Origin of the sequence: Paracoccus sp. NSM, assembly GCF_052379855.1 — a bacterium.
In the GTDB taxonomy this organism is placed as follows: Bacteria; Pseudomonadota; Alphaproteobacteria; order Rhodobacterales; family Rhodobacteraceae; genus Paracoccus.
Genome location: NZ_JBQTCG010000010.1, coordinates 1 through 54,654 on the forward strand (window position 1 = coordinate 1; position 54,654 = coordinate 54,654).

General features: G+C 67.7%; 59 protein-coding genes (1 of these 59 only partly in view). 33 read left to right on the forward strand and 26 right to left on the reverse strand.

Features of this window, described 5'->3' with window-relative positions; genetic code table 11:
* Positions 1-362: 362 nt before the first annotated feature.
* The 3 genes from rpsI to ACTZWU_RS13245 form a co-directional block, all read right to left on the reverse strand.
* On the reverse strand, positions 363-851 hold the full coding sequence (rpsI, locus tag ACTZWU_RS13235) for a 30S ribosomal protein S9 (RefSeq protein ID WP_444737922.1): 489 nt from the start codon (positions 849-851) through the stop codon (positions 363-365).
* Between the two features lie 2 nt (positions 852-853).
* Complete coding sequence (gene rplM, locus ACTZWU_RS13240) at positions 854-1,318, reverse strand: 50S ribosomal protein L13 (RefSeq protein ID WP_444737835.1); 465 nt, start codon at positions 1,316-1,318, stop codon at positions 854-856.
* 154 nt (positions 1,319-1,472) lie between these two features.
* Complete coding sequence (locus tag ACTZWU_RS13245) at positions 1,473-1,892, reverse strand: PaaI family thioesterase (RefSeq protein ID WP_444737836.1); 420 nt, start codon at positions 1,890-1,892, stop codon at positions 1,473-1,475.
* 56 nt (positions 1,893-1,948) lie between these two features.
* Here ACTZWU_RS13245 and ACTZWU_RS13250 point away from each other — a divergent pair, with 56 nt between their 5' ends.
* The gene (locus ACTZWU_RS13250) at positions 1,949-2,725 is read left to right on the forward strand and encodes an enoyl-CoA hydratase (RefSeq protein ID WP_444737837.1); all 777 of its coding nucleotides are present in this window, start codon (positions 1,949-1,951) and stop codon (positions 2,723-2,725) included.
* A gap of 86 nt (positions 2,726-2,811) precedes the next feature.
* Here the strand turns inward: ACTZWU_RS13250 and murD are convergent, their stop codons facing one another.
* The 9 genes from murD to ACTZWU_RS13295 all read right to left on the reverse strand — a co-directional run bounded on the left by murD (position 2,812) and on the right by ACTZWU_RS13295 (position 13,583).
* A complete protein-coding gene (murD, locus tag ACTZWU_RS13255) occupies positions 2,812-4,218 on the reverse strand; it encodes a UDP-N-acetylmuramoyl-L-alanine--D-glutamate ligase (RefSeq protein WP_444737838.1) in 1,407 nt (468 codons plus the stop codon).
* 76 nt (positions 4,219-4,294) lie between these two features.
* Positions 4,295-5,377 (reverse strand): phospho-N-acetylmuramoyl-pentapeptide-transferase, encoded by a 1,083-nt coding sequence (gene mraY / locus ACTZWU_RS13260; protein ID WP_444737839.1) that lies wholly within the window; start codon positions 5,375-5,377, stop codon positions 4,295-4,297.
* 10 nt (positions 5,378-5,387) lie between these two features.
* Complete coding sequence (locus tag ACTZWU_RS13265) at positions 5,388-6,755, reverse strand: UDP-N-acetylmuramoyl-tripeptide--D-alanyl-D-alanine ligase (RefSeq protein ID WP_444737840.1); 1,368 nt, start codon at positions 6,753-6,755, stop codon at positions 5,388-5,390.
* Positions 6,752-8,251, reverse strand: a complete 1,500-nt coding sequence (locus ACTZWU_RS13270; protein ID WP_444737841.1) for a UDP-N-acetylmuramoyl-L-alanyl-D-glutamate--2,6-diaminopimelate ligase — start codon at positions 8,249-8,251, stop codon at positions 6,752-6,754. Before ACTZWU_RS13270 ends, ACTZWU_RS13265 begins: the two co-directional genes overlap by 4 nt.
* Complete coding sequence (locus ACTZWU_RS13275; RefSeq protein WP_444737842.1) at positions 8,248-10,080, reverse strand: peptidoglycan D,D-transpeptidase FtsI family protein; 1,833 nt, start codon at positions 10,078-10,080, stop codon at positions 8,248-8,250. Before ACTZWU_RS13275 ends, ACTZWU_RS13270 begins: the two co-directional genes overlap by 4 nt.
* Complete coding sequence (gene ftsL / locus ACTZWU_RS13280) at positions 10,077-10,412, reverse strand: cell division protein FtsL (protein WP_444737843.1); 336 nt, start codon at positions 10,410-10,412, stop codon at positions 10,077-10,079. Before ftsL ends, ACTZWU_RS13275 begins: the two co-directional genes overlap by 4 nt.
* Positions 10,412-11,374: a 16S rRNA (cytosine(1402)-N(4))-methyltransferase RsmH gene (gene rsmH, locus ACTZWU_RS13285; RefSeq protein WP_444737844.1), complete on the reverse strand. Its 963-nt coding sequence runs from the start codon at positions 11,372-11,374 to the stop codon at positions 10,412-10,414. Before rsmH ends, ftsL begins: the two co-directional genes overlap by 1 nt.
* Before the next feature lie 4 nt (positions 11,375-11,378).
* Complete coding sequence (locus ACTZWU_RS13290; protein WP_444737845.1) at positions 11,379-11,891, reverse strand: division/cell wall cluster transcriptional repressor MraZ; 513 nt, start codon at positions 11,889-11,891, stop codon at positions 11,379-11,381.
* A gap of 633 nt (positions 11,892-12,524) precedes the next feature.
* Positions 12,525-13,583, reverse strand: coding sequence for an Mrp/NBP35 family ATP-binding protein (locus ACTZWU_RS13295; RefSeq protein ID WP_444737846.1), 1,059 nt, complete (start codon positions 13,581-13,583; stop codon positions 12,525-12,527).
* Positions 13,584-13,916: 333 nt separating this feature from the next.
* Between ACTZWU_RS13295 and ACTZWU_RS13300 the strand changes: the two genes are divergently transcribed.
* The 8 genes from ACTZWU_RS13300 (at position 13,917) to ACTZWU_RS13335 (ending at position 20,425) form a co-directional block, all read left to right on the forward strand.
* Positions 13,917-14,144, forward strand: a complete 228-nt coding sequence (locus ACTZWU_RS13300; RefSeq protein WP_444737847.1) for a DUF1127 domain-containing protein — start codon at positions 13,917-13,919, stop codon at positions 14,142-14,144.
* 594 nt (positions 14,145-14,738) lie between these two features.
* Positions 14,739-14,951 carry a DUF2945 domain-containing protein gene (locus ACTZWU_RS13305; RefSeq protein ID WP_444737848.1) on the forward strand — a complete coding sequence of 71 codons (213 nt, stop codon included), beginning with the start codon at positions 14,739-14,741 and terminating at the stop codon, positions 14,949-14,951.
* Between the two features lie 36 nt (positions 14,952-14,987).
* On the forward strand, positions 14,988-15,767 hold the full coding sequence (locus tag ACTZWU_RS13310) for a 23S rRNA (adenine(2030)-N(6))-methyltransferase RlmJ (protein WP_444737849.1): 780 nt from the start codon (positions 14,988-14,990) through the stop codon (positions 15,765-15,767).
* 62 nt (positions 15,768-15,829) lie between these two features.
* Complete coding sequence (locus tag ACTZWU_RS13315; RefSeq protein WP_304618297.1) at positions 15,830-16,123, forward strand: FtsB family cell division protein; 294 nt, start codon at positions 15,830-15,832, stop codon at positions 16,121-16,123.
* A gap of 108 nt (positions 16,124-16,231) precedes the next feature.
* Positions 16,232-17,266 (forward strand): pyruvate dehydrogenase (acetyl-transferring) E1 component subunit alpha, encoded by a 1,035-nt coding sequence (gene pdhA / locus ACTZWU_RS13320; RefSeq protein ID WP_304618298.1) that lies wholly within the window; start codon positions 16,232-16,234, stop codon positions 17,264-17,266.
* Positions 17,267-17,280: 14 nt separating this feature from the next.
* A complete protein-coding gene (locus ACTZWU_RS13325; RefSeq protein WP_444737850.1) occupies positions 17,281-18,663 on the forward strand; it encodes a pyruvate dehydrogenase complex E1 component subunit beta in 1,383 nt (460 codons plus the stop codon).
* Between the two features lie 12 nt (positions 18,664-18,675).
* On the forward strand, positions 18,676-20,001 hold the full coding sequence (locus ACTZWU_RS13330; protein WP_444737851.1) for a pyruvate dehydrogenase complex dihydrolipoamide acetyltransferase: 1,326 nt from the start codon (positions 18,676-18,678) through the stop codon (positions 19,999-20,001).
* A 163-nt stretch (positions 20,002-20,164) separates the two neighbouring features.
* Positions 20,165-20,425 (forward strand): hypothetical protein, encoded by a 261-nt coding sequence (locus ACTZWU_RS13335; protein ID WP_444737852.1) that lies wholly within the window; start codon positions 20,165-20,167, stop codon positions 20,423-20,425.
* A gap of 105 nt (positions 20,426-20,530) precedes the next feature.
* Here the strand turns inward: ACTZWU_RS13335 and ACTZWU_RS13340 are convergent, their stop codons facing one another.
* Positions 20,531-21,301, reverse strand: a complete 771-nt coding sequence (locus ACTZWU_RS13340; protein ID WP_444737853.1) for a division plane positioning ATPase MipZ — start codon at positions 21,299-21,301, stop codon at positions 20,531-20,533.
* A 108-nt stretch (positions 21,302-21,409) separates the two neighbouring features.
* A complete protein-coding gene (locus ACTZWU_RS13345; protein ID WP_444737854.1) occupies positions 21,410-22,261 on the reverse strand; it encodes a LysR family transcriptional regulator in 852 nt (283 codons plus the stop codon).
* A 111-nt stretch (positions 22,262-22,372) separates the two neighbouring features.
* On the opposite strand from ACTZWU_RS13345, the gene ACTZWU_RS13350 reads away from it, so the two are divergent.
* From ACTZWU_RS13350 to ACTZWU_RS13390, 9 genes are all read left to right on the forward strand, one after another.
* Positions 22,373-22,960: an FMN-dependent NADH-azoreductase gene (locus tag ACTZWU_RS13350; protein ID WP_444737855.1), complete on the forward strand. Its 588-nt coding sequence runs from the start codon at positions 22,373-22,375 to the stop codon at positions 22,958-22,960.
* Positions 22,961-23,155: 195 nt separating this feature from the next.
* Positions 23,156-24,652, forward strand: coding sequence for a signal recognition particle protein (gene ffh, locus ACTZWU_RS13355; protein WP_444737856.1), 1,497 nt, complete (start codon positions 23,156-23,158; stop codon positions 24,650-24,652).
* A gap of 109 nt (positions 24,653-24,761) precedes the next feature.
* Complete coding sequence (locus ACTZWU_RS13360; RefSeq protein ID WP_304617746.1) at positions 24,762-25,058, forward strand: chorismate mutase; 297 nt, start codon at positions 24,762-24,764, stop codon at positions 25,056-25,058.
* A 37-nt stretch (positions 25,059-25,095) separates the two neighbouring features.
* Positions 25,096-25,449 carry a 30S ribosomal protein S16 gene (gene rpsP / locus ACTZWU_RS13365; RefSeq protein ID WP_444737857.1) on the forward strand — a complete coding sequence of 118 codons (354 nt, stop codon included), beginning with the start codon at positions 25,096-25,098 and terminating at the stop codon, positions 25,447-25,449.
* A gap of 63 nt (positions 25,450-25,512) precedes the next feature.
* A complete protein-coding gene (gene rimM, locus ACTZWU_RS13370; RefSeq protein WP_444737858.1) occupies positions 25,513-26,025 on the forward strand; it encodes a ribosome maturation factor RimM in 513 nt (170 codons plus the stop codon).
* Positions 26,022-26,888, forward strand: a complete 867-nt coding sequence (gene trmD / locus ACTZWU_RS13375) for a tRNA (guanosine(37)-N1)-methyltransferase TrmD (RefSeq protein ID WP_444737859.1) — start codon at positions 26,022-26,024, stop codon at positions 26,886-26,888. Before rimM ends, trmD begins: the two co-directional genes overlap by 4 nt.
* On the forward strand, positions 26,885-27,268 hold the full coding sequence (gene rplS, locus ACTZWU_RS13380) for a 50S ribosomal protein L19 (protein WP_444737860.1): 384 nt from the start codon (positions 26,885-26,887) through the stop codon (positions 27,266-27,268). The genes trmD and rplS overlap by 4 nt, the downstream gene beginning before the upstream one ends.
* 14 nt (positions 27,269-27,282) lie before the next feature.
* The gene (gene rpmE, locus ACTZWU_RS13385) at positions 27,283-27,504 is read left to right on the forward strand and encodes a 50S ribosomal protein L31 (protein WP_219830664.1); all 222 of its coding nucleotides are present in this window, start codon (positions 27,283-27,285) and stop codon (positions 27,502-27,504) included.
* 114 nt (positions 27,505-27,618) lie between these two features.
* The gene (locus ACTZWU_RS13390; RefSeq protein WP_444737861.1) at positions 27,619-29,157 is read left to right on the forward strand and encodes an ATP-dependent DNA helicase; all 1,539 of its coding nucleotides are present in this window, start codon (positions 27,619-27,621) and stop codon (positions 29,155-29,157) included.
* Positions 29,158-29,221: 64 nt separating this feature from the next.
* On the opposite strand, the gene ACTZWU_RS13395 is transcribed toward ACTZWU_RS13390, so the two are convergent.
* Both ACTZWU_RS13395 and ACTZWU_RS13400 read right to left on the reverse strand, forming a co-directional pair.
* Positions 29,222-29,992: an EcsC family protein gene (locus ACTZWU_RS13395; RefSeq protein ID WP_444737862.1), complete on the reverse strand. Its 771-nt coding sequence runs from the start codon at positions 29,990-29,992 to the stop codon at positions 29,222-29,224.
* 18 nt (positions 29,993-30,010) lie between these two features.
* Positions 30,011-30,511 carry a GNAT family N-acetyltransferase gene (locus ACTZWU_RS13400; RefSeq protein ID WP_444737863.1) on the reverse strand — a complete coding sequence of 167 codons (501 nt, stop codon included), beginning with the start codon at positions 30,509-30,511 and terminating at the stop codon, positions 30,011-30,013.
* A gap of 115 nt (positions 30,512-30,626) precedes the next feature.
* On the opposite strand from ACTZWU_RS13400, the gene ACTZWU_RS13405 reads away from it, so the two are divergent.
* Positions 30,627-31,229: a flavin reductase family protein gene (locus tag ACTZWU_RS13405; RefSeq protein ID WP_444737864.1), complete on the forward strand. Its 603-nt coding sequence runs from the start codon at positions 30,627-30,629 to the stop codon at positions 31,227-31,229.
* Positions 31,226-31,759, forward strand: a complete 534-nt coding sequence (locus ACTZWU_RS13410; protein ID WP_444737865.1) for an adenine phosphoribosyltransferase — start codon at positions 31,226-31,228, stop codon at positions 31,757-31,759. The genes ACTZWU_RS13405 and ACTZWU_RS13410 overlap by 4 nt, the downstream gene beginning before the upstream one ends.
* Here ACTZWU_RS13410 and ACTZWU_RS13415 read toward each other — a convergent pair.
* From ACTZWU_RS13415 to coxB, 10 genes are all read right to left on the reverse strand, one after another.
* On the reverse strand, positions 31,756-33,162 hold the full coding sequence (locus ACTZWU_RS13415; RefSeq protein WP_444737866.1) for an FAD-binding oxidoreductase: 1,407 nt from the start codon (positions 33,160-33,162) through the stop codon (positions 31,756-31,758). The genes ACTZWU_RS13410 and ACTZWU_RS13415 overlap by 4 nt on opposite strands.
* Positions 33,152-33,736 carry a GNAT family N-acetyltransferase gene (locus tag ACTZWU_RS13420; protein ID WP_444737923.1) on the reverse strand — a complete coding sequence of 195 codons (585 nt, stop codon included), beginning with the start codon at positions 33,734-33,736 and terminating at the stop codon, positions 33,152-33,154. The genes ACTZWU_RS13415 and ACTZWU_RS13420 overlap by 11 nt, the downstream gene beginning before the upstream one ends.
* On the reverse strand, positions 33,736-35,001 hold the full coding sequence (locus tag ACTZWU_RS13425) for a M16 family metallopeptidase (protein WP_444737867.1): 1,266 nt from the start codon (positions 34,999-35,001) through the stop codon (positions 33,736-33,738). The genes ACTZWU_RS13420 and ACTZWU_RS13425 overlap by 1 nt, the downstream gene beginning before the upstream one ends.
* The gene (gene thrC / locus ACTZWU_RS13430; protein WP_444737868.1) at positions 34,998-36,374 is read right to left on the reverse strand and encodes a threonine synthase; all 1,377 of its coding nucleotides are present in this window, start codon (positions 36,372-36,374) and stop codon (positions 34,998-35,000) included. The genes ACTZWU_RS13425 and thrC overlap by 4 nt, the downstream gene beginning before the upstream one ends.
* Before the next feature lie 10 nt (positions 36,375-36,384).
* Positions 36,385-37,056: an SURF1 family protein gene (locus ACTZWU_RS13435; RefSeq protein ID WP_444737869.1), complete on the reverse strand. Its 672-nt coding sequence runs from the start codon at positions 37,054-37,056 to the stop codon at positions 36,385-36,387.
* Between the two features lie 75 nt (positions 37,057-37,131).
* Positions 37,132-37,959 (reverse strand): cytochrome c oxidase subunit 3, encoded by an 828-nt coding sequence (locus ACTZWU_RS13440; RefSeq protein ID WP_444737870.1) that lies wholly within the window; start codon positions 37,957-37,959, stop codon positions 37,132-37,134.
* 34 nt (positions 37,960-37,993) lie between these two features.
* Complete coding sequence (locus ACTZWU_RS13445) at positions 37,994-38,569, reverse strand: cytochrome c oxidase assembly protein (protein WP_444737871.1); 576 nt, start codon at positions 38,567-38,569, stop codon at positions 37,994-37,996.
* Entirely contained in the window at positions 38,566-38,793 is a 228-nt protein-coding gene (locus ACTZWU_RS13450; RefSeq protein WP_444737872.1) for a hypothetical protein, read from the reverse strand. Before ACTZWU_RS13450 ends, ACTZWU_RS13445 begins: the two co-directional genes overlap by 4 nt.
* On the reverse strand, positions 38,793-39,710 hold the full coding sequence (cyoE, locus tag ACTZWU_RS13455; RefSeq protein ID WP_444737873.1) for a heme o synthase: 918 nt from the start codon (positions 39,708-39,710) through the stop codon (positions 38,793-38,795). Before cyoE ends, ACTZWU_RS13450 begins: the two co-directional genes overlap by 1 nt.
* 57 nt (positions 39,711-39,767) lie before the next feature.
* Complete coding sequence (gene coxB / locus ACTZWU_RS13460) at positions 39,768-40,610, reverse strand: cytochrome c oxidase subunit II (RefSeq protein ID WP_444737874.1); 843 nt, start codon at positions 40,608-40,610, stop codon at positions 39,768-39,770.
* A gap of 247 nt (positions 40,611-40,857) precedes the next feature.
* Between coxB and tldD the strand changes: the two genes are divergently transcribed.
* The 13 genes from tldD to ACTZWU_RS13525 form a co-directional block, all read left to right on the forward strand.
* A complete protein-coding gene (gene tldD, locus ACTZWU_RS13465; protein WP_444737875.1) occupies positions 40,858-42,279 on the forward strand; it encodes a metalloprotease TldD in 1,422 nt (473 codons plus the stop codon).
* A 120-nt stretch (positions 42,280-42,399) separates the two neighbouring features.
* On the forward strand, positions 42,400-43,539 hold the full coding sequence (gene dprA / locus ACTZWU_RS13470; RefSeq protein WP_444737876.1) for a DNA-processing protein DprA: 1,140 nt from the start codon (positions 42,400-42,402) through the stop codon (positions 43,537-43,539).
* 87 nt (positions 43,540-43,626) lie between these two features.
* Positions 43,627-46,353, forward strand: a complete 2,727-nt coding sequence (gene topA, locus ACTZWU_RS13475) for a type I DNA topoisomerase (RefSeq protein WP_444737877.1) — start codon at positions 43,627-43,629, stop codon at positions 46,351-46,353.
* Between the two features lie 91 nt (positions 46,354-46,444).
* Entirely contained in the window at positions 46,445-47,149 is a 705-nt protein-coding gene (locus ACTZWU_RS13480) for a CoA transferase subunit A (RefSeq protein ID WP_444737878.1), read from the forward strand.
* Positions 47,150-47,151: 2 nt separating this feature from the next.
* Positions 47,152-47,778, forward strand: coding sequence for a 3-oxoacid CoA-transferase subunit B (locus tag ACTZWU_RS13485; RefSeq protein ID WP_444737879.1), 627 nt, complete (start codon positions 47,152-47,154; stop codon positions 47,776-47,778).
* A gap of 115 nt (positions 47,779-47,893) precedes the next feature.
* A complete protein-coding gene (locus ACTZWU_RS13490; protein ID WP_444737880.1) occupies positions 47,894-48,490 on the forward strand; it encodes a hypothetical protein in 597 nt (198 codons plus the stop codon).
* A complete protein-coding gene (gene ybgC, locus ACTZWU_RS13495; protein WP_444737881.1) occupies positions 48,487-48,879 on the forward strand; it encodes a tol-pal system-associated acyl-CoA thioesterase in 393 nt (130 codons plus the stop codon). Before ACTZWU_RS13490 ends, ybgC begins: the two co-directional genes overlap by 4 nt.
* Positions 48,880-49,063: 184 nt before the next feature.
* Positions 49,064-49,768 (forward strand): protein TolQ, encoded by a 705-nt coding sequence (gene tolQ, locus ACTZWU_RS13500; RefSeq protein WP_444737882.1) that lies wholly within the window; start codon positions 49,064-49,066, stop codon positions 49,766-49,768.
* Positions 49,765-50,220 (forward strand): ExbD/TolR family protein, encoded by a 456-nt coding sequence (locus ACTZWU_RS13505; RefSeq protein WP_444737883.1) that lies wholly within the window; start codon positions 49,765-49,767, stop codon positions 50,218-50,220. The genes tolQ and ACTZWU_RS13505 overlap by 4 nt, the downstream gene beginning before the upstream one ends.
* A 3-nt stretch (positions 50,221-50,223) precedes the next feature.
* Positions 50,224-51,912 carry a protein TolA gene (locus ACTZWU_RS13510; protein ID WP_444737884.1) on the forward strand — a complete coding sequence of 563 codons (1,689 nt, stop codon included), beginning with the start codon at positions 50,224-50,226 and terminating at the stop codon, positions 51,910-51,912.
* A 53-nt stretch (positions 51,913-51,965) separates the two neighbouring features.
* Positions 51,966-53,288, forward strand: coding sequence for a Tol-Pal system beta propeller repeat protein TolB (gene tolB / locus ACTZWU_RS13515; protein ID WP_444737885.1), 1,323 nt, complete (start codon positions 51,966-51,968; stop codon positions 53,286-53,288).
* An 8-nt stretch (positions 53,289-53,296) separates the two neighbouring features.
* Positions 53,297-53,833: a peptidoglycan-associated lipoprotein Pal gene (gene pal, locus ACTZWU_RS13520; protein ID WP_444737886.1), complete on the forward strand. Its 537-nt coding sequence runs from the start codon at positions 53,297-53,299 to the stop codon at positions 53,831-53,833.
* Positions 53,833-54,654 carry the 5' portion of a tetratricopeptide repeat protein gene (locus ACTZWU_RS13525; RefSeq protein ID WP_444737887.1) on the forward strand. Its footprint extends 120 nt past the window's final position, so only the first 822 of its 942 coding nucleotides appear in the window; its start codon is at positions 53,833-53,835; its stop codon lies off the right edge, out of view. The genes pal and ACTZWU_RS13525 overlap by 1 nt, the downstream gene beginning before the upstream one ends.

Here is a 54,654-nt window from a genome sequence, read left to right on the forward strand (position 1 = left end):
CAGCGCCGTCCCCGGCCCCGACTGCGTTCCCGCCTTCGGTGAAGCGGTGTTTACGTCCGCGGCACAGACTGCGCAAGCGAAAAAATCGCGCCTCAGGGCAGAAAGATGCAACACACTGACAGCAAATATAAAATTATGCCGCGCCACGGCACCGTTTAGGCGTGTCGCAGGGTGCCGCCCCTTCATTAGCACGGAATCACGTCATCCGGGTGACAAACGGGCCCGATCAGAGCGGCGACAGCGACTCGGACCGGACATTCTGCTGCAAGAACAGGCAGCGCGCCCTGAATGCAGCAGCGCGCAAAAGGAAAAGGGGCGCGGCTTTCGCCACGCCCCTTTCTGTATCCCGGATAAGAACCGGATCAGCGCTTGGAGAACTGGAAGCTGCGGCGGGCTTTCGCCTTGCCGTATTTCTTCCGCTCGACGACGCGGCTGTCGCGGGTCAGGAAGCCGGCAGCCTTGAGCGCGGCGCGCAGGCTCGGCTCGTGCAGTTGCAGCGCCTGGCTGATACCGTGCTTCACCGCGCCGGCCTGGCCCGAGAGGCCACCGCCCTTGACGGTCGCGTGCACGTCATACTGGCCGACGACGCCCGCAACCTCGAAAGGCTGCTTCAGGATCATCTGCAGCACGGGACGCGCGAAATACTGCGCGATGTCCTTGCCGTTGACGACGACCTTGCCCGAACCCGGCTTGACCCAGACGCGAGCAACCGCGTCCTTGCGCTTGCCGGTGGCGTAGGAACGGCCCTGCTCGTCGCGCTGCGGTTCGCGGCGGATGGCGGGCTCAGCTGCGGCCGGGGTGCCCGACACGACCGATTTCAGATCGTCGAGGGTTTTGATGTCTTCGGCCATGATCATGCGCTCCGGGTGTTTTTCTTGTTCAGGACCTTGACGTCCAGAACCTCGGGCTGCTGCGCTTCGTGCGGGTGCTCGGCGCCGGTATAGACGCGCAGATGGGTCATCTGCTGCTTGCCCAGCTTGTTGCGGCTGATCATGCGCTCGACGGCCTTGATGACCACGCGCTCGGGGTGCGCGCCTTCAAGGATCTGACGCGCGGTCCGGTGCTTGATGCCGCCGGGATGGCCCGTGTGCCAGTAGTATTTCTTGTCGTCACGCTTGTTGCCGGTCATCTGCACCTTGTCGGCGTTGATGATGATGACATTGTCGCCCATGTCCATGTGCGGCGTGAACGTCGGCTTGTGCTTGCCGCGCAGGCGGTTGGCGACGATCGTGGCGAGGCGGCCCAGAACGACGCCCTCGGCGTCGATCAGGATCCACTTCTTCTCGATCTCCGCCGGTTTCGCGGTATAGGTTTTCATCTTGCGTCCCTTCAGGGTCGTGTGCATTCGAGATGAGCGTGTATCTTGCAAGCCAGGCAACAGGTCAAGCGCCAGAGGCGCAAAATAACAGTTTCATTTCAAAGCTCTACAAATTAGGTATCAGAATACCGCATCACAACCCCCCGAAACCGGGTCATTTCGGCGGAATCGAATAGGTCATCGCGCAGCGGGCGACGGGCTCGGCCAGCCCTTCGGAAAAGATCAACGCATCGGCCACGGCCAGCACCCGCCCCAGCTTCAACACCCGACATTCCGCCAGAAGATCGCAGCCCGCAGCGGGCTTGCGCATGAAGTCCACATTCGCGCTGGTGGTCACCGCCAGCGCGACCGGGCCGATCCGCGACAGGATCGCGCAATAGATCGCCAGATCCGCCAGCGCAAAGATCGACGGCCCGCTAATGGTGCCGCCGGGCCGCAGATGCGCGTCCGACACGACCAGCCGCGCGACCAGTCGGTCAGGCTCGACCGCCTCGACGCGATAGCTGCTCGCGACCTGCGGAAAGTCCCGCGACAGAAACTCGTTCAGCGCCTCGGCATCCATGATGATGGTCATGCTTCCCCCCTGCCCTTCTGGCGCATAGGCTTTCGACAAAGCAGGGAGAGATCAAGATGGCACCACTACTGCACCATGACGAAGGCCCGGTCGCACGGCTGATTTTGAACAGCCCCGACAATCACAACGCCCTGTCGCTCGAGATGATCGAGGCGCTGGACCACGCCCTCGACCTGATCGCGGCATCCGAGGCCCGCGTGGTGATCCTCTCGGCCACCGGGCGCGCCTTCTGCGCGGGCCATGATCTGCGGCAGATGCAGGCCATGCGCGACGGCCCCGACCCAGAGGGTGATCTGGCCAACCTCTTCGAACGCTGCGCGGCGCTGATGCAACGGCTGCCCGCGATGCCCCAGCCGGTCATCGCCCAGGTGCAGGGCGTGGCGACGGCGGCGGGCTGCCAACTCGTCGCCTCATGCGATCTGGCCGTCGCGTCAGAGCGGGCGCGATTCGGCGTGAACGGCATCTCGATCGGGCTCTTCTGCTCGACCCCCGCGGTGGCGCTTGCGCGCGCCATCCCGCCCAAGGCCACATTCGAGATGCTCGCCACCGGCGACTTCATTCCCGCCGCGCGCGCCGCCGAACTGGGCCTGATCAACCGCGCCACCCCCGAGGACCGCCTCGAGGCCGAAACCCTGGCCCTTGCCCAGAACATCGCCGCCAAGCCCCCCTCCGCGATGCGGCTGGGCAAGGCCACCTTCCACCGCCAGCGCGCCGAGTCCCTGGCCGAGGCCTACCGCACCGCCTCGGCGGCAATGTGCGAAAACATGATGCTGGACGACACGGCCGAAGGAATCGCCGCCTTCCTCGAAAAGCGCGCGCCCCACTGGTCCTGATTCCGCACTGGCCCTGACTTCTTCTTCACTCAAATATCCCCGGGGGAGTCGCCGTCAGGCGACGGGGGCTAGAAGCCCCCTGCCCGTCAGGACGCGCCGGACAGGTCCCCGACCAAATGGACGAAGTCCTCGCCGCGCTTCTCGAAGTTCGGATATTGATCGAAACTCGCGGCAGCGGGCGCCAGCAGGACGGTCTCGCCCGGCTCGGCCTCGGCATGGGCGCGGGCCAGAGCCTCGGCCAGCGTGCCAAAGACCTCATGCGGCAGCCCGCCCAGTTCCAGCGCGAAATCGCGCGCCGAATGGCCGAACAGATAGGCCTTGCTCACGCGTCCCAGATGCGGGACCAGCGCGGCGATCCCGCCCTCCTTGCCCAGGCCCCCGGCGATCCAGCGGATGCGATCGAAGGCCTCCAGCGCCTTGGCGGCGGCATCGACATTGGTGGCCTTGCTGTCATTGACATAGCGCACCCCGCCGATCTCGGCGACAAGCTGGCTGCGATGAGGCAGACCGGCAAAGCTGTGAAAGGCCGCCTCGATCTCGCGCGGCGACAGGCCAAGCGCGCGGCAGGCGGCGTAGGCCGCACAGGCATTCTGATGGTTATGCGCGCCGGGCAGGCCCGAAATCGCCCTGAGGTCGATCGAGGCCGCCTGCCGCCCCTTGCGCCACTCGGCCAGAAAGCCCTTGCGCGCAAAGACCGACCAGCCGAACTGGTCGAGCTTCTGCCCCGACGAAATGCGGATCACCCGGTCATCGCCCGGTCCCATGGCCAGCTGGTTGGCGATATAGCGGCCCTCGGCCTCGTCCACGCCGATCACCGCGCGGTCCGGCCCGCCCTCGGCGAAAAGCCGGCGCTTGGCTGCGAAATAGCCGCCATAGCCGCCATGCCGGTCCAGATGATCGGGCGAGAGATTGGTGAAGACCGCCACATCCGGCGTCAAGGCGCGGGCCAGATCGGTCTGATAGCTGGACAATTCCAGCACCACGACCTCGCCGTCGATGGCGGGCTCCAGCGACAGCACGCCCGTGCCGATATTGCCGCCCATCTGGACCGGGCGCCCGGCCTCGGACAGGATGTGGTGGATGAGGGCCGTGGTGGTGGATTTGCCGTTCGAGCCGGTGACGGCCACGACGCGGGGAGCGCGTTCGAAACCTTCCCATTCGGCGCTGGCATAGCTGCGGAAGAACAGGCCGATATCATTGTCCACCGGCACGCCGCGGGCATAGGCCTCGGCGATCACCGGATGGGGCCGCGGATAGAGATGCGGGATGCCCGGGCTGACGATCAGCGCCGCGACCCCCTGCCAGCCGGCATCGCGGGTCAGATCGACGATCTCGATCCCCTCGGCCAGCGCGGCCTCGCGCGTGTCCTGCCCGTCATCCCATGCGATGACCCGCGCGCCGCCCGCCGCTAGCGCCGCCGCCGTGGCCCGGCCCGACCGGCCGAGGCCGAGAACCGCGATGGTCTGGTGTTCAACGCCCTGGACAGGGATCATGGGATGGCTCCTGGAGGACAGGGCCGGGGGCTTCGCGCCCCCGGACCCCCGCGGGATATTTGGACCAAGGCAAAGACTAGCGCAGTTTCAGTGTCGCAAGGCCGATCAGCGCGAGAATCAGCGCGATGATCCAGAAGCGGATCACGATCTGCGCCTCGCCCCAGCCCTTCTTCTCGAAATGGTGGTGGATCGGGGCCATCAGGAAGACCCGCTTGCCCGTGCGCTTGAAGTAGAGGACCTGGATGATCACGCTGAGCGCCTCGACCACGAAGAGGCCGCCGACGATGGCCAGCACGATCTCGTGCTTGGTGACGACCGCGATGGCGCCGAGCGCGCCGCCCAGGGCCAGCGACCCGGTATCGCCCATGAAGACGGCGGCAGGCGGGGCGTTGTACCACAGGAAGCCCAGGCCCCCGCCGATCAGGGCCGAGACGAAGATCAGGATCTCACCCGTGCCGGGGACGTGGTGGACGCCCAGATACTCGGTGAAATCGACCCGGCCCACCGTATAGGCGATGACGCCAAGCGTGCCGGCCGCGATCATCACCGGCATGATCGCCAGCCCGTCCAGCCCGTCGGTCAGGTTCACCGCATTGGCCGCGCCCACGATCACGATCATCGAGAAGGGCACGAAGAACCAGCCCATGTTGATCAGAACGTCCTTGAAGACCGGCAGTGCCAGCTGGTTGGTCAGCGCCTGCGGGTGCAGCGCCGAGGCCGCGATCGCCGCCAGCGCCGCGATCACCAGCCCGATCGCCATGCGGATGCGCGAGCTGACGCCCTTGGTGTTCTGTTTGGTGACCTTGGCGTAATCGTCGGCGAAGCCGATCCCCGCGAAGCCCGCCGTGACGAGAAGCACGATCCAGACATAGCCGTTGTCCAGCCGCGCCCAGAGCAGCGTCGAGAACAGCAGCGCCGACAGGATCAGGATGCCGCCCATCGTCGGGGTGCCGGCCTTGGCCAGGTGGCCCTCGGGGCCGTCATCGCGGATCGGCTGGCCCTTTTTCTGCACGCGGCGCAGGTAGTTGATCAGCGGCCCGCCGCAGATGAAGCCGAAAAACAGCGCGGTGAAGAAGGCCCCGCCCGCGCGGAAGGTGATGTAGCGGAACAGGTTGAAGATGTCCCCGCCCTCGGAAAAGCTGCTGAGCCAGTAAAGCATCCGTTCGTCCTTATGCAGGGGCGGCTTGGGCGCGCAGGGCCTCGACCACGGTCGAGATGCGCGAGGATTTCGAGCCCTTGACCAGCACCAGATCGCCCGGCGCGACCAGCGCCGCGGCATCGGCCGCCAGTTCGGCGGCGGTCTCGGCCCAACGGCCGCGCTGCGCGGCGGGCAGTGCCTCGTGCAGGTGGCGCATCCGGGGACCGGCGCAATGGACCAGCGCGATTTGGGCCATGGACGGGTCATCGGCCAGCGCCGCGTGCATCGCGGCCTCGGCCTCGCCCAGTTCCAGCATGTCGCCCAATATAGCCACGCGGCGCGGGGCGGGCAGGCCCGCCAGCATCGCAAGACCCGCCGCCATCGAGGCCGGGTTGGCGTTGAACGCGTCGTCGATCAGGCGGATCGCGCCCAGATCCTCGACCGCGCCGCGGCCTTTCGGGGGTTGCCATTCGCCCATCGCGCGGGCGGCACGGGCCAGATCGGCACCCGCCGCCGACAGGGCGGCCAGAACGCCGACCGCGTTCATCGCGAAATGGCGCCCGGTGGTGCGCAGACCGAAGATCGCCGTCTCGCCCAGAATGCGGGCATGGCAGGTCAGGCCGGTTTCGGACGGTTCGACCTTCAGCGGGCGGGCCATGCCGTCGCGGCCGAAGCCCACCACCACCGCGCCCGCCGCATCGGCGCAATCGCGCAGGATCTGCGTCACCGGCAGATCCTCGGGCAGGATGGCGGTGCCGACGGGTTCCAGCCCCTCGTAGATGGCGCCCTTTTCGCGCGCGATGCCCTCGATCGCGCCGAAGGCCTCCAGATGGGCGGCGCCGACCGTGGTGATCAGCGCGACATGCGGGCGGGCCATGCGCGACAGGGGCGCGATCTCGCCGGGATGGTTCATGCCGATCTCGATGATGGCGAAATCGGTGTCGGCGGGCATCCGCGCCAGCGTCAGCGGCACGCCCCAATGGTTGTTGTAGCTGGCCTCGGCGGCGTGGATCACGCCCTGCCCCGCCAGAGCCACGCGCGCCATCTCTTTGGTCGAGGTCTTGCCGACCGAGCCGGTGATCGCGATCACGCGGCCCCTCATGCGGGCCCGGCCCGCCCGGCCCAGGGCCTCGAGCCCCTTGAGCACGTCATCCACGATCAGCAGCGGCGCATCGGGCGCCACGCCCTCGGGGATGCGGCTGACCAAAGCGGCGGCGGCGCCCTTTTCCAGCGCCTGCGCCACGAAATCATGCCCGTCGCGCGCCGCCTGCAAGGCGACGAACAAATCGCCCGGCGCGATGCTGCGCGTGTCGATGGAAACGCCCGAGGCGGTCCAGTCGCCCTGCGCGCGCCCGCCCGTGGCGGCGGCGGCATCCGTTGCGGTCCAGAGCGCGCTCATATCGTGCCGTCCAGTGCCGCGACCGCGACCGAGGCTTGTTCTGCGTCATCAAAGGGATAGACGTCGCTGCCGATGATCTGGCCGGTCTCGTGGCCCTTGCCCGCGATCAGCAGCGCGTCGCCCGGCAGAAGCGCATCGACGCCGCGCAGGATCGCCTCGGCGCGGTCGGCGACTTCGCTGGCCTCGGAGCCTGCGCCCTCAAGGACGGCGGCGCGGATCGCGGCGGGGTCCTCGTGGCGGGGATTGTCGTCGGTGACGATCACCTTGTCGGCGTGCAGCCGCGCGGCCTCGCCCATCAGCGGGCGCTTGCCCCGGTCGCGGTCGCCGCCCGCGCCGATCACGCAGATGATGCGGCCCATCACATGCGGGCGCAGGGATTGCAGCGCCGCCACCACCGCGCCGGGCTTGTGGGCGTAATCGACGAAGACCGCCGCACCATTCGCGCGCTGCGCGACAAGCTGCATCCGCCCGCGCACCGTGGTCAGCTGCGGCAGGACGCGGATGATGTCCTCGGCCGAACAGCCCGAGGCAAGGCACAGCCCGACCGCCGCCAGCACGTTTTCCGCCTGAAAGCCGCCGATCAACGGCAGGCGCACAAGCTGCGGCTGGCCCATGATCGAGAATCGCAGATCCTGCCCCGTCGCGTCGAAACGCTGGTCGAGAATGCGCAACATCGCACCCTCGCCCCGGCCCACGCTGGTCAGGGCAAGGCCCCGGTCGGTGGCGATGTCGGCCATCTGCCGCCCGCGCGGGCTGTCGATGTTGATGACGGCCGAGGCGCCCTCGTCCAGGATGTGGTTGAACAGCAGCGCCTTGGCCGCGAAATATTCGTCAAAGCCCGCGTGGTAATCCAGATGATCCTGGCTGAGATTGGTAAAGGCCGCCGCCTGCACCCGCACCCCGTCAAGGCGGCGCTGATCCAGCCCGTGGCTGGATGCCTCCATCGCGGCATGGGTGATGCCCGCGCGGGTCGCATCGGCCAGAACCTGATGCAGCGTCAGGGGATCGGGCGTGGTATGGGCGAGCTTGGCGTGGAAATCGCCCTCGACCCCCATCGTGCCAAGGCTGATCGCCCTCAGGCCCAGAAGCTGCCAGATCTGGCGGGTGAAGCTGGCCACGCTGGTCTTGCCGCTGGTGCCGGTCACGGCCACGACATGCGCAGGCTGGTCACGGAACCACAGCGAGGCCGCCCCGGCCAGAGCCGCGCGCGAATCCTCGGCCAGGACCAGCGCGCCGGTCCAGCCCTCAAGCACGTCGCGGGCGATCTCGGCGCCCGCGCGGTCGGTCAGGACGGCGGCGGCCTGCTGGCGGATCGCGTATTGGATGAATTCCGCCCCGTGCATGGCCGATCCGGGCAGGGCCGCGAACAGATGGCCCGGACGGACCGCGCGGCTGTCCAGCGACAGGCCGGTGATCACCGGGTCCTGCCCATCCCTCGACCGCAGCCCCAGCTGCGACAGCGTCACCTTGCCTTCAGTCACCGAACCACCCGTCATTGATTTGCGACGAGCCTTACCCCAGCCTCTTCGCCGGGTTCAACACGCGGCTGGAAGCGGGGCGCGATCGTCGGCAGGTTTTCGTCGGTTTTCGGCTCAAGCCCCAGCAGGGGGCCGATGCGGCGGATCACCTCGGCGGCGACCGGAACGGCGGTGGTGCCCGCCGTGCGCGTCTCGACGCCGTTGGCATTGCGGGTCGAGGGCTCGTCCAGCGCCACGATCAGCACATATTTCGGGTCCGAGGCCGGAAAGACCGCCGCAAAGGTCGCGATGACCTTGTTCTTGTAATAGCCGCCCGCCGCGCGGGGCTTGTCGGCGGTGCCCGTCTTGCCCGCGACCTCGTAACCCTCAACCTCGGCGCCGCGCGCGGTGCCGCGCGTCACGACCTGGCGCAGCATGTCCACCGACATCGCGGCCGAACGCGCGGAAATCACCTGTTCTCCCTCGGGGCGCTGGCGGCCATGGATCAGGGTCGGCGTGACGCGCTGTCCGCCATTGGCAATCGTGCCATAGGCGGCGGCCAGATGCAGCGGGCTGGCCGCAAGGCCGTGGCCGAAGCTGACCGTTGCCGCCGTCACGGCGGGCCAGCGTTGCGGGACCAGAGGCTGGCCGGTCGGCGCCTCGACCATCTCGACCGTCGTCGGCTCGAACAGGCCCAGCTTGCGCAGGAAATCGCGCTGACGTTCGACGCCGATCAGCTGCGCGATCCGCACCGTCGCCACGTTCGACGACTTCACGATTACATCCGTCACGCTGAGCTCGCGGCCGTAATTGTGGAAATCGTTGATCAGGAAGCGCCCGATCCGCATCGGCGCGGCGGCGTTGATCCCGGTCGAGGGGTTCACAAGGCCCAGATCCAGCGCCTGCGCGACCGGAAAGATCTTGAAGGTCGAGCCAAGCTCGTATTGTCCCTGCACCGCGCGGTTGAAAAGCGGGCTGTCCGAAGGCTCTCCGGTCAGCAGCGGGCGCGGGCGGTCATTGGGGTCGAAATCGGGCAGGCTGGCCATGGCGACGATCTCGCCGGTCTTGACCTCCATCAGGATGCCCGTGGCGCCGGCGGCGTTCATCACCCGCATCCCGGTCGCCAACACGTCCTCCATCGCCTGCTGCACGGTCAGGTCGATGGACAGCGCCAGGGGCGCGCCCTCGTTCGCGGGGTCGCGCAGCCAGGCGTCAAAGGCCTTTTCCACGCCCGCGATGCCGATCACCTCGGCGCTGCTGACGCCCTCATTGCCGAAACCCGACCCGCCCAGGATATGCGCGGCCACGTCGCCATTGGGATAGACGCGCATCTCGCGCGGGCCGAACAGCAGGCCCGGCTCGCCCAGATCGTGGACGGCCTGCATCTGTTCGGGGCTGATCTTGCGCTTGATCCACAGAAAACGCCGTTCGCCGGTGAAGTCGCGGATCAGCCGATCCTCGTCCAGATCGGGAAAGATCCGCTTGAGACCGCGCGCCGCGCCGACCGGATCGACCATCTGATGCGGATGGGCATAGACCGAATGCGTCAGCAGGTTCGTGGCCAGAACCCGGCCCCGCCGGTCGGTGATGTCGGCGCGCTGCGACATGATCTGCGCCGACAGGACCTGCGCGCCCGGCTCGGCCGGCTCGCTGGAGGCCAGGGCGCCCATCCGCACGCCGACCGTGGCGAAGGCCATCGCGAACAGGCCCGCCATCAGCACCAGCCGCCCCTCGGCGCGGCGATGGGCGCGGGCCTCGATCTCCTCGTGGCGGCGGCGGCGGTTCTCGGCCTCGATGTCATCGGGGTTCTCGCCGCGTTCGCGGGCGCGAAGAATGCGGGCCAGAGGGCGCAGGGGCGTGCGGATCATGGCTGAACCTCCGTGGCGGGATCTTCGACTTCGGGCGGGGGCGGGGGCTTGGGATAGTCGATGTGACCCAGATCCAGCATCTGCCCCGATTCGACCGGCAGCAACGGCAGCCGCTCGAAATTCAGATCGACCAGTTCGCGCAGGCGCTCGGGCCGGTTCAGCCAGGCCCATTCCGCGCGCAGAATGCCCAATTCGTCGCGCAGTTGCGCGATCTCGCGCCGGACCTGCAGCATCTCGGCCATCGAGGCCTGGGTCGAGTAATTCTCGCGGTAGGCCCAGAAGGCCAGGCCCATCACCACCAGCACGCAGGCCAGATAGGTCAGGGACCGCATCAGCGCCTCCCCGGCAGGCTGGGCATGGCCAGCGCGCGGGCATCGACGCTGCCCGCAGGCGCATCGGTCCGCACCCCCACCCGCAACAGGGCCGAACGCGCGCGGGGGTTCAGGGCCAGTTCATCCTCGTCCGGGCCCACGGCGCGGCGGAAGGGCAGCGTAAAGGCGGCCTCTTGCGCGGCCTGGACGGGCGCATAGCGGTTGCCGCCGCCGCCGGTATCGGCGCGCGCCTGCATGAAGCGCTTGACGATCCGGTCCTCCAGCGAATGAAAGCTGACCACGGCCAGCTTCCCGCCCGGGCGCAGCGCACGTTCGGCCGCCGACAGGCCCGCGACCAGCTGGCCGAATTCGTCATTCACCCAGATGCGGATGGCCTGAAAGCTGCGGGTGGCGGGATGGCTCTGGCCGGGCTTGGGGCGCGGCAGGCAGCCCGCCACGATCTCGGTCAGTTCGGCGGTGCGGCTCAGGGGCCGGGCGGCGACGATGGCGCGCGCGATGCGCCGCGCGGCGCGTTCCTCGCCGTAATGATAGAGCACATCCGCGATCACCGATTCCTCGGCGCTGTTCAGCAGATCCGCCGCCGAGGGGACATCGCCCCCCATCCGCATGTCCAAGGGCCCGTCGCGCAGGAACGAGAAACCGCGTTCGGCCTGATCCAGCTGCATCGAGCTGACGCCCAGATCCAGAACAACGCCGTCCAGCGGCTCGCCCGCAAGACTGTCCAGATCGGAAAACGTCCCCTCGACCAGCCGCAGCCTGTCGCCGAGCGGCGCGGCCCAGTCCGCCGCCATCGCAAAGACCGACGGGTCGCGGTCGATCCCGATGACGCGCGCCGCGCCCGCCTCCAGCAGGCCGCGCGCATAGCCGCCCGCGCCGAAGGTGCCGTCGGCCCAGACGCCCGATACGGGCGCAACCGCCCTGAGAAGCGGCTTCAGCAGGACGGGGATATGAGGATCGGCCACGGGCTTACCCCTTGTCGGCTTGTTGCAGGAAGGCGCGCGGGTCGAATTCGGGGCCATGGCTTTCGGCAAAGGCTTCCAGCGCCTGCACGTCCTTGGGCCGCTCGTCGGGGTGATAGACCTGCACATAGTCGCCGCGCGATTCGAACACGGTCTCGGTTCCTTCGGTGAAACCCAGCTTTTCGCGCAGTTTCAGCGGCAGGACCAGACGCCCCTCGCGGTCGATCTCCAGATCGGTGGACTGGCCGTTCATCAGCAGCTCCAGCCAGCGGCGTTCCTGGCTGCCGCGCGGCAGGCGGTCGATCTGCTCGTCGATCGCCTCGATCGCCTCGATGGAATACAGCTCGATCCAGTTCCACCAGTCGGGGCCATGCACGGCGACAAGCTGGGTACGCCCGGTGGCCGAGGCCGCAAAGCCCGGATCGCCCGCATCGAACACGCGGCGCAGGCGGGCCGGAATCGACATGCGACCCTTGCCATCGACCTTAACCTGTTCGGTGCCCCTGAACTTCCGCGCCACCTTGGCCGCCCCTCACTGTCCGCTCTTTCGCACCCCCGAAAGAGAAAGGGCGGATCGGGCCGCTGCCACTGCCCGATCCGCCGCCCTCGTTCCCGTTACCGGGCCCCTTTGCGGGGTTGGTCGTCCACCCTGTCGCGCGCCACCCTGGGGGAGGTGCTGCTCGCACGCGCGGGCGGATCTATGTTGGAAAACGGATGCCTGTATGAAGCCTGCTTCGCCTTTTCGAGGTCTTGCGCCCCGTTGGTCACTGCCCGTTTTCGTGATCTCGTTGTGACATGGGATTTCATGGGAAGCAATGGGTTTCTTCGCCCTCAGGATGAGTGCAAACGGCTGCATCCGTTCGTCAGCAGGCTGACTTTCGTCAGCGCAGATAGGGGCTCGGATCAACGGCTATGGGCAGGGTCGGGCCTGACCACCAGATATGGACAGACCCGCCGAACAGAGCCGCCCGGCCCTACTGGTGCAGCCGGGCCACGATTCGGCCAAGGTCAAGAAGATTGCGCGGCTTTCCGCCCAAGTGAGGCCGCGTCGCTCACGCCGCAGATAACAACGAATCACGCAGCCGAGAGCGGCACGCCCGCGCCTTCCCACGCTTTCCCGTCATTCCCGGATATTCCCGTCCGAGGACCGGGATCAGGCCATCCCGCCCGCGACCAGCCTGTCGGCCAGCTGCGCGAAGGCCGCCGCAGCCGTGCCTTCGCCCAAAGCGATGGGCGTGCCGTTATCGCCCGCCAGCCGCACCTCCAGTTCCAGCGGCAGCGCACCCAGAAAGGGCAGGCCCAAGGCATCCGCCTCGGCGGCGACGCCGCCATGGCCGAACAGATGCGCCTCGTGGCCGCATTTCGGGCAGACATAGCTGGACATGTTCTCGACCAGTCCCAGAACCGGCGTCTTGAGCTTGCCGAACATGTCGATGGCGCGCCGCGCATCCAGAAGCGCCACGTCCTGCGGGGTCGAGACGATGATCGCGCCCGTCACCGGCGCCTTCTGGCACAGCGACAGCTGAACATCACCCGTGCCCGGCGGCAGGTCGATCAGCAGCACGTCAAGCTCGCCCCAGTTCACCTGTTGCAGCATCTGCTGCATGGCGCCCATCAGCATCGGGCCGCGCCAGACGACGGCCTCGCCCTCTTTCAGCATCAGGCCGATGGACATCAGCGTCACGCCATGCGCGTGCAGAGGCTCGATCCGCTGCCCGTCCGGGCTGGCCGGTCGCCCCGTCACGCCCATCATGCGCGGCTGCGAGGGGCCGTAGATATCCGCGTCCAGCAGCCCGACCTTGCGCCCCTGCCTGGCCAGCGCCACCGCAAGGTTCGACGAGACCGTGGACTTGCCCACCCCGCCCTTGCCCGACCCGATGGCCAGGATGTGCCGCACGCCGGGAATCGCCTGCGGCCCCGCCTGCGGTCGCGGATGGCCGCCCACCTTCAACGAGGGCGCGGGCGCGGCAGGCGCCGTCATCACGACCTGCACCTGACGGATGCCCGGCAGGCGCGACAGCCGCGCGCGGGCCTCGGCCTCGACACCTGCCATGGCGCGCGCGGCATCGGCATCCGCGACCTCCAGGACGAATCGGATCAGCCCGTCCTCGACGGTCAGGGCGCGCAGAATGTCGGCCTGGCCAAGCACCCCACCCTGCGGCAGAGCGATATCTGCGATTTCCCCTAGGACAGTTTCGCGCGTGATCGACATGTGACGGTTCCGTGATTGCGGCAGCCCACAGCATGGCCCAAGCCCGCGCCAGCCTCAATGCCCCCTGCGTCAAGCTGTCCACTCTGACCCCAAGCGCCTTCAATCCTTGGATTTTCGCACCCGCAGCGTTACCGTTAACGAATGTATCGCTTCAATTTTCTGTCATTCTTTCATGGCAAAGCGCCCCGTTAGGTCAGCCTTAGTCATGCATTTGCCGCATGGCAGCATTCGCAAACCGTGCATTGTGCAGACGCAGCACAATGGGCATCTTGGGATCAACGAAGGCGCCGGGCCAATCCGGGAACGGCGCAGACGATGCGAAAGGAAACGAAGATGGCTGTTATCGCTCAGGCTCAACAAACCGCCGCCGTCACCGGCCTGCGTGGCCGCCTGCTGACCGCGATCCAGCGCATGCAGGAAACCCGCGCCCGCCGCGCCGTTTACCGGCAGACGGTCCGCGAACTCAACGCGCTGACGACCCGTGATCTCGACGATCTGGGCATCAGCCGCTCGATGATCACCCGTCTGGCCCAAGAGGCGGCCTGGGGCGACGCGAAGTAAGAATTCCCATCCCGCCCTCCTCCTCCCTGGGCGGACTGGCGGCATCCCTCTCCTCCTCCCCGGGATGCCGCCCCTAGACAGCGCCGGAACCTAAACCTCCTCCCTCGGGTTCTGGCGTCAGGCGGCGGCCCCTGACCTCCTCCCCATGGGGTCGCCGCAAAAGAACATAGCCGCCCCAACTGCGGCATCCGGATGCGCCGAGGTCTCTCCTCCTCCCTGATTGTCGGCGCGCGGTTTTGGCCCCTCCTCCTCCCTGGCCGGAACCGCACCTCTGCGCGGCCCTCCCTCCTCCCTGGGCCTGCGTTCGGCGGCGACCCCTCCTCCTCCCTGGGTCGCCGCCCCCTCATAGCCGCCCCATCTGCGGCAAACCGATGCGCGGGGGTTCTCTCCTCCCTCCTCCGAACCCCTTGCGCGCGCGGTCCTGGCCCCTCCTCCTCCCTGGCCTGACCGCACCCCCAAACGCGGCCCCTCCCTCCTCCCTGGGCCGGCGTTCAGCGGCGGCACCCCCTCCTCCTCCCTGGGTGCCGCCGCTTTTTCATGTCTGAAACCCGCATCCCCCTCCGCGCATTGTCCCCGACATGGACCGGAGGCATCATGCTGCGCGTGGGAACAACCGTCGAATGGAGCTGGGGCAACGGCACGGGGCGAGGACGCATCACGCGCATCTTCCGCGAGGACGTGACCCGCAAAATCAAGGGCAGCAGCGTGACCCGCAAGGCCAGCGCAGAGGACCCGGCCTATCTGATCGAACAGGATGACGGGGCCGAGGTGCTGAAATCGCGCTCCGAACTCAGCCGCGCCGATTAGTCTTTCCGGCCGCGCGGCGACGCGCTAGATCGGGCCATGCTCAGTTATCAACACGCCTATCACGCCGGAAACCTGGCCGACCTGCACAAGCACGCGCTGCTGGCCACCGCGCTGGATTACCTGACGCGCAAGGACAAGCCGCTCAGCTATCTGGAAACCCATGCCGGGCGCGGCCTCTACCGGCTGGACAGCCCCGAGGCGCAGCGCACAGGCGAGGCCGAGGCCGGGATCGACCGCGCCCTGACGGAGCACTGGCTGCCCGACGATCACCCGCTGATGACCGCGCTGACCGCGATCCGCGCCAGCCGGGGACCGCGCGCCTATCCCGGATCGCCGCTGATCGCCGCGCATTTCCTGCGCCCCGAGGACCGCGCCCATCTGGCCGAACTGCACCCCGCCGAACACGATGCCCTGCGGCAGGTCGCGGGCTTTGCCAACCTTTACCGGCAGGACGGCTTTGCGATGGCGCAGGCCGTCTGCCCGCCCACGCCCCGGCGCGGGCTGCTGCTGATCGACCCCAGCTACGAGGTCAAGGCCGACTATGCAGCGATTCCCCGCCACGTCGCCCAGATTGCGCGCAAGTGGAATGTCGGCGTCATCGCGCTCTGGTATCCGATCCTGGCCGACGACCGCCACCGCCCGATGATCCAGGCGCTGACCGCCGACCATCCCGGCGCGCTGGTCTCGGAACTGGGCTTTCCGGCGCTGCGACCCGGCCACGGCATGATCGGATCGGGGATGTTCATCCTGAACCCGCCCTATGGCCTTGCCGACGAGGCCGCGCGCCTTTCCGCGATTTTCGCCGCGCGGCTCTGACCGGGGATTCCCCGCCCGGTTGCGCTGTGGCATAGTCGCCCGGCCCCATCAGGACGACGCCCATGACCCAACGCCTTTCGATCGGCACCACCGTTTTCATCGTACTGACCGCCGCGCTTGGCCTCTATTTCGCCTTTGCCGCCGTGCAGGGCCCGTCGGGCCTGTTGCGCCGCATCCAGATCGAATCCGAGATGGCCGAGCTTGAGGCACAGCGCGACGCGCTGCGCGCCGAAGTGTCCGAGATGCAGAACCTGACGCGCCGCCTGTCGGACGAATTCCTGGATCTGGACCTTCTGGACGAACGCGCCCGCGACGTGCTGGGCGTGATGCGCGCCGACGAGGTGATCCTGCGCTGACCAGCGCCCGCTGCGGTTCGGCCTCTGGCATTGCGCGGTTCAAAGGGATGCGCTACGGATAGTTTAACGCTGAACTATTCCGACCACAGCCTCAGGAGGATGTGCCGCATGGCCAGGAAACCCAGCCCCGCCAAGGAGGCGCCTTCGAACATATCGAAGGACGAGCTGCTCAAATATTATCGCGACATGCTGCTGATCCGGCGATTCGAGGAAAAGGCCGGCCAGCTTTACGGCATGGGCCTGATCGGCGGCTTCTGCCACCTCTATATCGGGCAAGAGGCCGTCGTGGTCGGGCTGGAGGCCTGCGCCAAGGAAGGCGACAAGCGCATCACCAGCTACCGCGACCACGGCCACATGCTGGCCTGCGGCATGTCCGCCCGCGGCGTGATGGCCGAACTGACCGGCCGCGAGGGCGGCTATTCCAAGGGCAAGGGCGGCAGCATGCACATGTTCAGCCGCGAAAAGCACTTCTATGGCGGCCACGGCATCGTGGCGGCGCAAGTGCCGCTTGGCGCGGGTCTCGCCTTTGCCGACAAGTATCTGGGCAATGACAACGTCACCTTCACCTATTTCGGTGACGGCGCCGCGAACCAGGGCCAGGTCTACGAGACCTACAACATGGCCGAGCTTTGGGACCTGCCGGTCGTTTTCGTGATCGAGAACAACCAATATGCGATGGGTACCTCGGTCAAGCGCTCGACGAAATCGACGACGCTCTTCGGTCGGGGCGAGGCCTTCGGCATCCCCGGCGAACAGGTGGACGGCATGGACGTCCTGGCGGTCAAGGCTGCGGGCGAAAAGGCCGTGGCCCACTGCCGCGCGGGCAAGGGGCCGTACATCCTCGAGGTGATGACCTACCGCTATCGCGGGCATTCCATGTCGGACCCCGCCAAGTACCGCTCGCGCGAGGAAGTGCAGAAGATGCGCGACGAACGCGACGCGATCGAGAACGTGCGCGACCTGCTGCTGACCGGCGGTCACGCGACCGAGGACGAGCTGAAGGCGATCGACAAGGACATCAAGGACATCGTCAACGATTCCGCCGAATTCGCCAAGGAAAGCCCGGAACCGTCGCTGGACGAGCTGTGGACCGACATTTACGCCGACGACCTGCCGCAGGGCAGCGCCGAAGAGAACGCCTGAGGGGGTGACGTAACATGGCAACCGAAATTCTGATGCCCGCCCTGTCCCCGACCATGGAGGAAGGGACTCTGGCGAAATGGCTGAAAAAGGAAGGCGACGCGGTGAAATCCGGCGACATCATCGCCGAGATCGAGACCGACAAGGCCACGATGGAGTTCGAGGCCGTGGATGAGGGCATCCTGGGCAAGATCCTGATCGCCGAAGGCACGCAGGGCGTGGCGGTGAACACCCCCATCGCGGTCCTGGTCGAGGAAGGCGAAAGCGCCGACGACATCAAGGCCCCCGCTTCCGCCCCCGCTCAGGCGAAATCCAGCGATGACGAGGCCAAGGCCGACGACCAGCCCGGCGCCTCGGCCGTCGAAGCGGTCAAGACGCCCGAACCCGATCACAGCCCCGATTACCCCGAGGGCACCAAGATGAAGACCATGACCGTGCGGGAAGCCCTGCGCGAGGCCATGGCCGAGGAAATGGAGCGCGACGAGACCGTGTTCCTGATGGGCGAGGAAGTCGGCGAATATCAGGGCGCCTACAAGATCAGCCAGGGCCTTCTTGACAAGTTCGGCCCCCGCCGCGTCGTGGACACGCCGATCAGCGAAATCGGCTTTGCCGGCATCGGCACCGGCGCCGCGCTGGCCGGCCTGCGCCCCATCGTCGAATTCATGACCTTCAACTTCGCGATGCAGGCCATCGACCACATCATCAACTCGGCCGCCAAGACGCTGTACATGTCCGGCGGTCAGATGGGCTGCCCCATCGTGTTCCGCGGCCCGAACGGCGCCGCCGCCCGCGTGGGCGCCCAGCACAGCCAGGATTATGCCGCCTGGTATTCGCAGATCCCCGGCCTCAAGGTCGTGATGCCCTACAGCGCCGCCGACGCCAAGGGCCTGATGAAACAGGCGATCCGCGACCCGAACCCGGTCGTCTTCCTTGAGAACGAGATCCTCTATGGCCGCTCGTTCGAGGTGCCGGACCTGCCCGACTTCACCATCCCCTTCGGCAAGGCGCGCATCGCGCGCGCTGGCAGCGACGTGACCATTGTCAGCTTCGGCATCGGCATGGCCCACGCGCTGGAAGCCGCCGACAAGCTGGCCGCCGAGGGGATCGAGGCCGAGGTGATCGACCTGCGCACCCTGCGCCCGCTGGATTACGGCTCGATCATCGCCTCGGTGAAAAAGACCAACCGTCTCGTGACCGTGGAAGAGGGTTTCCCCGTCGCCTCGATCGGGAACCACATCTCGGCCTATGTGATGGAAAACGCCTTCGATTATCTGGATGCGCCCGTCATCAACTGCACCGGCAAGGACGTGCCGATGCCCTATGCGGCCAATCTGGAAAAGCACGCCCTCATCACCCCGGCCGAAGTGGTCGAGGCGGTGAAAAAAGTCACCTACCGCTAAGGGAGCCACGCGATGCCCACGGAAATCCTGATGCCCGCGCTGTCCCCCACGATGGAGGAGGGCACCCTGGCCAAATGGCTGGTCAAGGAAGGCGACGAGGTGAAATCCGGCGACATCATCGCCGAGATCGAGACCGACAAGGCCACGATGGAATTCGAGGCCGTGGACGAAGGCCGGATCGGCAAGATCCTGATCGCCGAGGGCAGCGCGGGGGTGAAGGTCAACACCCCCATCGCCGTCCTGCTGGAAGATGGCGAGAACGCGGGCGACATCAAGGCGCCCAAGGCCGAAGCCTCTGCAACCCCGGCACCTGCCGCCAATGCCGAACCCGCCCCTGCTGAAAAGGGCTATGGCGGCCCGATCGGCGCGCCGGTTGCCGGTGGTGACAAGGGCAAGGCCGATCAGGGCGGGCGCGTCTTCGCCTCGCCGCTCGCCCGCCGGATCGCCGCCGACAAGGGCCTCGATCTGTCGCAGATCAAGGGCTCCGGCCCGCGCGGCCGGATCGTCAAGGCCGATGTCGAGGACGCCAAGCCCGGCGCCGCCCCTGCCCCCGCTGCGGCCCCCGCCGCCGCCCAGGCGGCTCCCGCCCCTGCCGCGCAGGCGCCCAAGGCCCCCTCGGCCGATGCGGTCCTCAAGATGTATGCCGACCGCGAGACGACCGAGGTCGCTCTGGACGGGATGCGCCGCACCATCGCCGCCCGTCTGGGCGAGGCCAAGCAGACCATCCCGCATTTCTACCTGCGCCGGTCTGCCAAGCTGGACGAGCTGATGGAGTTCCGCGGCACGCTGAACAAGAAGCTCGAAGCCCGCGGCGTCAAGCTGTCGGTCAACGACTTCATCATCAAGGCCTGCGCGCTGGCCCTGCAAGAGGTGCCCGACGCGAATGCCGTCTGGGCGGGCGACCGCATCCTCAAGCTGAAGCCCTCGGATGTGGCGGTCGCCGTCGCGATCGAGGGCGGGCTGTTCACGCCGGTCCTCAAGGATGCGGAATCGAAATCCCTCTCGGCGCTGTCGGCCGAGATGAAGGATCTGGCCCAGCGCGCCAAGTCGAAGAAGCTTGCCCCCCATGAATATCAGGGCGGCAGCTTCGCGATCAGCAATCTGGGCATGTTCGGGATCGAGAATTTCGACGCCGTCATCAACCCGCCTCATGGCGCGATCCTGGCGGTCGGCGCGGGCATCCAGACCCCCGTGGTCGAGAATGGCCAGGTCGTCATCCGCAACGTCATGTCGATGACGCTGTCGGTGGATCATCGCGTGATCGACGGCGCGCTTGGCGCACAATTGCTTGATGCGATTGTGAAACACCTCGAGAACCCGGTCGCGATGCTGGCATGATGGGCAGCGGGCTACCGCATAAGTTGTGACAATTCAGTCACTTCTCGACATCGGCGGCAAGTCTGGCTAGGCTTGCCGCCGATGGCCTTTTCGTGACCTCGCTCGCGGGATGCCGGAATCGGCCACGACGTTCCTGATCGCCCTCACATGGACCAAGGTTATGATGTTCAAGTTTGCACCCGTTCTCGGCCTGAGCCTTCTGCTCGGCGCCTGCTCGCCCACCCAGTTCGAGCGTCCCCCCGTCACGGTGGATTCCGATAAAGGCCCGGTCGAATGCCAGTTCTACCTGCCGCATATCGTGATGTGGGACGAACCCATCAGCTTCCCCGACGGCATGACCCGCGAGGAAGCCATCTCGATCTGCCGTCAGGAAGGCATGGCCCGCAAAGCCGGCGGCGTCGTCACCACCGCGACCCCGCTCTGATCTGACGATCCTGCAAGGGCGCGAAGCCCGCAGGCGATCACAGGACGGCCCCGCGCCCTTGGGCACGGGGCCGTTTTCCGTTCCGACCCTGTCATGCAGGCGGCGTCAGAAGCTGACGGTCACGTCGGGCAGGCGCAGCTCGTTGATCAGATCGCGCAGTTCCTGCCTTGCGGCGACATGCGACATGCTCATGCTCTCGATGCCGATATCCTTCAGGTCCAGCAGCGTCAGCCCGCGCGGGAACAATTCGCGAAAGATCACGCGCTCGGAAAAGCCGGGTGCGACGCGGAATCCGATCCGCCGCGACAGTTGCGCCAAGGCGCCGCCGACGCGGCGCTTGTTGTTCATCTGCTGCGTGCCCAGCCGGTTGCGCAGCACCAGCCAGTCGATAGGCCGCGCCCCCGCCTGCCCGCGCAATTGCCGCGCATTCCAGACCATCTCGGAATAGATCGACGGCCCCAGGATCTCGCCTTCGGGGGACATGCGGGCCAGCAGGTCGAAATCGATGAAGCTGTCGTTCAGCGGCGTCAGCAGCGTGTCGGCCAGCGTATGCGCCATCTGACTGAGCTTGGTATGCGAGCCGGGGCAATCCAGCAGGATGAAGTCGCATTCCTTCTCCAGCGCGTCCAGCGCCGGGGTCAGCGGGTCCGGCCCGCCCCCGATCTGGCCGATGACCGGGGTCGGCAGGCTCAGCCCCTCGCGCGCGGCAAAGGCGGCGCGGTTCTCCAGATAGCGGGCGAAGCTGCGCTGGCGCACATCCAGATCCAGCGCGCCCACCCGATAGCCCATGCGGGCCAGCGCCGTCGCCACATGCATCGAGGTCGTGGACTTGCCCGAGCCCCCCTTTTCGTTGCCGACAACGATGATATGCGCCACAGGCCGCCTCTTGTCCCCTCGTTCCGGCGGACCCTAACGACCGCGTGAGGTGATGAAAAGCCGCTTGGCGCATCCGGCGCGGGTCATGCGACCCGAAAGCCGCAGGCGTCAGTCGAAGGCCCCGCGCAAGGCGGCCAGCGCGGCCTGCACCTTGGGCGTGCGGTGCAGATCGACATGCGTGACAAGCCACAGGTCGGACACCCATTCCGGATGGCTCATCACCGGGACCAGACCCTGTTCCTGACCAAGCGCCACCGCGCCGATGGCCAGCCCCGCGCGGATCACCGCCTCGCGGGCAGAGCTGTCATTGCTGGTCAGCGCGATGTTCTCGGGGCCGATCCGGGGTGACAGCCAGCGCATGAAGGGCGCGCCCGCCCCTTCGGGGCCCGGCAGCGCATAGCGATGCGCGCGCGGATCCTCGCCCGAGCCGTGGCGGGCAACGTAATCGGGGCTGCCGTAGAGGACATGCTGCACCTGACCCAGCGGGCGTGCGATGTAATCGGGCTCGGTCGGGCTGGCGCCCGCGCGGATCGCCACATGCGCCTCGCCGACATCCAGCCGGAACAGGCGCACATCGGTGACATAGCTGATCCGCAGATCGGGATGGGCGCGCATCAGATCGGTCAGGCGCGGCATGATCCGCCCGGCCAGCTCGGGCAGCGAGGTGATCAGCAGATCGCCCTCGATCCGCTGGACCGATCCTGCGATCTGCGCCGCCATCTGCGAAAAGCGCTCATCGGCGGCCACGGCGGCGGCCAGCATGACGCGCCCGGCCTCGGTCAGCGTGTAGCCGCGCGAATGGCGCTGGAACAGCCGCGCCTTCAGCGCCGTTTCCAGCATGTCGATGCGCCGGATCACGGTCGCATGATGCACGCCCAGTTCGGCCGCGGCACCGCTGACCGTGCCCGTCCGCGCGACGGCCATAGCCACCCGGATATCATCCCATGTCTCGATCCGCATGTCTGTGCGCTCCTGCACATGATCTGCGCGATAATCCAACTTTTGTTCGCTGGTTCATAGCCCCATATTTGCCGCAACGCAGCATCTGACATCAAAGTGACGAGGCCCATCATGCATATCCTTCATCTCGACAGCGCGATCACCGGCGACGCCTCGGTCTCGCGCCAGCTGACCGCCGACATCGTCGCGCGGCTGAAATCGGCCAATCCCGATGCGACGGTGACCTATCGCGACCTGAACGAGGGCGTGCCGGCCATCGACACGGCATGGTTCCAGGCCGTCCGCGTCGGCACCGAGAACCCGACCCCCGAACAACAGGCGATGGTCGCCACCTCGGACGCGCTTCTGGCGCAGGTCCAGGCCGCAGACACGCTGGTGATCGGCCTGCCGGTCTATAACTTCTCGCTGCCCGCGCAGCTGAAGAACTGGCTGGACCAGATCGCCCGCGCAGGCGTCAGCTTCCGCTACACCGCCGAAGGTCCCGAGGGCCTGCTGACCGGCAAGCGCGCCTTTGTCGCCTATACCGCCGCCGGCACGCCGCTCGGCTCGGACTATGACCACGCCTCGGGCTATCTGCGCCACATGCTGGGTTTCCTGGGGATCACCGACGTGACCTTCGTTCCCGCTGACGGCCTTGCCATCGACCGCGATGCCGGCATGGCCCGCGCCGCCGAGGCGCTGGAAAAGATCGCCGCCTGATCGCGTCCCCTCTCACGAAACCCGCCCGGCCCGGATCGACGCCCCCCGCGTTGACTCGGGCCGGGTTTTTTCGTAAGTGATCCCGGATTCCCGGAAGGACTGCCCTTCCGGTCCCCGCACAAGGCGGGGATCGCCCCCCGTCAGCGCGTTGCGCCCACGGGGGCAATATCGTTTTGGACCGAAGGAGGCCCGGCCATGTTCGAGACCCTATCCGACCGTCTTGGCGGCGTCTTCGACCGGCTGACCAAACAGGGCGCCCTGTCCGAGGATGACGTCACCGCCGCCATGCGCGAGGTCCGCGTCGCCCTGCTCGAGGCCGATGTCTCGCTGCCGGTCGCCCGCAGCTTCGTCAAGGCCGTGACCGCCAAGGCGACGGGCGCCTCGGTCACCAAGTCGATCACCCCCGGCCAGCAGGTCGTCAAGATCGTCCATGACGAACTGATCAAGGTCTTGCAGGGCGACGACGCCCCCGAGGCGCTGCGCATCGACAACCCGCCCGCGACCATCCTGATGGTCGGCCTGCAAGGCTCGGGCAAGACCACCACCACCGCGAAACTGGCCCTGCGCCTGAAGGACCGCGAGAAGAAGCGCATCCTGATGGCCTCGCTGGACACGAACCGTCCGGCGGCGATGGAACAGCTTGCGATCCTGGGCCAGCAGATCGGCGTCGATACGCTGCCCATCGTGCCGGGCCAGACCGCGCCGCAGATCGCGCAGCGCGCCAAGACGCAGGCCGGGCTTGGCGGCTATGACGTCGTGCTTCTGGACACTGCCGGGCGCCTGCATATCGACCAGGCTCTGATGGCCGAGGTCCAGCAGGTCCGCGACATCGCCCAGCCGCGCGAGACGCTCTTGGTCGTGGACGGCCTGACCGGTCAGGACGCCGTGAACGTCGCCACCGAATTCGACGGCAAGGTCGGCATTTCGGGCGTGGTCCTGACCCGGATGGACGGTGACGGGCGCGGCGGTGCGGCTTTGTCGATGCGCGCCATCACCGGCAAACCGATCCGCTTCGTGGGTCTGGGCGAAAAGATGGACGCGCTGGAGACCTTCGATGCCAGCCGCGTCGCGGGCCGCATCCTCGGCATGGGCGACATCGTGGCCCTGGTCGAAAAGGCCCAGCAGGTGCTGGAGGTCGAACAGGCCGAGCGCATGATGAAGCGCTTCCAGAAGGGTCTGTTCAACATGAACGACCTGCGCGGCCAGCTCGAGCAGATGCAGAAGATGGGCGGCATGTCCTCGGTCATGGGGATGATGCCCGGCATGGCCAAGATGGCCAAGCAGGCCGAGGCCGCAGGCTATGACGACAGCGTCATCCGCCGCCAGATCGCGCTGATCAATTCGATGACCAAGAAGGAACGCGCCAATCCCGACATGCTTCAGGCCAGCCGCAAGAAGCGGATCGCGGCGGGGGCGGGTCTGGACGTGGCCGACCTGAACAAGCTTCTCAAGATGCAGAAGCAGATGGCCGACACGATGAAGAAGCTGGGCAAGATGGGCAAAGGCGGGCTGATGAAGCAGGCCATGCGCGCGATGACCGGCAAGGGCGGCGGGCTGCCCGACATGGACAACCTCGACCCCGCCAAGATGGCCGAGGCCCAGAAGATGCTGGCCGATCCCAAGGGGCTTGGCGGGCAGTTGGGCAAGGCCGGTCTGCCCGGCGGCCTCGGCGGATTGTTCGGCAAGAAGTGACGCCCATGACCCCGATTTCCGCATGCCGCCCGGTGCACGGGCTGTGCACAACCGGTGCACAGGTTGTGCTTACGGGAATTGAACGAAATGAACGGCTTGGAGACCTCGCGTGACGGACACAGCCACCCGCGCCGCCGCCCTGCTCAAGGACCATCGCGCCAGCATCGACCGGCTGGACGCGATCCTCGTCTATACCCTGGCCGAGCGGTTCAAGCACACCCAATCCGTCGGCCGCCTCAAGGCCGAACACGACCTTCCTCCGTCCGATCCGGCCCGCGAAGCCGCCCAGATCGAGCGGCTGGAACGCCTCGCGCGCGAGGCCGATCTAGACCCGGAATTCGCGCGCAAATTCCTGAACTTCGTGATCGCCGAAGTGATCCGGCACCACGAACAATACCAGTCCTGAGGGCATCCGCCCGACCGCCATTCAAAGGAGAATACCGATGGCCATGAAGATCCGCCTTGCCCGTGGTGGCAGCAAGAAACGTCCCCATTACGCGATCGTCGCCTCGGATTCGCGGATGCCGCGTGACGGCCGCTTTATCGAGAAGCTGGGCACCTACAACCCGCTGCTGGCGAAAGACAGCGAAGACCGCGTCAAGATGGATGTCGAGCGCGTGAAGCACTGGCTGGGCCAGGGCGCGCAGCCGACCGACCGCGTGGCCCGCTTCCTGGAAGCCGCCGGCGTCACCGAAAAGACCGAGCGCAAGAACCTGAAAAAGGCCGAGCCCGGCAAGAAAGCCAAGGCCCGCGCCGAAGAGCGCGCCAAGAAAGCCGCCGCGGCGACCGCCGAATGATCCCCTGACGGCCCGGCCCCGCGCCGGGCCGTCTTTTACGCCCGAAACGGAAACCGCCCTGCCATGAGCGACAAGATCTGCGTCGGCGCGATCGCCGGGGCCTTCGGGGTCCATGGCGAGGTGCGCCTGAAAAGCTTCTGCGCCGAGCCTTCGGACATCGCCTCTTACGGCGCGCTGACGACCGAGAATGGCGCCCGCAGCTTCACCGTGACCCTGACCCGCCCCGTGACCGGCGGTCTGGGCGCGCGGATTTCCGGCGTGGCGACCCGCGAAGACGCCGAGGCGCTGAAGGGCACGACCCTCTGGGCGCCGCGCGCGGCCCTGCCCTCGCTGCCCGATGACGAATTCTACCATGCCGACCTGATCGGGCTTCAGGTCGTGGATACCGGCGGGGTGCCTCTGGGCCGCGTCCGCGCGATCTATGACCACGGCGCAGGCGACATCCTGGAAATCGTGGGCGGCGCGCAGGTGCTGCTGCTGCCCTTCACCCGCGCCATCGTGCCGACGGTCGATCTGACGGCGGGCCGGATCGTGGCCGACCCGCCCGGCGCCTCGGACGATGACGGCCCGGAATGACCGAGACGCCGAAATCCCATGGCCGCCTGTCGATCCGCCCCAGCCTGCGCCCGCGCGAATTGATGGCCGAGCCGCAGGTTCTGGGCGCCTGGACCGCGCGCATCATCACCCTGTTTCCCGAGGCTTTTCCCGGCATCCTGGGCCTGTCGCTGACCGGCAAGGCGCTGGCACAGGGCCTGTGGAACCTTGAGACCATCCCCCTGCGCGAACACGGCATCGGGCGGCACCGCAATGTCGATGACACGCCCGCCGGCGGCGGCGCGGGCATGGTGATCCGCCCCGACGTGCTGGACGCCGCCCTGCACGAGGCCGGTCCGGGCCTGCCGGTGATCTACATGTCGCCGCGCGGCAAGCCGCTGACGCAGGCCCGCGCGCGGGCCCTGGCGCAGGGTCCGGGCGTCACGCTGATCTGCGGCCGGTTCGAGGGGATCGACCAGCGCGTTCTGGACGCCCACGACATCGAGGAAATCAGCATCGGCGATTATGTCCTGACCGGCGGCGAGATCGCGGCTCAGGTCTTGATCGACGCGACGGTCCGCCTTATACCGCGCGTGCTGGGGAATCAGGATTCGCTGGCCGAGGAGTCCTTTTCCATCGGCAACAGGGGCCTTCTGGAAGCCCCCCAGTTCACGAAGCCCGCCCAATGGGAAGGCCGCGAAATCCCGCCGGTTCTGCTGTCGGGAAACCACGCGGCCATCGCTGCATGGCGGGCAAGTGAGGCCGAAAGGCTGACCAAGGAACGCCGCCCCGATCTGTGGCGGGCATACCAGGACGGTATGGACCCGGCAAAGGACCGACAGCTCTCGGGCGCATCAGACCAATCGCGGGATCACCGCGAGCATCAAGAGGAACCCAGGCGATGAACCTGATCGCACAACTCGAAGCCGAGCAGATCGCTGCGCTCGGCAAGACCATCCCCGACTTCAAGGCCGGCGACACCATCCGCGTCGGCTACAAGGTGACCGAGGGCACCCGGACCCGCGTGCAGAACTACGAAGGCGTCTGCATCTCGCGCAAGGGCGGCAGCGGCATCGGTGCCAGCTTCACGGTTCGCAAGATCAGCTTCGGCGAAGGCGTGGAACGTGTGTTCCCGCTCTATTCGACGAACATCGATTCGATCGAGGTCGTGCGTCGCGGCAAGGTGCGTCGCGCCAAGCTGTATTACCTGCGCGACCGTCGCGGCAAATCGGCCCGTATCGCCGAAAAGACCAATTACCGTCCGCTGTCCGGCGACAAAGCCTGAATCGAGGTCATCCGATGAAAAAAGACATTCACCCCGATTACCACATGATCGAAGTCAAGATGACGGACGGCACGGTCTATCAGACCCGTTCGACCTGGGGCAAGGAAGGCGAGACGATGTCGCTGGACATCGACCCGACCTCGCACCCGGCCTGGACCGGCGGCTCGTCGCGCCTGATGGATACCGGTGGCCGCGTGTCCAAGTTCAAGTCGAAATACGCGGGCCTCGGCTTCTGATCCGACGCCTCACGGCTTTCGCGGCGCCGCCCCTCGGGGCGGCGTCTTGCGTTTCGGCCCCATCCGCGGCGCAGGCCCTTCGCTTTTCCGTCCCGCCCGGATAAGGCTGTCGCCATGACACAGACCGCGCCCGCCCCGACCCTGTCGCCCGATCAGGCCGAAGCCTGGGACATGCTGGCCGAGACGTTCGGCGCGGCGGGCATCGACATCGCCGCCGAAGAGGTCCACCCCGCGACCGAGGGCAAGGGCCGCGTCATGGCGGTGATCGGCAAGGCCGGGTCCGGCAAGACGCTGCTTCTGTCGCAGCTGACCAAGGCCTTGCTGGAGGCCGGGGTCGATCTGATCAGCCCCGACTGGGAGGGCCGCCGCCGCAAGGACCGCCGCAGCGTGGCGATCCTGGCGCCGACGAACAAGGCGGCTTTCGTCCTGCGAATGCGCGGCGTTCCGGCGACGACGATCCACCGCATTCTTTACACCCCCGTCTATGACCCGGAATACGAGAAGATCGCCGATTGGCTGACGGAATCCGGCGTCAAGCCACAGATCGAGGGGCTGGACGATGCCGCCCTGGACCGCATCCGCGCGTTCTACGACCAGCACGGCTCGATCCCCGGGGCGCTTGCGGCGGCGGGTCTGCGCGGCTCGGATTTCATCCGCGGCTGGAAGCGCCGCGAAGAGGGGCTGGATGTCGGGCTGATCGACGAGGCCTCGATGCTGGACGAACGCCAGTTCGAGGATCTGCGCGAGATCTTTCCCGTGCTGGTCCTGTTCGGCGACCCCGCCCAGCTGGCTCCGGTCGGGCAATCGGGCGAGATGGTCTTTGACCGGCTGGCGCCCCAGCAGCGGCTTTACCTGAACCGCATCCACCGCCAATCCGACGACAACCCGATCCTGGATCTGGCCCATGCTTTGGCCGATGAACGGCTGGGCTTTGACGCCTTTGAAAGCATGGTGCGGGACGCGGCGCGGCGCGATGACCGGGTGGTCTGGGCCGAGCGGGTCGAAAGCGATCTGATGGCGCGCAGTCCGGTCCTTGTCTGGCGCAACGCGACGCGCATCCGGCTGATCCACGCCTTCCGCAGCGCCTATGGCGCACCGGGCGATGCGCTGCTGCCGGGCGAGCCTCTGATCTGCGACGGGCTGGAACTGCCGCTGAAGCACCGCAAGAAGCGCATCGATCTGGAGGCGCGGGGGCTGATCAAGGGCGCTCAGGTCGTCTATCTGGGCCCCGGCCGCAAGCCCGGCTTTTCGCGGCTGCACGTTATCGGGGCCGAGGATCCGCGCCTGTCGGCGGCCTCGATCGTGAAGATCGAGATGCCGGATGCCGAAGAGCCCTTTATTCCCTATGCGGCGCGGATGGGGGCGGCCTTTCTGCACGGCGCCGCCGTCACCATCCACAAGGCGCAGGGCAGCCAATGGCCGCAGGTGCAGGTCTTTGCCCCCGACATCGCCGCCGCCGCATGGTCGAACCGGAACGAGGCCGGGGTGCCCTTGTGGAAGCGGCTGACCTATGTCGCGATCACCCGCGCGCAGGAGCGGCTGTTCTGGGTGACGAAGGCGCGTCTGGCACGGCCTGCCGCCGGGCTGAGCACCGCCGATCTGGAGGCGCCTGTCAGCGCGCTGGCGCTGAGCGCGGCCGAGGCCGAGGATTAGGCGCGTCCCGCAAGCGCCGGGGGCCAGCCCCCGGACCCCCGGGATATTTGGACCAAGGCAAAGATCAGGCGCGATGCGCCGCGAGGAAGGCTTCGTCCAGCGCCTCGGGCGGGAGGCCGGTTTCCCGCGAAAGGCGCAGCAGGCCGAAATGCACGCGGGCGAGGTTCTGATAATAGCCGAGGAAGGCGTGGTTGATCGTGGCGCCCGCCAGGGCGCCGATGACCGGGGCCGATTGCAGGGCGAGTTTCTGGCCGAGCATCGTGGCGAGGCGCGGGGCAGCGGCGGCAATCAGGGCCTGGCTGGATTGGCCTGCCAGCGGGATGGCGAGGCCCGAGAGCGGCGTGCGCGTGGGGTCGCGCGACGGCGGGCGGGCGGCGAGGATGCGCAAGGCCTCTCGGCGCAGATCCTCATCCTCGGGGTCGAGGCCGTGTTCGTCCGCGATGTCGAGGATCGCGCGCATCAGCAGCGTCACCGTGACCGGCAGTTCCAGAAGCGCGCCGGTGATGCCTGCCGCGCCCGCCGCGCCACCGATCAGGGTCGCGCCGATGCGGTTGAAGCGGTCGCTGCGGGCGCGCAGGGTCGTGCGGCTGGCCCTTGCGGCGCGGAAGGCGCGGGTCAGCGCCTGTTCGGTCGCGGCCTCAAGCCTGCGCGACAGGCCGGGCGGCAGGCGCGTCGCGGCGTTCTCGGCCCCCTGCCCGATGCGCGAGATGAGCCGGATCAGTGGCCCGCCCGCCTGCTGGCGGCTTTGCGCCAGCCGCGCGATCTGGGCATGAATCGACGGATCGGTGATCGGCGGCAGGATCTGGGGCGTGATCTGGGGCGGGCGGTCGCTCATCGGCGGGGGATGTCGGATTCAGGGGCGGGGTTGGGCCGAGAGGTCGCGCATGACCTCTCCGGTGACATCAACCCATGCGCCGGGCTGAAGTTCCAGCCCCAGGACGCGGTCCGGGTTCGTGGGCGGGGGCATCTCGACCCCGTCGAGGCGCGAGAAACCGAAGCGGCTGTAATAGGGCGCATCGCCCACCAGCAGGACGCGGCTCCAGCCGAGATCGCGGGCCCGTGACAGGCTGTCGCGCATCAGAAGGCCGCCCAGCCCCTCGCCCTGCGCGGTCGGGTGGACCGCGATGGGGCCCAGAAGCAGAACCGGTTTATCGGCGACCCGGACCGGCCAGTGCCGGATCGCCGCCATCAGCACGTCGGATTGGCGCAGCAGCAGGCAGAGATCGGCCACGGGCGGCACGCCATCGCGCAGCCGATAGGAGGACAGCGCCGTACGGCCCGGGGCGAAGCACAGATCGTAGAGCGCCTCGACCTCGGGCGCGTCGGCACTTGTCTCGGGGCAGATCTGATACATCGCCGCGCCTCCTGCATTCGGGGTGGCCCCTTATCACGGCTGGACAGCAGGCGGAACATTGCACAGCGGGAAAAGCGGTGGCAGGTTGGCGACCGAACGCGACAGGAGGCCGCCCATGTTCTATAGACCCGAAGCCGGACACGGCCTGCCCCACAACCCCTTCAACGCCATCGTGGCGCCCCGGCCGATCGGCTGGATCTCGACCCGGGGCAAGCTGGGCGACAATCTGGCGCCCTATTCCTTCTTCAACGCGGTCGCCTATGTGCCGCCGCAGGTGATGTTCGCCTCGACCGGAGCCAAGCCCGACCGGCCGGGCGCCAAGGACAGCGTCGCCCAGATCATCGAAAGCGGCGTCTTCTGCGTGAACATCGCCAGCCGCGACACCGAGGCGGCGATGAATGCCAGTTCGGCCCCCCTGCCAGCGGGCGTGAACGAATTCGAGGTGGCGGGCGTGGAAAGCATCCCCTGCCAGACGATCGACTGCCCGCGCGTGGCGCAGGCCGTGGCCGCGCTGGAATGCCGCCTGACGCAGATCGTGCCGCTGGCGGGCGAGCAGAATTTTGCCGTCTTCGGTGTCGTCACGGGCGTTCACCTGCGCGACGATTGCGTGGTCGATGGCCGCTTCGATCCGCGCCCTGCGGGCGGCTGGCTGGCGCGTTTGGGCTACAAGGATTACACCGCCGTCACCGACATCTTCGAGATGGACCGCCCCGCATGAGCCGCGAGGTCAAGGATTACATCCGCAGCATTCATGATTTCCCGCATGAGGGAATAATTTTCCGCGATGTGACCACGCTGTTCTCGGATGCGCGCGGGTTCCGCATGGCTGTGGACCAGTTGCTGCACGCCTATGCCGGGCAGCGCATCGATAAGGTCGTCGGCCTCGAGGCGCGTGGCTTCATCCTTGGCGGCGCGGTGGCGCATCAGCTTTCGGTCGGGTTCGTGCCGATCCGCAAGAAGGGCAAGCTGCCCGGCACCGTCATCAGCGAGGCCTATCAGCTGGAATATGGCGAAGCGATCATGGAGATCCACGATGACGCCCTGCGCGCGGGCGAACGGGTGCTGATCGTCGATGACCTGCTGGCCACCGGCGGCACGGCGGCGGCGGGGATCACGCTGTGCCAGCGGCTCGGGGCCGAGGTGATCGGCTGCGCCTTCGTCATCGACCTGCCGGATCTGGGCGGCCGCAAGGTGCTTGAGGGGCTGGGAATGCCCGTCCATGCGCTCTGTGCGTTCGAAGGCGCCTAGATCAGAACGGCGCCGGGGTTCATGATGCCTGCCGGGTCCAGCGCCTGCTTGATGGCGCGCATCGCGGCCAGACGGGCGGGGTCGCCCCATTCGGCCAGTTCCGCCGCCTTGAGCCGCCCGACCCCGTGTTCCGCCGAGAACGAGCCGCCGCGTTCCACCACCATCTGATGGATGCGGCGCGACAGGGCGCGGCGCTGGTCGTCGTATTCCTCGCGTCTGCGGCCCGGCGCGGGGAACAGGTTGTAATGCAGGTTGCCGTCTCCCAGATGGCCGAAGCAGTTGACGCGCATGTCACCCTCGGCCGCGATCATGGCGCCTGCGTCGCGCACGAAAGCCGCAATTTCGGACAAAGGCAGGCTGATGTCATGGCTGGCAATCGCGCCGACATGGCGGTTGGCCAGCGGGATATGTTCGCGCAGCGCCCAGAGGTCGGCGGCCTGCTGGCCCGACTGCGCGATGGTGCCGTCATGGACCAGACCGGCGGCGGAACCGGCCTCGAACAGCCCTTCCAGCGCGCGGGCCGAGGACAGGCCAGCGGGCAGGCCGACCTCGATCAGGGCCATCCATTCCGGGATGGGCGCGAAGGGCTGGCGCATCTGCGGGAAGGCCTCGGCCAGGAAATGCAGCCCCTGCCCCGCGATCAGCTCGAACGCGGTCACCCCGCCCGCCATGCGGGCCTGCGCCAACGCCAGAAGCCGCAGCGCGGCCTCGGGGCTGTCCACGACCATCAGCGCCACGCCCGTCTCGGCCGGGACCGGGGCCAGGACCAGCGCGGCGGCGGTGATGATCCCAAGCGTGCCTTCGGCGCCGATCAGCAGATCGCGCAGGTCGTATCCGGTATTGTCCTTTCGCAGCCGCTTGAGGTCGCGCATGATCTGGCCCGAGGGCAGCACAGCCTCGACCCCAAGACACAGCGCACGGGCATTGCCGTAGCGCAGTACATTCACGCCGCCCGCATTGGTGGACAGCACACCGCCGATCCGGGCGCTGCCCTGCGAGGCCAGCGACAGCGGGAATTGCCGACCCGCCGCCGCCGCCGCGTCCCGCGCAGCCTGCAGGGTCACGCCCGATTCCGCGATCATCACGCCCTCGTCGGGATAGGTCGCGCGGATGGCGGCCATGCGTTCCAGCGACAGGATCAGCGGCGCGGGGCCGTCGGGCATGATCTGGCCGCCCACAAGCCCGGTGCCGCCGCCGCGCGGCACGACCGGCACGCGGGCCGCCGCGCAGGCGCGGATGATGGCTGCGCATTCTTCGGCATCACGGGGGGCGGCGACCAGCCCCGCCTGTCCGTGAAAACGGCCGCGCGGCTCCTCGGTATAGGCGGGGGACGGCTCGCGCAGCACCCCTGCGGGCAGGTGCGCGGCCAGTCGTTCGTCAGCGGGGTTCAGCTCAGCGGACATCGGTGCGCCCCCTTCGGTCGCTGCGCAGATTGGCGTAGAGCACATGGTTGCGCCAGCGCCCGTCGATCTGCAGATAGCTTTGCGCGACGCCCTCATACTTGAAGCCCGATTTCTCGAGCACCCCGCGCGAGGCGGCGTTCTCGGGCAGGCAGGCAGCCTCGATCCGGCTGAGATCCAACGTGGTAAAGGCGTAATGGACCAGCACACCCAAAGCCTCGCGCATGTAGCCCTGACGCGCATGGGGCTGGCCGATCCAGTAGCCGACGGTCGCCGATTGCGCAGGGCCACGCCGGATATTGTCCAGCGTCACGGCCCCCAGCAGCGCCCCGTCTGAACGGCGCGTGATGAAGAAGGGAAAGCCCGTCCCGGCATGAGCCGCACGCGCGGCCCAATGGACGCGGTTGGTGAAGCTTTTGCGGGAGAGGTGGTCGCGCGACCAGACGGGTTCCCACGGGGTCAGGAAGTCGCGGCTTTCGTCACGCAGCGCGGTCCAGGCGTTGAAATCGGAATGCGAGGGCAGGCGCAGCACGATCCGCTCGGCATCCAGCCGGACCGGACGGCGCCTGAGCAGCATCATGCAGCAAGCCTTCGCAGCAGATCCTCGCGGGTCGGCGCGCCCTCGACCGGGCCGTAAAGCGCCAGAGCAGGCCGCGCCGAGCCGATCAGCGCGACCGCGTGGTCGCGGATATCGGCCAGCGTCACGCTGGCGATGCGCTCGGCCACCTCGGACGCATCGGGCACCCGGCCCCAGATGGCCAGCGTGCGCGCCATGCGTTCCGCCTGGGCCGAGGGGCTTTCCAGACCCATCAGCAGGCTGGCACGCAGCTGGGCGCGGGCGCGGGCCAGTTCGGCCTCGGTCATGTCCTCGGCGGCGCGCTTGATCTCGTCGATGGTCAGGTTCGCCAGATCGGCCAGATCCTCGGCCCCGGTCCCGGCATAGATCGTCAGCATGCCGGTGTCGTCGTGAAAGCCCGACTGCGCGAAGATCGTGTAGCACAGGCCGCGTTCCTCGCGGATCTTCTGGAACAGCCGCGAGGACATCCCCCCGCCAAGCGCCGACGAGAAGATCTGCGCGGCATAGAAATCCGGCGCCAGATAGCCCGGCCCCTCGAAGGCCAGCGCGAAATGGGCCTGTTCCAGCGGCTTGACATGGCGCGTCTCGCGGCCCTGCCAGCGGGCGGCCTCGCGCGGGGCCTGGGCCACGGGCTTCAGATGGCCAAAGGCAGCCTCGGCCAAGGCCACGATGCGGTCATGCGAGACAGCGCCCGCCGCCGAGACGACCATCTGGCCGGGGCCGTAATTCTCGGCGACAAAACTCGCCAGATCGGCGCGGCCGAAGCGGCTGACGCATTCGGCGGGGCCAAGGATCGTGCGGCCCATCGGCTGGTCGGGATAGGCGGCCTCTTGCAGCCAGTCAAAGATGATGTCGTCGGGCGTGTCCAGCGACTGCCCGATTTCCTGCAGGATCACGCCGCGCTCGACCTCGATCTCGCGGGCGTCGAAGACCGGGTTCAGCACGATGTCGCTGATCACGTCAAAGGCAAGATCGACGTCATCCTCGAGCACGCGGACGTAATAGGCGGTCGCGTCGCGCGAGGTATAGGCGTTGATGTAGCCGCCCACATCCTCGATCGCCTCGGCGATCTGCAGGGCGCTGCGGCGCGTCGTGCCCTTGAAGGCCATGTGTTCCAGAAAGTGCGCGATGCCGTTCTGTTCGGCGCGTTCGTTGCGCCCGCCCGCATTCACCCAGACGCCAAGTGCGGCAGAGTGCAGCCCCGGCATGGCGCGAGTCGCCACCCGCAGCCCGTTGGGCAGGGTCGTGATGATGGGTTCGTTCACTGAGTTCTCCGTTCGAGGATCAGTGACTTAAGCGCCTCGACATCGTTTTCAACCCGCGTCACGCGTTCGGGCAAATCGAACAGGCTCGCCATATGCGGCGGCAGGACGGGCCGCTGGCCGGTCGCGCGCTCGACCGCGTCGGGGAACTTGGCGGGATGCGCGGTGGCCAGCGTGACCATCGGGACGCCCGGCTCAAGGTGACGCTCGGCCACGGCCACGCCGATGGCGCTGTGCGGGCAAAGCACCTCGCCCGTCGTGCTCAGGGCGCGGGTGATCGTCGCCAGCGTCTCTTCCTCGGAGACGCGGCCCGAGCGGAATTCCTCGCGCAGCGTTTCCAGCGCGCCCAGGCTGATCGAGAAACCACCGGCCTTCAGCTCGACCATCAATTGCCGGATCGCGCCCGCGTCCTGACCATAGGCCAGATACAGCGCACGTTCGAAGTTCGAGCTGACCTGAATGTCCATCGAGGGGCTGATCGAGGGCGCGACCTCGCCCACCCGGTATTCGCCGGTGGTCAGCGCGCGGTGCAGGATGTCGTTCTGGTTCGTCGCCACGATCAGACGGCGCACCGGCAGGCCCATGCGGCGCGCGATGGAACCGGCGAAGATGTCGCCGAAATTGCCGGTCGGGACGCAGAAATCCGTCTGCCGCATCCCCAGGGACGCGCAGGCGGTGAAGTAATAGACGATCTGCGCCACGACGCGCGCCCAGTTGATGCTGTTCACCCCGGCCAGCCCGACGCCGTCACGGAAATCGTGGTCGTTGAACAGGTCCTTCAGACGCGCCTGGCAATCGTCGAAATGCCCAGTGACGGCCAGCGCATGCACGTTCTCGGCGGCCGGCGTCGTCATTTGACGGCGCTGCACCTCGGACACGCGGCCATGCGGATACATGATGAACACGTCCACGTTGTCGATGCCGCGGAACGCCTCGATCGCGGCGCTGCCGGTATCGCCCGAGGTCGCGCCGACGATGGTGATGCGCTGCCCCGACCGCGTCAGCGCGATCTGGAACAGTTGCGCGATCAGCTGCATCGCGAAATCCTTGAAGGCCAGCGTGGGACCGTGGAACAGCTCCAGCAGGTGATGTCCGGGCGCCAGCTGCACCAGCGGCGCGCGTGCGGCGTGGCTGATGCGCGCATAGGCCCGGTCAATGGCGCCGCGCAATTCCTCATCGGTGAAGCTGTCGCCGGTGAAGGGACGGATCACGCGAAAGGCGACCTCTTCGTAGGACAGGCCGTCCAGCGCCTCGATCCCCTCCAGCGTGGGGATGGTCTCGGGCAGGTAGAGGCCGCCGTCGCGCGCCAGCCCCGACAGCATGGCCTCTTCGAAGTTCAGAACCGGGGCCTGCCCGCGGGTCGAGACGTAACGCATCATTCGTCCTTCAGTATTTGCGCTGCCTGATACGCCAGATCAGCGCCAGTGTCATCACCGCCCATGTCACAGCGATCAGGAACCACTGCATCGCATAGGACAGATGGTTGTTCGGAATCCCCTCGACCGCGACCGGGATCGGGCGGGCGCCCTGATTGTCGCCCTGCACGAAGCTGGCCACGACCAGCACCGGAAGCGTGTCCAAGACCTCGGCCATGTGCTCGACATCGCGGGCGAACCAGATGTTCTCGTCCAGGTTCGGCGCGGGGGTCGAGGAACTGGCATCCTGCGGCCAGTGCAGGTTGCCGGTGATCTGCAACCGGACCGGCGGGCGTTCCACCCGGCGCATCTGCTGCGGCACGAAGCCCCTGTCCACAAGGATCGCGCGCCCGTCATCGGTGATGAAGCGCGAGACGACCTGATAACCCGCGCCTTGGTCGCGGGTATGGGACAGCACGTCGATCTCGGCCCCGGTGGTGGTGCCGCTGACCGTGACGGGCAGGTATTTCATCGAAGGGTCGATCTGGTCCGGCAGGGGCACGGGGGGCGCGTTGATCCCCTCGACGATCTCGGCCAGCAGCCCCTCTTTCCAGTCGCGGCGCTCAAGCTGCCACAGACCCAGCTGGATCAGGATGGCGCAGCCGACAATGCCGACGACAAGAGGAAAGAGATAGCGGCGCATGGCGTTTCCGATCATGGACAACGAAAAACGCGCGGGGCCTGATCCCCGCGCGCCTGTTTTCGCTGGTGGCGGGGATCAGCTGCCCCAGACGTAGATCACGGCGAACAGGACCAGCCAGATCACGTCAACGAAGTGCCAGTACCAGGCGGCGGCCTCGAAGCCGATATGCTGGTGCTGGGTCATCTGGCCCTTCATGAAGCGCCACAGGCAGACGGCCAGGAAGATCGTGCCGATGATGACGTGCAGGCCGTGGAAGCCGGTCGCGATGTAGAAGGCGGCGGCATAGGAAGTGTCGGCCAGGCCGAAAGCGGCGTGGCTGTATTCGTAAGCCTGCAGGCCGGTGAAGATCACGCCCAGGGCCACCGCGATGGCCAGACCGTTGATCGCCACCTTGCGGTCGCCCTCATGCGCCCAGGCGTGGTGCGCCCAGGTCACGGCGACGCCCGACAGCAGCAGGACCAGCGTGTTGATGAAGGGCAGGTGCCAGGGGTCGAAGGTCACGATGCCTTCGGGCGGCCAGACGCCGTCGCGCAGCGGGCTTTCGGGGCCCATCGGATACATGGCGTTCTTGATGAAGTTCCAGAACAGCGAGACGAACAGCATCGCCTCGGAGATCACGAACAGGATAAAGCCGTATTGCAGGCCCAGGCGCACGACGGGGGTGTGGTCGCCGGCCTCGCCCTCGCGGATGACGTCGGCCCACCAGGCGAAGCTGACATAGGTCGTGGCGACCAGACCGATCAGGAACATCCAGGGGCCGGTGATCGGCGCGCCGAGCAGCGTCACCTCGCCCGTCATCCAGGCGACGGCGCCGAACAGCATGACGAAGACCGCCACCGCCGCAAGGAACGGCCAGATCGAGGCCGGAAGAATATGGTAGTCGTGGTTCTTTGCATGCGCCATGGCGGATCCCCGTCGGCTCCCTCGAAGTCTTTTCTCAGTTGATGGTCTCGGCCGTGTCCGTGTCAAGCGCGGCGCGCCGGGGCTCGGTCCGGTGGAAAGTATAGGACAGCGTGATGTCGCGCACCCAGCTGGCGTCGCGGTCCTTCACGATCTCGGGGTCGACGAAGAAGCTGACCGGCATCTCGATCCGCTCGCCCGGTTGCAGGGTCTGTTCGGTGAAGCAGAAGCACTCGACCTTGCTGAAGTAGAAGCCCGAGATCTCGGGGGCGACGTTGTAGCTGGCGGTGCCGGTGATCGGCACGTCGGAATTGTTGATCGCCTCGTAGAAGGCCAGCCCGTTCTCGCCGATGCGGACATCCATGCGGTTCTGCATCGGACGGAAGGTCCAGGGCAGATTCGGGTCGGTATTGGCGTCGAAGCGGACGCGGACGACATCCTCAAGCACCAGATCGGGCGCCGCGGCCGAGACCTGCGTGGTGCCGCCAAAGCCGGTGACGCGGCAGAACCAGTCGTAGAACGGAACCGCGGCCCATGACAGCGCGCCCATGGTGATGACCACGCCGACCAGCTTGGTCGCGGTGCGGCCCTCGGGGCTCATGCGTTTCATCATTCGGCGGCCTCCTGTGACGGGTTCGATGCGGGTTCGGCGGGTTCCTCTGCGGGCAGCAGGCTGACGCGCGGCTGGTGATCGAAGGCTTCCATCATGTTGCCTTGCTGGACCTTGACCACGGTCAGCGCAAAGACCAGCGCGACGAAGCCGATCAACACGAAGCCCAGCCCGACATTGCGCGACCGGCGGCGGCCATGCAGTTCATGTTCAGCCTTGAGTTGCATCACCACGCCCCCAGCCAGTTCTGCCCCAGCAGCGCCAGGAAATGAAGAAAGAGATAGGTCAGCGACAACTTGAACACGCGCTTTTCCGTGGCGAAATCGTCGCCACGCGCCGCATCCTCGCTGCGTCGCAGGATCTGCCAGCCCCCCCGGATGAAGGCCGCGTTCAGCACCACCGCCACCGCCAGATAAAGCGGACCGCCGACCGAGGTGAAGCCCAGCCAAAGCGAGAAGGGCGCCAGAACCAGCGTATAGGCAAAGATGTGGCGGCGCGTCACTTCGCGGCCATGCGTGACCGTCAGCATCGGCACGCCGGCATCCTTGTAATCGTCGCGCATGAACAGCGCGAGCGCCCAGAAATGCGGCGGCGTCCAGAAGAAGATCAGCGCGAACATCAGCAGCGATTCGATCGAGATGCCGCCCGTCGCGCAGGCCCAGCCGATCATCGGAGGGAAGGCCCCCGCCGCGCCGCCGATGACGATGTTCTGCGGCGTCCAGCGTTTCAGCCAGACCGTATACACGACGGCATAGAAGAAGATCGTGAAGGCAAGGAACAGGGCGGCGAACCAATTCGCCACCAGCCCCAGCATCATGACCGAGATGCCCGAGAGGGCCAGCCCGACCGCCAGCGCCTCGCCGCGCTGGATACGACCGGCGGGGATGGGGCGCGACTGCGTGCGGCGCATGACCGCGTCGATGTCGCTGTCATACCACATGTTCAGCGCGCCCGATGCCCCGCCACCAAGCGCGATGAACAGCACCGCGCAGAAGGCCAGGAACGGATGCACGTCAACCGGCGCGATCCACAGGCCCACGAAGGCCGTGAACACCACAAGAGACATCACCCGCGGCTTCAGCAGCGCGACATAGTCGTTGAACTCGGCCTCGGGGGCGGTCTGGCAGGCGTTGATATCGGTCATCGCGCGTTCATCATCCTTCCTTGGCCGGGGCCGTCAGCCCCGACCTGGGTCGCAAGATCACTCGGCGCGGGCCAGCGTGATCTCGGCTGCGGCATCAAGGGCGGCGGTCTGCGCGGCCTCGTCGCCAAGCGTGCCGCCCTGATCGGCGACCCACGCGGCATAGACCTCGGGGCTGACCGCCTTCACGACGATGGGCATGTAGGCGTGGCTGATGCCGCAAAGTTCGCTGCACTGGCCGAAATAGACGCCTTCCTGCTCGACATTGAACCAGGCCTGACCGATGCGGCCCGGAACGGCGTCCTGCTTCACGGCAAAGGCCGGGATGGTCCAGGAATGGATCACGTCGCTGGCGGTGATCTGGACCAGCACGTTCTGACCGACCGGAACGACCATCGCGGTGTCGGTGGCCAGCAGGTATTCGTCGGCGGAGTAGCCGTAATCGGCCAGCTCATCCTCGGCCAGCATCAGCGAATCGAAGGCGATGCCATTGTCGGGATATTCATAGGACCAGTACCACTGGTGGCCGGTGATCTTGACCACGACATCCGGATTTTCCGGCATTTCCTGGCTGCGGAACAGGATCGGCAGCGAGAAGGCACCGATCGCCACGAGGATCAGCACCGGAACCAGCGTCCATGCGATTTCCAGCGGCGTGTTGTGGGTGAATTTCGCCGGAACCGGGTTCGCGCGCGAATTGAAGCGGAAGATCACGATCAGCAGCAGCACGCAGACAAAGACCGTGATGGCCGCAATGATGTACAGCACGAAATGGTCCAGCCACTGCTGGTCCCGTGCCAGTTCGGTCGCGGCCGGGTGGAACCCGGTTCCGCGCGCCACCGGCTTGCCGATCGAGGGCAGCTCGCCCAACACGTCCTGCGCCAGCGCAGTGCCGGTCAGCATGCCCGCAGTCGCGAACCCCGTAGCTGCCGCGACTGCCCCGCGAATCATCGCTCTTGCCATCGTTCCATCCCGTTGCATTGGCCCGGCCTGAACAGCCGCAGGGGCGGCCGCAAGGCTGCCCCTTTTCCTTTCACAGTGGCCGTTCTATGACCATATCTCGCCCTCTCGGGCAAGTGATACATACAGAAAACCGGCGATTTTGGAACGCGACGCGCTGCCGCGCACCATGACCCGGCAAGGAGGCCAGATGACAGACGCGACCTTCGACCCCTTTGCCGAACTGCTTGACCGCGACCGCGCGCTGTCGATCCTGCGCGACGCCGTGGCCGGCGCCGAGGATGGCGAATTGTTCCTGGAACGCAGCCACAGCGAGGCACTGACCTTCGACGATGGGAGGCTGCGCCATTCCAGTGCGATGGCCGGCCAGGGCTTCGGCCTGCGCGCCGTCAGCGGCGAGGTCACCGGATACGCCCATTCCACCGACATCTCCGAGGCTTCGCTGCGCCGCGCCGCGCAAACCGCGCGCCTGGCGGTGGGCGCGGGTGGCGGCACTCTGGCCGATCCCGCGCCGATGCGTCCCGTCGCGCTCTATCCCGCGATCGACCCGGCCGAGGGCATCAGCATCGCCACGCGCATCGCCCTTCTGCGCGAGATCGACGACTATGCCCGCAGCCTCGATCCCCGCGTCGTGCAGGTCACGGCCAGCATTGCCAGCGCCCTGCAAGAGGTCGTGATCCTGCGCCCCGAGGGTGGCCTTGTGCGCGACATCCGCCCGATGACGCGACTGAATGTCGCAGTCATCGTCGAGAACAACGACCGCCGCGAATCCGGCAGCGCGGGCGGCGGCGGGCGCGTCTCGCTGACGGGGCTGATGCAGCCCGCCCATTGGCGCGCCCAGGTGGACGAGGCGCTGCGGATCGCGCTGGTCAACCTGCGCTCGGTTGCGGCGCCGGCGGGGGTGATGGATGTGGTTCTGGGGCCGGGCTGGCCGGGCATCCTGCTGCACGAGGCCGTGGGCCACGGACTCGAGGGTGATTTCAACCGCAAGAAGGCCAGCGCCTTCGCGGGCCTTCTGGGCCAGCGCGTCGCGGCGCCGGGCGTGACCGTCGTCGATGACGGCACGATCCCCGACCGGCGCGGCAGCATCAACATCGATGACGAGGGCACGCCCCCCGCCCGCAACGTGCTGATCGAGGACGGCATTCTCGTGGGCTACATGCAGGACCGCCAGAATGCCCGGCTGATGGGCGTGGAACCGACCGGCAACGGGCGCCGCGAAAGCTTTGCCCATGTGCCCATGCCGCGCATGACCAACACCTACATGCCGGGCGGAGATGCCGACCCCGCCGCGATCCTGGCCGACCTGAAGGACGGCATCTATGCGGTGGGCTTCGGCGGCGGTCAGGTGGACATCACCAACGGCAAGTTCGTCTTTTCCTGCACCGAGGCCTATCGGGTGAAAAACGGCGTGGTGGGCGATCCGGTGCGCGGCGCGACCCTGATCGGGGATGGGGCGACCGCGCTGCAACAGGTGCGCGCTATCGGCAACGACATGGCGCTGGACCCGGGCATCGGCAATTGCGGCAAGCAGGGGCAATGGGTGCCGGTGGGCGTGGGCCAGCCGACGCTGCTGATCGGCGGGCTGACGGTGGGCGGCTCGGCCGCCTGAAGAATGCAGACCCGGTAACCGGTTGTTAACGACATCCGCGCTAGAAGTGAGCCCGGATGAGTCGGAGGCAGCTTCATGAACGGGTCCGCATTGCACGCAATCCCCCAAAACCCTGCGATCATGCGGGATGACGATCTGTCGGTCTTGCGGCTCATCCGCTCGCGCAGGGTGGGGCCTGCGACGTTTCATCGGCTGATCGCCGAACATGGCAGCGCGTCCGAGGCCTTGCGCGCCCTGCCCGAGATCGCCGCCGCCGCCGGCATCGACGATTACAGCACCTGCCCCGAAGGCGTCGCCGCCGCCGAGCTGTCGGCCGGTCGCCGCGCGGGGGCGCGGCTGATCCGCTGCGATTCGCCCCATTATCCGCCCGCCCTGCGCCAGATCGAGGGGGCGCCGCCGGTCCTGTGGCTGCGTGGCGATCCCACATGGCTGGCGCGCGATGTCGTGGCGGTGATCGGGGCGCGCAACGCCTCGTCCTTGGGGCTGCGGATGGCGCGGGGAATGGCGGCGGGGCTTGGCGAACAGGGGCTGGTCGTCGCTGCGGGGCTGGCGCGCGGGATCGACACGGCTGCCCACAACGCCGCCCTGCCGACCGGAACCATCGCGGTGATGGCGGGCGGCGTCGATGTCATCTACCCGGCCGAGAATGCCGTTCTGGCCGCGCAGATCGCTGAAAAGGGCGCGCTGATCTCGGAACAGCCCCCCGGAACCGAACCCGCCGCGCGTCATTTCCCGACCCGCAACCGCATCGTCTCGGGGCTGTCGCGCGCGGTCGTGGTGATCGAGGCCGCGCATCGCTCGGGCACGTTGATCACCGCGAAGAACGCGCTGGATCAGGGGCGCGAGGTGATGGCGGTGCCGGGCCACCCGATGGATGCCCGCGCAGCCGGCTGCAACGCCCTGATCCGTGACGGCGCGCTTCTGGTGCGCGGCGCGGCCGATGTGGCCGAGGCTCTGGCTCAGGCCGCGCAGGCCGACGAGGGCGCGCAACCCTTACTGCCGCCCGTGGTCGCGGCGCCGGTCACGCGACGGCTGCAGGGGACAGGCGGCCCGGTCGCCGCCCCCTCGACGCGCGACCGTGGCGGCCCCGTGCAGCTTGAGGGGCGCATCCTTGCGCGGCTGTCGCCCTCGCCCACGGACGAGAACGACCTGATCCGCGATCTGGGCATTCCGGTGGCGGTCGCCAATGCCGCGATCGTGGCGCTGGAACTGGAAGGACGCGTGACACGGGTGCCGGGCGGGCGGATCGCTCTGTGCTGATGGGCGAGGGGCGGGCGACCAAGGGCCGTTGACAGCACCGCGCCCCGCACCCATGTTGCCGCCCCATCGCAGTTGCCCGAGGAATCCATGCCCGTCGTCGTCGTCGAATCTCCGGCCAAGGCCAAAACGATCGAGAAATATCTGGGCGGGGATTACCGTGTTCTGGCCAGTTTCGGGCATGTCCGCGACCTGCCGCCCAAGGATGGCAGCGTCGATCCCGAACAGGATTTCGACATGAAATGGGAGGTGGCTGCAGACAGCAGGAAGCACCTCAAGGCGATCAAGGACGCGCTCAAGGACGATCAGTCCCTGATCCTGGCCACCGACCCCGACCGCGAGGGCGAGGCGATCAGCTGGCACCTGCTGGCCGCACTGGAGCCCGCGCTGAAAAAGGGGGCGCAGGTCAACCGCGTGACCTTCAACGCGATCACCAAGACCGCCGTAACCGAGGCGATGGCCCGACCGCGCCAGATCGACCAGCCGCTGGTCGATGCCTATCTGGCCCGCCGGGCGCTGGATTATCTGGTGGGCTTCAACCTCTCGCCGGTGCTGTGGCGCAAGCTGCCGGGCGCCAAATCGGCAGGCCGGGTGCAATCGGTCTGCCTGCGCCTGATCGTCGACCGCGAAATGGAGATCGAGGCCTTCAAGGCCCGCGAATACTGGTCCGTCCATGCCCGCCTGGCGACACCGGGCGGCGAGGAATACGACGCCACGCTGGTCTCGCTGGCGGGACGCAAGCTGGACCGTTTCGATCTGGCCGATCAGGATCAGGCCGCGATGGCGCTGAGCGCGGTGGCCAGCCGCGACCTCAAGGTCGCGAGCGTCGCGGCCAAGCCCGCCAGCCGCAACCCCTGGCCGCCCTTCATGACCTCGACCCTCCAGCAGGAGGCCAGCCGCAAGCTGGGCATGGGCGCCAAGGCCTGCATGTCGGCGGCGCAGCGGCTCTACGAGGCCGGGCTGATCACTTACATGCGGACCGACGGCATCGACATGGCACCCGAGGCCGTGATGTCGGCGCGCGACGCGATCAAGGCGAAATTCGGCGAGAATTACCTGCCGAAATCCCCGCGGATGTACAAGAACAAGGCCAAGAACGCGCAAGAGGCGCATGAATGCATCCGACCGACCAACATGATGATGTCGCCCGACCGGCTGAAGGTCAGCGCGGATGACCAGCGCAACCTCTATGACCTGATCTGGAAGCGCACCATCGCCAGCCAGATGGAAGCCGCGCGGATGGAGCGCACGACCGTCGAGATCGCCAGCCCCGACAATCAGGTCGGCCTGCGCGCGACGGGACAGGTCATGCTGTTCGACGGCTTCCTGCGCGTTTACGACCAGGGCCGCGACGATGACGAGGGCGAGGACAGCGCCCGCCTGCCCGCCATCACCGAAGGTGAGGCCGCGCGCCTCGTCGCCGCCGCCTTCTCCGGGGAACTGGCCAAGGCACGCGAGAAGGGCGGCGACCCTCTGACCGCCCCCGCAGGCCAGAAAGCCGCGCCCGGCTTTCTGACCGACGATCGCGCCGCCGTCGCCTCGCGCCAGCACTTCACCCAGCCGCCCCCCCGCTATACCGAGGCCACGCTGGTCAAGCGGATGGAGGAACTGGGCATCGGGCGCCCCTCGACCTATGCCAGCATCGTGACGACGATCCAGGACCGCGACTATGTTCGCAAGGACAAGAACCGCCTGATCCCCGAGGACAAGGGTCGGCTGGTCACGATCTTCCTGCTGAAATATTTCCCGCGCTATGTCAGCTACGATTTCACCGCCGATCTGGAAAACGAACTGGACGAGATCAGCGCCGGCGAGCGGGTGTGGCGCGACGTGCTCGGACGCTTCTGGAAGGATTTTTCGAAAGCGCTGGAAGGCACGTCCGAGCTTCGCATCACCGAGGTTCTCGATGCGATCGACGATGCGCTGGCCCCGCATCTCTATCCGCCGCGGGCCGATGGCGGCGATCCGCGTGCCTGTCCACTCTGCGGCGCGGGGCGCCTGAACCTCAAGACCGCGCGGTCGGGCGGGGCCTTCATCGGCTGCACGAATTACCCCGAATGCCGCTATACCCGCCCGCTTTCGGCGCCGGATGGCGAGGCCCCGGTCGGCGACCGCGTTCTGGGCGAGGATCAGGGCGATCCGATCAGCCTCAAGACCGGGCGCTTCGGCCCCTATGTCCAGCGCGGCGAGGCGACAGACGAAAACCCCAAGCCGCCCCGCGCCTCGATCCCGAAAGGGTGGGACGCGGCGACGCTGGATCTGGAACGCGCGGTCCAGCTGTTGTCGTTGCCGCGCCCGGTCGGCCCGCATCCCGAGGACGGCGTGCTGATCGAGGCCGGAATCGGACGGTTCGGTCCCTATGTGAAGCACGGCACGAAATACGCCAATATCGCGGATGTGGACGAGGTCTTCACCATCGGCATGAACCGCGCGGTCGAGGTTTTGGCGGCCAAGCAGACGCGCGGACGCGCGGCCGCTGCCGCGCCTTTGCGTGAACTTGGCGATCATCCCGATGGCGGCCCGATCCAGGTGATGAACGGGCGATATGGCCCCTATGTCAAATGGGCCAAGGTCAACGCCACCCTGCCCCGTGACACCACGCCCGAGGATCTTACTCTTGAACAGGCCTTGGAACTGATCGCGGCAAAGGCGGGGAAATCGCCCGCCAAATCGACGCGCAAGCCTGCCGCCGCGAAAACCGCCAAGCCGAAGGCCACCACCAAGGCCAAGGCGAAAGGCACGACGACCAAGGCGGCGACCAAGGCGGCGACCAAGGCGAAAACCGCCAGTTCCAAGCCCTCGAAGGACGTCGATTGAGCGCTGCGGGCGGTAACATCGCCCGCGCCGATTGACAGCGTGTGCGCCTCGCCTAGTGTGCAGGTGCAGAAACACAGACTGGGGGAGGCCGATGAAGAAGGTTTATGCCACTGCGGATGCGGCGCTTGACGGACTGCTGCATGACGGGATGTTCATCGCGGCGGGGGGGTTCGGGCTCTGCGGCATTCCGGAATTGCTGATCGACGCACTGGTGCGCTCGGGCGTGAAGGACCTGACGATCGCCAGCAACAATTGCGGCGTGGATGGGTTCGGTCTGGGCAAGCTTCTGGACACGCGCCAGATCCGCAAGATGATCAGTTCCTATGTCGGCGAGAATGCCGAATTCATGCGGCAATACCTGTCGGGCGAGCTTGAGCTGGAATTCAACCCGCAAGGCACCCTGGCCGAGCGGATGCGCGCGGGCGGCGCGGGCATTCCGGGCTTCTACACCAAGACCGGCGTCGGCACCGTCATCGCCGAGGGCAAGGAGGTCAAGACCTTCGACGGCCAGGATTACATCCTCGAACGCGGGATCGTGGCGGACCTCTCGATCGTCAAGGCCTGGAAGGCCGACGACACGGGCAATCTGGTGTTCCGCAAGACGGCGCGCAACTTCAACCCTCCGGCGGCGATGTGCGGGCGCGTCTGCGTGGCCGAGGTCGAGGAGATCGTCCCGCGCGGCAGCCTGGACCCCGACCTGATCCACCTGCCCGGCATCTATGTCCACCGCATCATCCAGGGCAGCCACGAGAAGCGCATCGAGCAGCGCACCACCCGCAAGCGTGAGGAGGCCTGATCATGGGCTGGGACCGCAACCAGATGGCCGCGCGCGCGGCGCTTGAACTGGAAGACGGGATGTATGTGAACCTCGGCATCGGCATCCCGACGCTGGTGGCCAATTACGTGGGCGACAAGGACATCACGCTGCAATCCGAGAACGGCATGCTGGGCATGGGCCCCTTCCCGTTCGAGGGCGAGGAGGATCCCGACCTGATCAATGCGGGCAAGCAGACGATCACGGAGCTGTCGCGGACGTCCTATTTCGACAGCGCGACGAGCTTCGGGATGATCCGGGGCGGCAAGATCGCGGCGGCGATCCTGGGCGCGATGGAGGTGTCCGAGGCGGGCGATCTGGCGAACTGGATGATCCCGGGCAAGCTGGTCAAGGGCATGGGCGGCGCGATGGACCTGGTCGCGGGCGTGGGCCGGGTGATCGTGGTGATGGACCACACGAACAAGGCGGGCGAATCGAAGGTTCTGCGGGCCTGCACGCTGCCCCTGACGGGCAAGGGCGTGGTGGACCGGATCATCACCAATCTGGGCGTTCTGGACGTCGTGCCGGGCGGTTTGCGGATCGTGGAACTGGCCGATGGCGTGACCGAGGCCGATCTGCGCGCCTCGACCGAGGCGACGATCGTCGCCTGAGACGCCGGGACCATGCGCCGTGCCGAGGGTGCGGAGGGGGCTCTGCCCCCGCCGTCCTGCGGACGGCCCCCCGGGATATTTGAAACCAAGGCAAAGCAGGCCCGGGGCGGAACGGATGATGGGTGCGGACAAGATCGAGCGATTGTTCACCGGCACGGACGGGCGGTTCTTCTGCGCGCGGTGGGGACGGCCCGTGGCGCCGGTCATCTTCGGTCTGGCCGATGAGAGCCTGGACATCTTTCGTGGCGCGATAAGGGCAGGCTTTGCCCATGCCGGGCATCCGCTGGCAGAAACGGACCCCGAGATGGGGGCCAATCTGATGCTGTTCTTCCTGCGCGACTGGGCGGAACTGGAGGACGTGCCGGATCTGGACGCCCTGACCGGACAGGCGGGGTTGCCTGCGCGGCTGGCGGCGGCCTCGGGCGGGGAGGGCGCGGATCAGTACCGCATCTTCCGCTTCGATGCCGATGGCGGCATCCGGGCCTGTCTGGGATTTCTGCGCATGTCCGGCGCTTTGGCCGAGGCCCATCCGGCCCAGCTTGCCGAGGCGGTGATGATGCGGTCTGCCCTGAATTTCGCGCGCGACGTGCGGCCTTCGGCCTCTATGGCGGCGCTGATCCGGGCGGCCTATGATCCGGTCCTGCCGGTGGCCAGCCGCGATCCGAGCCATGCGCTGCGGCTGGCGGCCCGGATGGCGGCCGCCCGGTCATGAGCCACCGCATCCGGCTGCGCGTCTACTACGAGGATACCGACCTGGCCGGTATCGTCTATTACGCCAATTACCTGAAGTTCATCGAACGCGGCCGGTCGGACTGGCTGCGCGATCTGGGTCTGGACCAGCGCGCGCTGAAGGAGGATCAGGGCCTCGTCTTCGCCGTCCGCCGGGTCGAGGCCGATTATCTGGCCCCCGCCCGTTTCGAGGACATGCTGGACGTCACTACCGCGCTGGCCGAGATGCGGCCCGCCCGCCTGATCCTGACGCAGGAGGTTCTGCGCGACGGCGCGGCGCTGTTCCGGGCAAGCGTCACCATCGTCTGTCTGGACGCTTCGGGCCGGCCCGTCCGCCTGCCCGACAGGTTGCGCCGGCTTCTGGCGCCCTGAGCGCCGCAGCGGACAGGCTGGCGCGTTCCCAGCCCCTTGCCTATGAGGCGATTGCGGCACAGCCTGTCCGGAACCGGAGGAAGTGACGCCTTTGTGTTGCCGCGGGGGATGAAACCCGTGGCAGATACAGGGTAAAAGGCGCCCGACCCGGCAGAGCCCGCCGCAGGTCCATGACGACGAGGCAGTGAAGATGGAAACCATTCAGGCCGCCGAGGCCATCGACTTTTCGGCCGTTGGGCTGTTCCTGCAGTCCTCGCTGACGGTGCAGGTCGTGATGATCATGCTGCTTGTGGCCTCATTCTGGGCCTGGGCGATCATCGTCCAGAAATACCTGGTCTTTGCGCGCGCGCGGCGCGATGCGGCGGCCTTTGACCGCGCCTTCTGGTCGGGCGAGCCGCTGGACGACCTGTTCGACCGCATCGGGGACCGCCCGCGCACCGCGCCCGAGCGCATCTTTGCCGCCGGGATGACCGAATGGAACCGCAGCCAGCGCGACAGCGGCGAGTTGATCCCCGGCTCTCTGCCGCGCATCGACCGCGCCATGAACATCGCCATCCAGCGCGAGGAAGCCCGCCTGTTCAAGGGCCTTTCGTTCCTGGCGACTGTCGGCTCGACCTCGCCCTTTATCGGGCTCTTCGGGACGGTCTGGGGGATCAAGTCCGCCTTTGAAGGCATCGCACTGAGCCAGGATACCAGCCTTGCCGTCGTGGCCCCCGGTATCGCCGAGGCGCTGCTGGCGACCGCGCTCGGCCTTGTCGCGGCCATTCCGGCGGTGATCTTCTACAACAAGCTGTCGGGCGACGCCGACCGCATCACCGGCAGCTGGGAGAATTTCGCCGACGAATTCGCCAGCCTGCTGTCGCGCCAGATCGAAGAGCCCGCCGCATGAGCGCCTCGGTCGTCAAGCGCGAAGCCCGCAAGGGGCGCGGACGGCGGCGCAACGCGCCCATGTCCGAGATCAACGTGACGCCCTTCGTGGACGTCATGCTGGTACTGCTGATCATCTTCATGGTCGCGGCCCCGCTGCTGACGGCGGGTGTGCCGCTGAACCTGCCCCAGACCGCCGCCAATGCCGTGCCGACCGAACAGGAAGAGCCGCTGGTCATCTCGGTCCCGGCAGATGGTCAGGTTCTGGTCATGGACCTGCCCGTCGCGGATACCGAGGTCGTGGCGCGGCTGCGCGCGATCCTGGCCGAACGGCAATCGGGCCGCGTCTTTCTGCGCGCCGACGGGGCGATCCCCTATGCCCGCGTGGTTCAGATCATGGGCGCGCTGAATTCGGCGGGGATCACCGATATCGTGCTGGTCACCGAGACCGGTGGCCCGCGGATGGATGGCTAGGCGATGAGCGAACGGGAAGAACGCATCGGTCGGTGGGTCTCGGGGGTGGCGCATGGTTCGCTGATCCTCTGGGCGGTGCTGGGCGGTGCGTTGTTCCGGCCGCAGACCATGCCGCCGATGCGCAGCACGCAGGTCTCGACCATCAGCGGCGCCGAGTTCGAGGCGCTGGCCGCAGCGTCCCGTGGGGCGGGGCCGGTCGCGCCGGATGCGACGGCGGTGGCCAGCCTGCCCACGCCTTCGGGCGACGAGGGAGCCGAGGCGCCTGCAGGCTCGACCGCGCCCGAGGCGCAGGACGTGGCCGAGCTGGCACCGCCCGACAGCGCCGAGCCCGCCCCCGATCTGAGCGATTTCGCCGCGCGCGATCCGGTCGCCGTGGCCAGCGATCTGGCCCAGCCCCCCGCCGCGCAATCCCAGGCGCCCGTCGAAAGCCCGGCCGTGCCGCCCGCAGCCGAGACCGCGCCCCTGCCAAGCACCGCGCCTGCCCTCGATGCGCCCGCCCCGCCGCGTTCGGCGCTGGCGCTGGCCGCGTCTCCCCGTCCGCAGCTGCGCCCCGACGACCTGATCGAGGCCTTCAACCGCCGCGTCGCCGAAAGCCGGGCCGCCGAAGCCGCCGAGGAAGCCGCGCGACAGGCCGCAGCCGAAGCCGCCCGCGCCGAGGCCGAGGCCCTTGCGCGAGCCGAAGCAGAGCGGCAGGCCGAAGAACGCCGCCGTGCCGAAGCCGCCGAGGCAGAGCGCCGCGAAGCCGCAGAGCGGCAGGCCGAAGAACGCCGCCGTGCCGAGGCCGCCGAAGCAGAGCGCCGCGAAGCTGCTGAGCGCGATGCCGAAGAACGACGCCGAGCCGAAGCCGCCGAGGCAGAACGCCGCGAGGCCGCTGAGCGCGAGGCCGAAGAACGACGCCGAGCCGAAGCCGCCGAAGCAGAGCGCCGCGAAGCTGCGGAGCGGCAGGCCGAAGAACGACGCCGCGCCGAGGCCGCCGAGGCAGAGCGCCGCGAGGCTGCTGAGCGCGAGGCCGAAGAACGCCGCCGCGCCGAAGCCGCCGAGGCAGAGCGGCTGGCCGCCGAGCGTGAGGCGGCCGATCGCCGCGCGCTGGAAGATGCGCTGCGAGAGGCCCAGCAGAACGACGCCGGCGCCGCAGGGACCGACACGGCCTCGACCGGGGATGCCTTTGGCGGGGATCGCCAGCGGATCGAGGGCGGCGACGGGGCCTCGGCCGGGCTGGACCCGCTGGCTGCGGCCCTTGCGGGCGCGCTGTCGGGCGATGGCGGCGAGGCGCCCGCGCCCGACGTGATGCAATTCGCGCCTTCGGGGATCAGCGCCACGCCCCTGCCCGACCCGCAGGACGACGCAGCACTGGGCGGCCTGCCCGTCGGCGCGCCCCTGTCGCTGGCCGAACGCGAGGGCCTGCGCATGGCGATCGAGCGTTGCTGGAATGTCGGCGCGCTGTCGGTCGAAGCCGCGCAGACCAGCGTGACGGTCGCCTTCTCGCTTGGGCCGGACGGGGTGCCCGAACAGGGCAGCATGCGGATCGCGGATTTCCGCGGCGGCTCGTCCAATGCCGCGCAGCAGGCCTTTGACGTGGCGCGGCGCGCGATCCTGATGTGCGGGCAAGCGGGCTATGCCCTCCCCGCAGCGAAATACGGCCGCTGGCGCGATGTCGAGGTAAGCTTTCGCCCCGGCGGCGTTGAATTCTGACGACCCCTGGCGACGGGCCCGGCCTGCCGCCTGATCACGGTAATGAGGACGCCATGTTCCACAAGCTGACCCTTGCCCCTGCCCTTGCGGCGATCCTGGCCATCGGCGCACCCGCCCTGCCGGCGATGGCCCAGGGCGCGCCCTTGCGGATCGAGATCACCGATGGCGTGATCGAGCCCATGTCCATCGCCATTCCCGCCTTTCACGGCGATGCCGAACTGGCCGCGCGGGTGCGTCAGGTCGTGGCCGACAACCTGACCGGCACCGGGCTTTTCCGCGAGATCCCCGCCGAGGCCCATACCGCCAGCCCCGCCAGCTTTGCCGACCCGGTCAGCTACGAGGAATGGCGCGCGGTGAACGCTCAGGCCCTCGTCTCCGCCGAGGTGACGCGGGTGGGTGAGGATATCAGCGTGCGATTCCGGCTGTTCGACGTGTTCTCGGGTCAGCCGCAGGGCGACGGGATGCAGTTCGACGCCCGCGCCGCCGATTGGCGCCGCGCCGCGCACAAGATCGCGGACCAGATCTATGCGCGCCTGACCGGCGAGCGGCCCTATTTCGACAGCCGCGTGGCCTTCGTGCAGGAGACTGGCCCAAAGAATGCCCGGATCAAGCGCATCGGGGTGATGGATTACGACGGTGCGAACATCCGCTGGATGACCGACAGCGCCTCGCTGGTGCTGGCGCCGAAATTCTCGCCCGACGGGCGGCAGATCCTGTTCACCAGCTATGACAGCGGCTTTCCGCAGATCCGCCTGCTGGATGTGGCCAGCGTGACCTCGCGCCCTCTGACGCAGGACGCGGGCGCGATGGCCTTTGCCCCGGCCTTCAGCCCGGATGGCCGCCGCATCGCCTATTCGCGCGAACAGGGCGGCAATTCCGACATCTGGCTGATGGATGTGGCGACGGGCGGGCAGCGGCCTTTGACCAACGCGCCCTCGATCGAGACCTCGCCCAGCTTCAGCCCGGATGGCAGCCGCATCGTCTTTGAAAGCGACCGTTCGGGGACGCCGCAGCTTTACATCATGGGCCTCGATGGCGCCGAACCGCAGCGGATCAGCTTTGGCGACGGCCGCTACGGCACGCCGGTCTGGTCGCCGCGCGGCGACATGATCGCCTTCACCAAGCGGATCGGCGACCGGTTCCATATCGGCGTGATGCGGACCGACGGGTCGGGCGAGAAGATGCTGACCGAATCCTTCCTGGACGAAGGGCCGACCTGGGCGCCGAATGGGCGGGTGGTGATGTTCACGCGCGTCACTCCGGGCGGAACCGGCGAGCCGCGGCTGCATTCTGTGGACATCACCGGGCGAAACATGCGACCGCTTCAACTGGATTTTGCCGCCTCGGACCCGTCCTGGGGACCGCTGCTGCCATGAGGGATAAGATGACCCACGCCGCGACCAAGCCTGCCCTGATCGCCTGTCTTCTGGCGCTGGCCGCCTGTGCGCAGCCTGCGCCGCCTGCGCCGCCGGTGATCGACCCCTATGCCCAGACCGGGGCGGGCGCGGTCTTTCAGGGCAACCTGCCGGGCGGCGTGATCGGGGTCGAGGGCAGCGCGCAGTTCTTCCGCGCGCAGGTCGGCGACACGGTCCTGTTTCCGGCCGAACAGACCGCACTGACGCCCGAGGCCCGCGCGATCCTGTCCCGCCAGGCTGACTGGCTGAACCGGAACGGCAATTTCACCGCCATCGTCCAGGGCCATGCCGAGGAAACCGGCACGCGCGAATACAACCTTGCGCTTGGCGCCCGGCGTGCCAGCGCGGTGCAGGAATATCTGGTGGCGCAGGGCGTCGCACCGGGGCGCATCCGCACCCTGTCCTTCGGCAAGGAGCGCCCGGCCGAGATCTGTTCCGACGAAAGCTGCTATGCCCGCAACCGCCGCGCCGTGACGGTGGTCAGCGATGGCGGGGCGGGTCTGTGATGCGCGTCTGGCCGGTCGCCCTGTTTCTGGCGCTGGCCAGCCCCGCGCTGGCACAGCAGGCCGAAGCGCCCGCATCGCCTGCCGAAACGCCCAGCCGCGATGCGTCCCTGCACGAGATGCGGGCAAGCCTTGCCGAGTTGCGCGCCAATCTTCAGCGGCTGCGCGCCGAACTGGTCGCATCCGGGGCCGAGGGCTTTCAGGCGGCGGGCGGCGAGACCGCGATCGACCGCATGAACGCGATGGAGGCGCAGCTGATGCGCCTGACCGATCAGGCCGAACGCCTTCAGAACCGCATCAACCGCGTGGCGACCGACAATGAACGTCGGCTGGCCGATCTGGAATTCCGCCTCTGCGAGATGGACGAGACCTGCGATCTCAGCGCGCTGACGGTGCCTTCGGGCGTGGGCGGGCTGGCGCCGGAACTGGCGCCCTCGGCCCCTGCGCCCAGCATGGATGACAGCACCGCAGGCGCGGCGACCGCCGCCGAACAGGCCGATTTCGACCGCGCCCGCACCGCGCTTGACGCGGGCAACACGCTGGAGGCCGCACGCCTCTTCGCGCAGGTGGCCGAGGCCCATGCCGGAGGCCCCCTGACCGCCGAGGCACTGTTCCTGCGCGGGGTGGCGCTGGAACGCGGCGGCGATCCGCGCGCGGCCGCGACCGCGTGGCTTGAAGGCTTCGCCGCCGATCCCGACAGCCGCCGGGCGGGTGAAAGCCTGCTGGGCATCGCCCGCGTGATCGAGGGTCAGGGCGACACCACCGCCGCCTGTCTCTATCTGGCCGAGATCCCGGCGCGTTTCCCCGGCAGCGCCCCCGCGCAA

Bases quoted from the DNA above. Each gene is read 5' to 3' on its own strand.
- ACTZWU_RS13300 (WP_444737847.1), top strand. From the start codon at position 13,917: ATGGCTGTTATCGCTCAGGCTCAACAAACCGCCGCCGTCACCGGCCTG.
- ACTZWU_RS13400 (WP_444737863.1), bottom strand. From the start codon at position 30,511: ATGTATCAGATCTGCCCCGAGACAAGTGCCGACGCGCCCGAGGTCGAG.
- rimM (WP_444737858.1), top strand. From the start codon at position 25,513: ATGAGCGACAAGATCTGCGTCGGCGCGATCGCCGGGGCCTTCGGGGTC.
- ACTZWU_RS13410 (WP_444737865.1), top strand. From the start codon at position 31,226: ATGAGCCGCGAGGTCAAGGATTACATCCGCAGCATTCATGATTTCCCG.
- ACTZWU_RS13450 (WP_444737872.1), bottom strand. From the start codon at position 38,793: ATGCAACTCAAGGCTGAACATGAACTGCATGGCCGCCGCCGGTCGCGC.
- tolB (WP_444737885.1), top strand. From the start codon at position 51,966: ATGTTCCACAAGCTGACCCTTGCCCCTGCCCTTGCGGCGATCCTGGCC.
- dprA (WP_444737876.1), top strand. From the start codon at position 42,400: ATGCGGGATGACGATCTGTCGGTCTTGCGGCTCATCCGCTCGCGCAGG.
- ACTZWU_RS13485 (WP_444737879.1), top strand. From the start codon at position 47,152: ATGGGCTGGGACCGCAACCAGATGGCCGCGCGCGCGGCGCTTGAACTG.
- ACTZWU_RS13480 (WP_444737878.1), top strand. From the start codon at position 46,445: ATGAAGAAGGTTTATGCCACTGCGGATGCGGCGCTTGACGGACTGCTG.
- pdhA (WP_304618298.1), top strand. From the start codon at position 16,232: ATGGCCAGGAAACCCAGCCCCGCCAAGGAGGCGCCTTCGAACATATCG.
- trmD (WP_444737859.1), top strand. From the start codon at position 26,022: ATGACCGAGACGCCGAAATCCCATGGCCGCCTGTCGATCCGCCCCAGC.
- ACTZWU_RS13335 (WP_444737852.1), top strand. From the start codon at position 20,165: ATGTTCAAGTTTGCACCCGTTCTCGGCCTGAGCCTTCTGCTCGGCGCC.
- rpsP (WP_444737857.1), top strand. From the start codon at position 25,096: ATGGCCATGAAGATCCGCCTTGCCCGTGGTGGCAGCAAGAAACGTCCC.
- ACTZWU_RS13315 (WP_304618297.1), top strand. From the start codon at position 15,830: ATGACCCAACGCCTTTCGATCGGCACCACCGTTTTCATCGTACTGACC.
- rplS (WP_444737860.1), top strand. From the start codon at position 26,885: ATGAACCTGATCGCACAACTCGAAGCCGAGCAGATCGCTGCGCTCGGC.
- ACTZWU_RS13295 (WP_444737846.1), bottom strand. From the start codon at position 13,583: ATGTCGATCACGCGCGAAACTGTCCTAGGGGAAATCGCAGATATCGCT.
- rpsI (WP_444737922.1), bottom strand. From the start codon at position 851: ATGGCCGAAGACATCAAAACCCTCGACGATCTGAAATCGGTCGTGTCG.
- mraY (WP_444737839.1), bottom strand. From the start codon at position 5,377: ATGCTTTACTGGCTCAGCAGCTTTTCCGAGGGCGGGGACATCTTCAAC.
- ACTZWU_RS13395 (WP_444737862.1), bottom strand. From the start codon at position 29,992: ATGAGCGACCGCCCGCCCCAGATCACGCCCCAGATCCTGCCGCCGATC.
- ffh (WP_444737856.1), top strand. From the start codon at position 23,156: ATGTTCGAGACCCTATCCGACCGTCTTGGCGGCGTCTTCGACCGGCTG.
- ACTZWU_RS13420 (WP_444737923.1), bottom strand. From the start codon at position 33,736: ATGCTGCTCAGGCGCCGTCCGGTCCGGCTGGATGCCGAGCGGATCGTG.
- ACTZWU_RS13330 (WP_444737851.1), top strand. From the start codon at position 18,676: ATGCCCACGGAAATCCTGATGCCCGCGCTGTCCCCCACGATGGAGGAG.
- thrC (WP_444737868.1), bottom strand. From the start codon at position 36,374: ATGCGTTACGTCTCGACCCGCGGGCAGGCCCCGGTTCTGAACTTCGAA.
- ACTZWU_RS13270 (WP_444737841.1), bottom strand. From the start codon at position 8,251: ATGACGGGTGGTTCGGTGACTGAAGGCAAGGTGACGCTGTCGCAGCTG.
- ACTZWU_RS13250 (WP_444737837.1), top strand. From the start codon at position 1,949: ATGGCACCACTACTGCACCATGACGAAGGCCCGGTCGCACGGCTGATT.
- ACTZWU_RS13435 (WP_444737869.1), bottom strand. From the start codon at position 37,056: ATGCGCCGCTATCTCTTTCCTCTTGTCGTCGGCATTGTCGGCTGCGCC.
- ACTZWU_RS13245 (WP_444737836.1), bottom strand. From the start codon at position 1,892: ATGACCATCATCATGGATGCCGAGGCGCTGAACGAGTTTCTGTCGCGG.
- ACTZWU_RS13345 (WP_444737854.1), bottom strand. From the start codon at position 22,261: ATGCGGATCGAGACATGGGATGATATCCGGGTGGCTATGGCCGTCGCG.
- ACTZWU_RS13505 (WP_444737883.1), top strand. From the start codon at position 49,765: ATGAGCGCCTCGGTCGTCAAGCGCGAAGCCCGCAAGGGGCGCGGACGG.
- ACTZWU_RS13310 (WP_444737849.1), top strand. From the start codon at position 14,988: ATGCTCAGTTATCAACACGCCTATCACGCCGGAAACCTGGCCGACCTG.
- ACTZWU_RS13490 (WP_444737880.1), top strand. From the start codon at position 47,894: ATGATGGGTGCGGACAAGATCGAGCGATTGTTCACCGGCACGGACGGG.
- ftsL (WP_444737843.1), bottom strand. From the start codon at position 10,412: ATGCGGTCCCTGACCTATCTGGCCTGCGTGCTGGTGGTGATGGGCCTG.
- ACTZWU_RS13305 (WP_444737848.1), top strand. From the start codon at position 14,739: ATGCTGCGCGTGGGAACAACCGTCGAATGGAGCTGGGGCAACGGCACG.
- coxB (WP_444737874.1), bottom strand. From the start codon at position 40,610: ATGCTGACCGGCACTGCGCTGGCGCAGGACGTGTTGGGCGAGCTGCCC.
- ACTZWU_RS13350 (WP_444737855.1), top strand. From the start codon at position 22,373: ATGCATATCCTTCATCTCGACAGCGCGATCACCGGCGACGCCTCGGTC.
- ACTZWU_RS13265 (WP_444737840.1), bottom strand. From the start codon at position 6,755: ATGAGCGCGCTCTGGACCGCAACGGATGCCGCCGCCGCCACGGGCGGG.
- ACTZWU_RS13390 (WP_444737861.1), top strand. From the start codon at position 27,619: ATGACACAGACCGCGCCCGCCCCGACCCTGTCGCCCGATCAGGCCGAA.
- murD (WP_444737838.1), bottom strand. From the start codon at position 4,218: ATGATCCCTGTCCAGGGCGTTGAACACCAGACCATCGCGGTTCTCGGC.
- ACTZWU_RS13445 (WP_444737871.1), bottom strand. From the start codon at position 38,569: ATGATGAAACGCATGAGCCCCGAGGGCCGCACCGCGACCAAGCTGGTC.
- ybgC (WP_444737881.1), top strand. From the start codon at position 48,487: ATGAGCCACCGCATCCGGCTGCGCGTCTACTACGAGGATACCGACCTG.
- ACTZWU_RS13415 (WP_444737866.1), bottom strand. From the start codon at position 33,162: ATGTCCGCTGAGCTGAACCCCGCTGACGAACGACTGGCCGCGCACCTG.
- ACTZWU_RS13440 (WP_444737870.1), bottom strand. From the start codon at position 37,959: ATGGCGCATGCAAAGAACCACGACTACCATATTCTTCCGGCCTCGATC.
- ACTZWU_RS13510 (WP_444737884.1), top strand. From the start codon at position 50,224: ATGAGCGAACGGGAAGAACGCATCGGTCGGTGGGTCTCGGGGGTGGCG.
- rpmE (WP_219830664.1), top strand. From the start codon at position 27,283: ATGAAAAAAGACATTCACCCCGATTACCACATGATCGAAGTCAAGATG.
- ACTZWU_RS13275 (WP_444737842.1), bottom strand. From the start codon at position 10,080: ATGATCCGCACGCCCCTGCGCCCTCTGGCCCGCATTCTTCGCGCCCGC.
- pal (WP_444737886.1), top strand. From the start codon at position 53,297: ATGACCCACGCCGCGACCAAGCCTGCCCTGATCGCCTGTCTTCTGGCG.
- cyoE (WP_444737873.1), bottom strand. From the start codon at position 39,710: ATGACCGATATCAACGCCTGCCAGACCGCCCCCGAGGCCGAGTTCAAC.
- ACTZWU_RS13325 (WP_444737850.1), top strand. From the start codon at position 17,281: ATGGCAACCGAAATTCTGATGCCCGCCCTGTCCCCGACCATGGAGGAA.
- tldD (WP_444737875.1), top strand. From the start codon at position 40,858: ATGACAGACGCGACCTTCGACCCCTTTGCCGAACTGCTTGACCGCGAC.
- rplM (WP_444737835.1), bottom strand. From the start codon at position 1,318: ATGAAAACCTATACCGCGAAACCGGCGGAGATCGAGAAGAAGTGGATC.
- ACTZWU_RS13405 (WP_444737864.1), top strand. From the start codon at position 30,627: ATGTTCTATAGACCCGAAGCCGGACACGGCCTGCCCCACAACCCCTTC.
- topA (WP_444737877.1), top strand. From the start codon at position 43,627: ATGCCCGTCGTCGTCGTCGAATCTCCGGCCAAGGCCAAAACGATCGAG.